Below are 57,671 nucleotides of genomic sequence, written 5' to 3' on the forward strand. Positions count from 1 at the left end.
CTATGCATCTTATAAAAATGAGAGGCTTCTAGTCAGGTGGCAAATAACGGCGCAAAATTACTTATGGTTTCCGGTGGCCTTTTACTGCTTGCCGGTATCATATGGTTTTTTTGGGGTGAAAAATTTCGTTGGATAGGTCACTTACCGGGAGATATCAACATAAAACGCGATAACTATCAACTCTACATACCAATAACAACACTGGTATTGGTAAACCTGCTTTTATTTATATTTATGCGTATTTGGAACTGGCTTGGCTGGTAGTACATTTGCTTCTGTATATGAAATTACATGAATTAACATCTTATCTTGAAAGTATTGCACCGCTATCCTATCAGGAAGAGTACGATAACTCGGGCCTTATAGTAGGTCAGGCAAGTAAGGAAATTAACCAGGCCCTCATATCGTTAGATTGCACAGAAGCTGTTGTTGATGAGGCAATACGCACAGGATGTGACGTAATAATATCACATCATCCAATTGTGTTTAAAGGCTTAAAAAAATTTAACAGCAAATCATACGTTGAACGCGTTGTTGAAAGAGCTATTCAACACAACATAGCTTTGTACGCCATACATACCAATTTAGATAGTGTAATTAACGGTGTGAACGGCAGGATTGGTGAAGTGCTCGGTGTTAAAAACCTCCGGATATTATCGCCAAAAAACGGCATTTTAAAAAAACTGGTTACTTATGTACCGGTGAGCCATGCAGGTACTCTACGCAATGCCTTATTTGCCGCAGGCGCCGGAAACATAGGCAACTACAGTGAATGCAGCTTCAACGCCAATGGCACCGGGACATTCAAAGCGGGCCAAGACAGCAACCCATACGTGGGTAATGTTGGCGAGCAGCACCAGGAAGCCGAAGTTCGTATTGAAACTGTTTACCCTGCACAGTTAGAAAGTAAAATATTGATGGCACTTTTTTTGAATCATCCTTATGAGGAAGTTGCCTATGACCTTTATACTTTAACCAACCAGCATCAACAGGTTGGCTCAGGCATGATAGGCGAACTTGATATTCCGCTTGCCGAAAATGATTTTTTAGCGCTATTAAAAACCAAAATGCAGGCAGCTGTAGTGCGTCATACCGAATTATTAGGTAAACCAATTAAGAAGGTGGCAGTTTGTGGTGGCTCGGGCGGCTTCTTATTAAAACAGGCAATTGCTGCCGGAGCAGACATATTCATCACCGCTGATTATAAGTACCATGAGTTTTTCGATGCTGAGGCGAAAATTATAATTGCCGATATCGGACATTTTGAAAGTGAGCAATTTACACAGCATCTATTGTATGAAATAATACAGAAAAAATTTAGTAACTTTGCCCTCCGTTTAACAGAAATTAATACAAACCCCATAAAATATTTTATTTAATGGAACAAACCGTAGAACAAAAGCTGAAAGCTTTATACGACCTGCAAACTATCCATACCAAAATTGACAGAATACGCCAGGTAAGAGGTGAACTGCCTATGGAAGTTGCCGACCTGGAAGATGATGTTGCCGGTTTGGAGACCCGCATTCAGAAAATTAAAGGTGAGCTTGATGATTTAGAGGATAACATTGTTACCCGCAAAAATCTTATCCGCGATGCTCAAGCTAATATTAAAAAATACGAAGGTCAGCTTAACGAGGTAAAAAACAACCGTGAGTATGACGCTATTTCAAAAGAGATCGAAATTCAAGGTCTTGATATTCAGGTTAGCGAGAAGAAAATAAGGGAGTACGGTTTTGAAATCACTTCAAAAACTCAGATCTACGAAAAAGCTTTGGCTGATTTAGAAGGTCGCCGTGCCGATTTAGACGCTAAAAAAGAAGAATTAGGTACAATTACTGCTGAAACTGAGAAAGATGAGAATGAATTAAACACTCAGGCCGAATCAGCAAAGCAAAACATTGAAGAGCGTTTACTAACTGCTTACAGCCGTTTACGCGGTAACGCTAAAAACGGTTTAGCGGTTGTAACCATTCAGCGCGATTCTTGCTCAGGATGTTTCAATCAAATACCTCCTCAGCGCCAGGCCGACATTCGTCAGCGTAAAAAAATCATCGTTTGCGAACATTGCGGACGCATTTTGGTTGATGAACAAATGGCGCTCGAAGAAGAGCACGCATAATCAGCTTTTAAATTAAAAAAACGATAAGGCGCCTGAAACAGGCGCCTTTTTTTGTGTAATGACCAAACGATTACGATTATTTATTCCGCTACTTTTTTGGGGTTTGCAATGCTTTGCAAATTTTGATGTTAACGCTAACTGTACCAAGGCCTATAAATGCATATTACAATTTAAACTTAAAGCAGCCAGGCAGGCTATTGATGCTGAAAAATCAATGCACCCGCAAAACAGCTTTGCCATACTGCTGGATGACTATTACGACTACTTTTGGATGTTGAGCACCGAAAGCAAGTCAGACTATGACCGGCTTAAGGAAAATAAGTCGAAGAGGCTTAACAAGCTTGAAGATGAAGACAAGACATCTCCCTACTATAACTTTGCTCTTGCACAGGTAAATTTGCACTGGGCATTACTCCATGCCCGTTTTGGAGATAACAGCGCCGCAGGCTTTGCCATCAACAGGGCTTACAAGCAACTAAACGAAAATCAAAAGAAGTTTCCGGCCTTTTTGCCAGATGATATACCATTGGGTATGGTGAACGTAGCCTTGGGTGCCCTGCCCGATGGGGCATTAAAAAGTGTACTGAATATATTTGGCATTAAAGGCAGCATCACCTCAGGCATAAACCTTCTGCAGAACGCTACGTTGCATTTACCTAAGTCGGCGCACGCTATGTATTACGATGAAGCAGTATTTTATACAACTTACCTTCAAACAGATGTGGTGAATGATGAGCAGGCTTATAACAAAATGCTGCAATACACCACGGGCATGGATAATAGCAACCTTCTTAAAAGCTATATACAAGGCTATATAGCCCTCCGCACAGGTCACAGTAACGAAGCTGTACATTTTTTAAAAAAAGCGCCTGAGGGCAGCGAATACCAGCCGTACCCCTATCTTGATTACCTAGCCGGGCTGGCACGCATGAATGTATCTGATAAATCGGCAGGAAATTATTTCAACAAGTTTTTGCAAACCAATAAAGGTGTAAACTATATTAAAGATGCCTACCTGCATTTAGCCTGGGAGGCCTTACTGGATGGAAACGAAAAGCGCTACAATGCCTTTGTTCAGTTTGTAAAAACTAAAGGTTACACCTATAACGAAAAAGATAAAAGAGCATTAAAGGAAATTGCAGGAGTTCCCTATAACACTACCCTCCTGCAGGCACGTCTTTGGTTTGATGGTGGTTTATATGATAAAGCACTTAACATTTTAAAAGGTAAAGATGCAGGTAGCTTTACTGTAAAAGATGATAAGGCCGAGTACTACTACCGGCTGGCACGGGTTTATGAAGCTATGGATAAAAACATGCCTGCGTTAGAAAACTATCAGCAGGCCATAGTTACGGGTAAAACAAGCAACACTTACTTTGGTCCAATGTCGGCCCTTAGAGCCGGCAATATATATGAGCAGCTTAAAGATAGTGCTAAGGCCGTCTCATATTACAAGTTAGCCATAGATTTTAAAAACCACGATCAGGAAAACAGCATTGAACATAAGGCAAAAGAAGGCTTGAAAAGGTTAAAAAGATAAAATGATGGCTTTAGCCTGCATTTTATCTTTTTAATATGCGAAAACGCAACAGTGCTTTAATTCTTATTTGGTATTGATGAGATTGTATAGCTCATCCAAGCGGGGTGTTAAAACAATTTCTATACGGCGGTTGCGTGATCTTGCCTCAGGAGTATTTGCTTTGTCTATCGGCTGGAACTCACCCTTGCCAGTGGCTGTAATACGGGTAGCATCTATCTTCTCAATCTCGGTTAAATACCTACTTACAGATGTTGCTCTAAGTACGCTTAAATCCCAGTTATCTTTAATTTGACCCAAATTTACCACGCGCTGATTATCGGTATGCCCTTCTATTGATAAGTTGATATCAGTTTCCTTGTTGAGCACACCGGCCAATTGCTTAAGTGCCTGCTTGCCCTTTTCATCTATTACAATACTGCCTGACGGGAATAGTAATTTATCGGTAAGTGATACGTACACTTTTCCGTTGCGTATATCAACGGTTAAACCACTTTGCTGAAAGCCAAGCAACGCCTGTTGTAATTTATTTTTTAAGGCATTGGTTGCCTCATCCCGCTTGCGCAATATGTCTTCAACCTCGCGTAAACGAGCCTCCCTTTTTTGCAAATCGCCTGATAGCTGGTTAATTTTTGTAGAGTTAGCACTATAATTTTTATTTAGCAAAACATGCTTTGCGTTTAACTCATTGTAGGTTACCTGCAACTCGCTTAACTCGCGGTGCAAGTGAGCTGTATCTGAGCGTAGCTTAGCCATTTCTTCTTCAAGGCTGGCCGACCGGCTTTGAAGGGAATCGCGCTCGGCAATAAGAGCCTTGTAAGCTTTTGGCGACATTACTTTACAAGAATGTAATGAAGCACCCAATGCTAATGCAATGAGATAATACTGTGTTTTCATGATGAAGGTTTCAGTTAGTTTAGTCAATAGCGTTATTTAAAAATACATTAAGGGGATGTATCTGTTCACACAAAAATGCAATTCTGCCTGTAATTCCGGCTTTCTGCATTTCGTTATCCGTAAGCTCGTGATAGGCAATAAAGCTTTTTAATTTAAGCAAGTCGATATGTTCGTTATCCGCATCATAACCTTTGGGCAAGGTTTTAAGCTTTTCCTGGTCACGAAACTCACCAAAGTCTTTTTTGAATTCGGGCTTATCAATAATTGCAGTTAGGTCGGCAGCATTATAGTCAATTTCCTGCCTTATAGCTTTTATATGTTCTCCCTGCGGCATCCAGTAACCACCCGCAATAAATGATTTGTTACCGGGCTCAATTTGCAGGTAATAACCAATTTCAACCGACTTATGCCTGGTAAGCCTGCCAATAGCAAAATGCGTTTTATAGGGCGTTTTATCTTTGCTAAACCTAATATCACGATAAATACGCATCATACACTTCTTAGGCTCAAGGCTGGCGTCTACACCAGTGTCAGCTTTGCTTAAAGCTTTAATAAGTTCACCTGCAAAGTCAAATACATTAGCGTAGGCTTCTTCGTAACGCTCTTTATTTGCCTGAAACCACTCGCGGCTGTTATTTTTTTGAAGATCGGATAGGAACTTAAACGTATCAGTGCTTATCATCTGTATCTAAATAGGGCTGGTAGTGTATTTTGGGCGACAACCAGTAAAGTAGTATAACCCTTGAATAACGATAATTAAAAGGCGCAAGTATAAAGCATCCTCCTAAAATAACACCCAGATACAGCCAGGGCGATTCCATATTGCCGGTAGCGTAATACGTTATAAATGCAAGTATAACGGCTTCAGCAACGTTAAAAGCATAGCTTACGTACATGGCAGCGTAGAAATAGCCAGGCTCAATTTCAAAATGCAGACCGCAACGCGTGCAGTTTTCATGCATTTTATTACCGCCTATAGCATACATTGCCCCGGTAAACATTTTACCACGACGGCATTTTGGGCATTTTGACTGCAGCATAGCGCTGCCCATCGGGGTTTGAGACATAGCAGATATATTGGTGTTATATAAAAAATCCGGCAAGGGGCCGGATAGTTTTAATTTAAATGAAATTTCTCTTTACCCATATTAAGGTCTACGTTTTTACGACGGTACTTTTTATACCATACGTAACCTCCTACAGCTAACGCTATATAAGGTGCCGCTAACAGATACAAGATACCATTGTTAAGGCCGTTTGCCTCCGTGTTGCCATCTTTTACGCCAGCCTCAGCCGTGGCCGAACACATGGCACACTGAGCGTTAACTTGTTGCACATTTAAGGCGAGCAATGAAAAACTAAGCGCACAAATAAAAACCTTCACACTTTTCATACTACAAAATTACCTAATTAAAATTAAAAGTTGTAATAAGGCTGAATGAGCAGGTAAACAATTACACCACTTACCGTAACATAAAACCAAACCGGAAAAGCCCAGCGCACTAACTTACGGTGACGTTGAACATCCATTTGTAAGCCACGATAGAAACTTAGTAATATCAATGGCAACACAATAGCCGCCAAAATAATATGGGTAAGCAATATAATAAGGTAGGCAACACGCATCCCACCAACGGCTGCTGCTTCGGTATCAGAAAGTACTCCGTCACCATCTAAGTCACCAAATTTGGTATCATGCCCCAACCAATGGAAAAGTATGTAAGATACCAGGAATAACGCTGATAAGCAAAAAGCAACTATGTTGGTGCGCTTATGCCAGGTTACATTGCCATGCCTTATAAAATAAAGCGATATAACCAGCAGGACACTACAGGCACCATTTAAAAAAGCATTCAGCTTTGGAAAAAAATAAAGTAAATCGGGTGAAACTGCCGGAGCAGGCAACACCTTTAGGCTAAGTATTACAACAACTAAAAAGACAAATACTGATATACCGGCAACAAACCGGAATATAAATTTATCACTCACGTTCATATCAATTCGGGGCTTTAATTTTACGTAGCTCTTCGGCAATCTGCACTTTAATCTCGTCGTTAAGCTTAACTACTTCCTGCAGGTTGGTGCCATCATAATAACCACGTATACGTTTCTCGGCATCTATTAAAACAAGCTTGCTATCAAAAACAAAGTTGTTATTCATTTTCACGGCATTAATAAGTAAGCCATTACGGGCAACATTATAGGTTGTTGCCGTATCACCTCTTAAAAACATCCACTTATCGGCGGTATATCCCCACGGTTTCGCATATGCTTGCAAACGTGCCGTATTATCAAATTCAGAGTCAACAGTTATGCTCACAAATTTAACCATACGGTTTTTGCGAAACGCACCTGCTAGTCTGTCAATGTTCTTATTCACCTTACCGCAAACTTCGGGGCACTGGGTGTAAAATAAGTTTACTACAAATACCTTGTAGTCAAAATCACTTAATTTTACCGTCTTGCCCTCCTGGTTGGTAAACTCAAAGTTGGGCAGCTTATGATAAATGGTATCGGGGATGTATTTGCCGTGAAACTTGTGCCCGGTTTTGGCGACCTGCTTAGGACCGTAAATAGCAAGCGGCTTATAACGGTTTTTACCTTTTGCGGTTAGCAAATAATATAAAAATCCTGGTACTGCCAATATGAGCACCAGGATTAATATCTTTTTTATAGTAAAAGAAGATCTGTTCATTTATTACGACTTACCTTAACACGTCCACCCAGTGATGGCTTTCATTGGTAAGCACCAGTATTAAACCGATGATGAACAGGGTTGGAACCAAAATTGAATATACTAAACCTACTTTTTCAAACTTTAAGTGCATAAAGAACGCCACAATGTAAAACGCCTTAGCTAAAGTTAAAATGATGTATATAGGGTTGGCTACGTTTAAGCCAATGATTCCTCTAGGCACCATGTAAAGTGCAATAAAGAATTCAATAACAGTAATGCCTAACAGGATGAAAAACACCTGCCATATTTTACCACGGGTCATGCCGGCATGTTCGCCGTGCTCATCGTGATGTAATTCTGTATGTTTTGTTTCAGACATGATATCGTTATTTTAAATAGCGTTGTTAAAAATCAAACTAAGTAGAAGAAGGTAAATACAAAAACCCAAACCAAATCAACAAAGTGCCAGTAAAGGCCAACTTTTTCAACCATCAGGTAGCTGCCGCGGCGCTCGTAAGTACCGGCCAAAACGTTGATAAGGATAATAATATTGATAATTACACCGCTAAATACGTGGAAACCGTGGAAACCGGTAATAGTAAAAAACAGGTTGGCAAACTGTTGTGTATACACAGCAGATGGCTCAACACCATGTGGGAAGAAATGATCAAGATGTTCAGGAATTTTACCCCAACCAAAGCCTTCGGCAAACAAGTGGCTCCACTCTAATGCCTGGCAACCTAAAAACATAAAGCCACCAATTACAGTAGCTACCAACCACCAGGCTACTTCTTTTTTAGCACCGCGATGACCAGCCTCAACACCCAATACCATAGTTACTGAACTCATGATGAGGATGAACGTCATGATACCCACAAATACCAACGGTGCACCATGCTCAATTGAGGTTAACGGTACCGACTGGAAAATATGATCGGCCGCAGGCCAAGAGGTTGAGCTGAAACGCAAAGCGCCATAAGCAATTAATAAAGATGAAAATGTAAAGGCATCCGATAAAAGGAAAAACCACATCATCATTTTACCGTATTCTACCGAAAACGGCTCTTTACCGCCAGACCATGGCGTTGATTTAACTTCGTCTATAGGGGATGTAACCGCTGTTGTACTCATCTGTACTTCTTATTGTGTAGATTGATTAATTCTGGTTCAAAAGTAAAAAAACATAGAGATAAATCCATATAATATCGACAAAATGCCAAAATATTGAGGACATCTCCATACGGAATAGATTCAGTACCTGGGGCGTTTTCCGATATGTGCTCACCAAGCTTATAATTAGTAACACTAATCCTGCCAAAATGTGTATAAGGTGCATCAAAGAAAACACATACACGAAAGAAATGGAAGCATTAGGATTTGATAAAAAGGCATGCATTTCGAACGATAACACATACCAGGCATATATTTGCATGGCAAAAAAGCCGACACCTAATAGTAATGTGAGCCATAAAAAAGCTCTTTGTTTAGCAACATCACTCTTCTTTGCTGCTGTTGATGCTAAAAACACGGTGATGCTGCTTATCATTATAATAGCAGTACTGTACATAAACGCAGCCGGCATCTTAATATTTAAACCGTGCCCTTTACCACCTATGTAAACAATAAAACCGCTAGTTAACGCCGCAAAAAACATAAACGATGTGAACAAGAATAGCCACATGTTAAATCTTTTGGGGGTTAAGTCTAATTTTCCTTTGTCTTGCTGAAACTGAGCCATCATCTTTACTACTTCCCTATAAAATCAAACAAAAACATTAACTGCACAACCGGCAGGTATAAAAATGAACCAAACATCAATTGCCTTGCCGATTTGATATCGAGCTTGCGCATGAGGTTGAATGCCTGGTATAAAAATATAATACTAAAAATCAAAGAAACGCCACCTACAAAATAACCGCCGTAACCATATATGGTAGGTAACAAGCTTACAGGTAAAAGCACTAACGTAAACACAAATGTTATTATAGCGCTAACCCTGTCGCGGTGGCCTGTGGGTAACAAACGGAAACCTGCTAACTTGTAGTCATCATCTAAAACCCAGGCAATTGCCCAAAAATGCGGAAACTGCCATATAAACTGAATACCAAAAACTATAAGTGCAATTTGATCAATTTTAGGGTGGGCAGCAACGTAACCAATTAGCGGTGGTAATGCACCCGGAATGGCACCAACGAATACTGATATAGGCGACTTTTGCTTTAAAGGTGTATAGGCAAACGCATACAATATGATTGCAAAAACCGATAAAAACCCTGTGAGTAAATTTAAGCTACCCAGCAGATAGGTACCAAATATGCCCATAAGCAAACTAAGTACCAGCGCCTGTCCATTAGTCATACGCCCCGATGGTAATGGACGGTCAGACGTGCGTGACATCAGGCGGTCTAAATCCTTTTCAATAATTTCATTAAAGCCGTTAGCTGCGCCGGTAATTAAAAATCCACCAACAATTAGTTTGGCCCAATTAACCCAGTTGATAACGCCAAGTGGGTTATCTTTAAATGGCACCTGGCTGCCAACAAGGTAAGATATAGAGGCCGAGAACACTACCAGGAAGGTAAGTCTTAGCTTAACCAGCTTAACTAAATCTTTCCAAATCATCTGTTCACCTCCGTATAATTAGCCGACCTGCTTAAATTCAACATCAAATAAAATTGCGCTCCAAAAATTAAACTTGCCAGTAGTATATGCGATGCCTGTGCAACCGGAGGCAGTCCCCAGTAAGAAAGCGCAATGCCCGCTCCTATCTGCAAAACTATAATCAGGAATACGAGACTCATCATTTGCTGCTGAACCGAATGGCGGCTAAACGTGCGCCTTACTAACGCATATAGTAAAACGTTAAGCACAACAACAGCTAAAGCAAGATCACGGTGCATGTTAAAGGTTTGGCCAACCTTTGCCACCCACTGGTCGCGGTTCGCATCCTGAAAACGCTCAGCCACTTCATCTACTTTCTCCCTCACCTCCGTTCCGTAAGTAATTTGTATAACGCTTAGTATAATTGCCAGTGCTGCAATAATTTTTGTTAATGGCTTTGTGTTTAACACCGGCTTGCCTTGTACTTTGGCGAGGTGATAGGCATAAATGGTAACAGCAAGTATAACCAGTGCTAAAAGCATATGTACGGTTACAATCCAATCAACCAAATTTGTTGATACTACTATAGAGCCTAACCAAGCCTGATAACCAACCAAAAAAATGTTCAACACACTCAATGCCGGAATCCACTTATTTTCATCACTGTAACTGAATGAAAATATGGCTACCAGTAGTAAACCTATCCCAGATAGCACACCTACTAACCTGTTTACATACTCGGTCCAGGTACGTGCGGCGTTGAACTCCTCTGGTATCAGTATTGATTTGTCTTCACGTATACGTTGCGCCAGATCTTTGTTGCCAAATTTATCGAGCATCTTAGCAAAACGCTGATTCTTAGCTTCGCGCTTGGCTACATAAGTCTCTTTGTAGTTGGCAGGCAATTCGCCTACATGGGTTGGCGGAATATAGCGCCCAAAACACTTAGGCCAATCAGGGCAACCCATACCCGACCCGGAGCTGCGTACAATACCTCCGGCTAAAATAACGGCAAAAAGCAAAACAATAGTTACAAGGCTGGCGCTTCTAAATCGTTTTCTGTTTGTTGCTTTACTCATTTACGCTTTTAAAAAATTAGGGTATCTGTTGAGGGATACTTCCCGGTACAGATACCCTAAATCATATGATCAGTAAGGAATTACTTTACTTCCTCGTTTGATTTTTGGGTATTTACCCATTCATGGTTATCGTGAGATGCATGATCTTCAAAATCGTGTGGCAAATTGGAACTCAATGTTTGAGAGAAAGGCACGGTTTGAGGAATGAAATCTTCGTCATGACCGGGCTTGCTGTAATCATAAGGCCAACGGTATACAGTTGGTATTTCGCCAGGCCAGTTACCATGGATGTGTTCAACCGGAGTAGTCCACTCAAGTGTAGTAGAGTTCCATGGATTCTGAGGGGCCTTTTTACCAAAGAACATAGAATAAAAGAAGTTGAACAGGAAAGCAACCTGTGCTAAAGCGGCAAATATTGCTGCCCAGGTAATAAAGGTGTTAACCGATACCCATTGTTTCAACGACTCAATTTCAGTGAACGAGTAATAACGACGTGGAACACCGTCAAGACCCATAAAGTGCATTGGGAAGAACACAAGGTAAGCACCGATAAAGGTTAACCAGAAGTGCAGATATCCTAATTTCTCGTCCATCATACGGCCGAACATTTTCGGGAACCAGTGGTAAACACCTGCCAACATACCAAATATAGCCGCAGAACCCATTACCAGGTGGAAGTGAGCTACAACGAAGTAAGTATCATGCAAATTAATGTCTAATGCAGCGTTGCCTAAGAAAATACCGGTAATACCACCAGAGATGAAGAAAGACACTAAGCCAATAGCAAATAACATTGCCGGGGTAAACTGTATATTACCTCTCCAAAGCGTTGCCAGGTAGTTAAACGTTTTTACGGCCGATGGTACCGCAATAATCAATGTTGTGATCATAAACACACCGCCCAAGAACGGGTTCATACCCGTAACAAACATGTGGTGACCCCATACAATGAATGATAATACAGTAATACCAATTAATGAGTAAACCATTGCATGGTAACCAAAGATTGGTTTACGTGAGTTGGTAGCAATAACTTCTGAAGATATACCCAAAGCAGGCATAATTACAATGTACACTTCAGGGTGACCCAGGAACCAGAATAAGTGCTGGAACAGGATTGGGCTACCACCTTCCATAGGCATAACCTGACCTTGGATAACGATATCAGATAAGTAAAAGCTTGTACCAAAGCTGCGGTCAAATATTAAAAGAACTACACCAGCAACCAATACAGGGAATGCAAGAATACCTAAGATAGCGGTAAGGAAAAACGCCCAGATAGTTAAAGGCATTTTCCATAAGTCCATACCTTTGGTACGCATGTTCAAAATGGTACTTACATAGTTAATACCACCCATTAACTGTGAGGCAACAAACAGAGTCATACTAATTAACCACAAGGTCATACCCATACCTGAGCCGGGCATTGCTTTTGGTAAAGCTGAAAGTGGCGGATAAATTGTCCAACCCGGACCAGCAGGTCCTTTTTCAACAAAGAATGAAGCCATCATAATCACACTGGCTACGAAGAATAACCAGTAAGAAAGCATATTCATGAATGGAGAGGCCATATCACGGGCACCTAACTGGTAAGGAATAAGCAAGTTACTGAATGTACCGCTCAAGCCTGCAGTTAATACGAAGAATACCATGATGGTACCGTGTATAGTTACCAGCGAAAGGTAAAAGTTAGTGTCTAAACGACCGCCTGGTGCAAAACGACCTAATAAAGTTTCCATTAAAGGGAATGACTTTTCAGGATACGCCAGTTGAATACGGAAAAGGATAGACAAAATCATGGCTATAACCGCCATCACGATACCAGTTATTAAAAACTGGCGGGCTATCATTTTGTGGTCCTGGCTGAAGATGTACTTCGTCCAGAAAGATTCATTATGGTGATGTTCGTGATCGTGATCATGATGTGCTACGCCGTGATCGTGAACTGATAATGTTGACATAATCGATATATCTTGATTAATTAATTGACGCTAATCTGGTTTGTAATACGGTTTGCTTGTAAAGCGGGTTTTCAGCAAGCTTAAGCTCTTTTTTTAACTGGTCGGTTAAATAAGGCTTTTGTTGTGACAACCATTGCTGATATTCGGCTTCGGTAACCACAAGTACAAGCTTTTGCATGTTGTAATGGCTTCCACCGCATATCTTGTTGCAATACAGGTGATAGTTAAAATCAGGTTGATCTAACTTATTGCGCATTTCCGCAGTAGTTGCAGTTGGCGTAAATTTAAAGTAGGTTGGCAATCCGGGTACAGCATTGATTTGCACACGGAAGTTAGGCATATAAACACTATGTATAACGTCTTGCGCAAGTATGTTTAAACGAACTGATTTGTTTACAGGTATAACTAAAGTATCTGCTTGTAAATCATCGAAGCTGTTTTTATCATCATAGCTTACACCAAGCTTGTTGGTGCCGTTTACTAGTTTGTAGTTTTTCTTACCTAATTTACCGTCGGCACCAGGGTAACGCAGTTCCCAAGCAAATTGGTGACCAGTTACATCTATATTCAACGAAGCAGGCTCGCCTTTAGCGTCAACGGTATTAGTTATCTTTCTCCAGGTAAGGAAACCGAATACTACCAACACTGTCAAAACGATAGCTGGAGCAACAGTCCATATTTTTTCGATGGTATTGTTGTGAGGATAGTAGTAAGCTTTACGTTTGTCAGAACCTTTGTATTTGAACACAAAACCAAACAGCAATATCTGAGTAATAAGGAACACTACAAAAGTGATACCGAATGTAGTCCAAAACATTGAGTCAAGAGTTTTACCATGTACCGATACGGCATCACCTATAATCATACCACCTTGTACGCTGAAAGAGTAATATACTCCTATCAAGCCTGCACCAAGGAATATGATAAAGCAGGTTGCCATCACGTTATTCCAGTTAACTCCCTTTTTACCTTGCATTTGTAAGGTAAGGTCGTACACTTTAAATATTTTGCCAATGATTGCCACGGCTATACAGATAACCACAAACAACAAGGTATAATAACCTACTGACGTCCACATACCGGCTGATTGAGCCGATGTGTTACCTGTATCGGTAGCAGTAGAGTTTGAGCTGGCTGCCTGCGCCATTACCAGGTTGGTACCCAGTAACAGGAGCATAGCCGACAGCGATAAGAACTTTTTATAATTTATCAGATGCTTAAATGCCATTTGTATCAGTGGTTTGATATTCTAAAATGTGTTACAAAGTTAGCAAAATATTAAATGTGGTGGTGAAGGCTCTCTTCCAGGAACGGGTGTTTTTTAGGCACTAATGACTCAAATTTGCTTAAAGCGCTGAGCATCACGAAAGAGAAAAGACCAACAAACCCTACAAAAGTGGTAACTTCAGTTAAACCAAACTCTCTGTGTTGCTCCATAGTACCTGGCATAATCATCAGGTAATAATCTAACCAGTGACCGATGATGATTACAATAGCTACAATTTTCATACGAGTGAACGAGCGTTTGTTATCATTCTTCATCAATAGGAACAATGGCGCACAGAAGTTTAAAACAATGTTTAACCAAAACCACCATTTGTACTCAGGCTCCCAGCGTTTGTAGAAGTAAACACTTTCCTCAGGCATGTTAGCATACCAGGTAAGGAAGAATTGCGCAAACCATACATAGGTCCAAAATATTGAGAAACCAAAGATAAGTTTACCTAAATCATGCATGTGGTTTTCATTAACCCATGAGAAGTATCCGTTCTCTTTAAGGATAGACAATGTTAACGCAATAGCAGCTAAACCGGTAACGTGTGCGGCTGCAAGGTTATACCAACCAAACATCGTTGAAAACCAGTGAGCCTCTAAAGACATGATGGTACCAAATGAATAAATTGGGAAAGTAAAGCCGAAGATAACAAGGAAAATGGCTGACATTTTAAAGCTCTTGTTATAGTTAAGCATACCGCCTAAGCTGTCTTCGCTGTTAGAGTAATCAACTAACAACTTACCAAACCAGGTGTATAATAACAGCATTACCGCTAAGCTGCCGTAAAAGAACGGTTTATTAAGGAAGGCCGATTTACCTGCTATGATAGCATCATAAATAGGGCTACCTTCAGTAGTAAGGCCGTCAGTTGCCCAGTGAGAGTAAAGGTAAGGAGCCATTACTTCGTGGCCTTCATGGCTTTCCTTATGAGTTAAAAATAAGCCTGCACCTACTACGATAAGTAATAATACAACACCTACGCCTAACACACGGGCAAAAGCCTGCGGAATACGCAATAAACCAACAGACCAGCCGGCTTGCGCCATGTACTGATAAGCTAGGAAAAATACACCTGCAACGCAAACGCCTACAAAATAGTAGCTCATAAGCAACAGGTTTGAGAATGTACGTACTGCATGATGGTCATGAGTATCGATTGCAAAACCGTACACTATGCCCAGCACACCAATTACAATAGCCACCAGGCTAAATGTTTTGGCTTTGCCGGCAAATTCAAAACGTTCGTCAAAACTATGTGGATGATGAGTGCCCATTCAGCTTTTTAAATTATAAGGTTTGCAATTTGTGAACATACATTACTATTTTCCAGCGCTCTTCAGGAGCTAACTGTGATGCATATGAACCCATAGCATTTACACCGTAAGTAATGGTATGATATATTTTACCATCTGTAAGATCTTTCATAGCGCCACCGCGTGATGATTGACCTTTTGAGTAAGATGGCGGTGGTGGATAACCGTGTTTGGTTACTTCGCCGTCACCTTGCCCCTGTTCGCCATGGCAAGGCGAGCAATAATGCTCATACAGTAATTTACCTTCGGCAAAATTTGACTGTGTTTGCGCAATTATATTTTTAACCTCTAAACTGGCCTGATCGTAACCGGCACGGGTGTTAGGGTAATCAAAACGTGTAAAACCAATTGGCGTGGTGCCTGCAGGCGGAACCTGAGCTGTTTTACCGTCTTTAAAATTAGGGTTTTTCTGATCCGGATCGTACGCAATTTTCTCGTACATGTTAGGAGCATACTCCCAACCGGTGCTTCTTTTATCGTGGCATGATGATGTTACCGCAACAGCAGCAAAAGCGATCATGGTTGCGCCGAATATTCTGATCTTATTCATCATAGCTAACATACTTTCTCTTATTGTGCTTTACTTCAACTGCACCCGCTTCTTCAAGCAAACGGGTAATATCATCATGCGGAATGTTTCCTTTTGCATCTACCGCAATTACAAACCTGTCGTCGGTAGCGCGTAAATCCATTACACGTGGAGCACGACCCGGGAAAAGGTGTGTAGCTGCAAAGAATGTTGCCACCATACCAAATGCAGTGAACAGGATAGTCCACTCAAAAGTAAAAGGAACAAAATCTGGCATTGCAAAATGTGGCTTACCGCCTATGTTCATTGGCCAGTCGTGTACAAGCGTGTAATAAACAATGCTGAATACAACCGTAGCACCCAGGCAGCCAAAGCAAAATGCTGCGTAACCTAAACGTGATTCTTTAACGCCCAATTTAGCTTCAATACCGTGAATAGGCATTGGCGTATAAACATCATAAATTGGGATGCTGTTCTTCTGTAGTTTGGTGATACCGTCCATCATTTGGTCCGGATCCTCAAAACAACCTAATATAAATTTAGTGCTGCTCATGATTATGCTTTATGGTATTGAGTTAAATCAACACTGTCGTATTTCTCTAATGCTTTAACGTAATCGTCAACATGAGTTGGGTCAAGATGACCTTCGTCAATCAGTTTTTTCTTAGCCTGCTCACTTGAAGTTTTCACTAGTAATTTCACCTCGGCCATAGCTACAGATGGAAGTACACGTAAGAATAAAAGGAACATTACAAAGAAGAAACCTATTGAACCAACGAAGATACCTACGTCTGTCCAGGTTGGATAGAACATTACCCAGCTTGATGGTAAAAAGTCGCGGTGAAGTGAGGTTACGATAATTACGAAACGCTCAAACCACATACCTATGTTTACAATGATTGAAAGAATCCAAGACAATGGAATATTGATACGGATTTTTTTGAACCAGAATAACTGTGGGGTAATAACGTTACAAGTCATCATGCTCCAGTAAGCCCACCAGTAAGGACCGGTTGAACGGTTGATGAACGCGTATTGCTCGTATTCAACACCTGAGTACCATGCAATGAAGAACTCAGTTATATAAGCCACACCTACTACCGAACCAGTTAACAAAATAATTTTGTTCATTGACTCGATGTGGAACATGGTTATGTAGTTCTCCAGCCCTAATACCTTACGTGCAATTAACAATAGCGTTTGAACCATGGCAAAACCCGAGAAGATTGCACCCGCAACGAAGTACGGAGGGAAGATGGTTGTGTGCCATCCCGGTTCCAATGATGTTGCAAAGTCAAACGATACGATGGTGTGTACCGAGAGTACTAGTGGAGTTGATATACCCGCAAGAATTAACGATACGGTTTCAAAACGTTGCCAGGTTTTTACTGATCCTGTCCAACCGAATGACATGATTGAATAGATGCGGCGGCGTAAACCGGTTGCACGGTCACGGATTGATGCAATATCAGGTAATAAACCAGTGTACCAAAATACTAATGATACAGAGAAGTAAGTTGAAATTGCAAACACGTCCATCATCAACGCTGAGTTCCAGTTTACCCATAACGAACCAAATTGGTTAGGAAGTGGTAAGGTCCAGTACGCTAACCAAACGCGACCCATGTGACCGAAGATGTAAGTAGCCGCACAGATTACCGCAAATATGGTCATTGCCTCGGCAGAACGGTTAATTGAATTACGCCAGTTTTGACGGAAGATTAAGAGTACCGCAGATATAAGCGTACCTGCGTGACCGATACCTACCCACCATACGAAACCGGTGATGTCCCAGGCCCAGCCTACGGTTTTGTTCAAACCCCACTCGCCTATACCGTACCAAAAAGTCCAGCTGATAGAGAATAACCAGATGCTCGCTCCTATTACAGAGAGAACAAAGCCTATCCACCAAGCCATGTTAGGTTTATTTTCTACAGGGGCTAAAACCTCGTTAGTAATTTGGGCATAGGTTATGTTCTTGCCCGTAATTAACGGTTCCCTGATTATTGATTCACTGTGAGATGCCATAGTGTATTAATATCTCGTATTTTAAGTTTAAGCCTCTGTTGTCAGTCTGTTTCTTACTTTGGTTTGGTAACCTATACCTGGTTGTACGTTAAGTTCTTCAAGTACGTAGTAAGTACGGTCGCTCTTAAGCGCTTTAGAAACCTCTGAATTAGGATCGTTTTTGTTACCGAAGATGATTGCATTGGCTGAACAGGTTTGCTGACATGCCATTTTGATATCACCATCGTTCAAAGAGCGTTTCTGCAATTTGGCGTTCAGTTTACCAGCTTGTATACGTTGAACACACATTGAACATTTCTCCATAACACCGCGGAAACGGGTGGTTACATCAGGGTTAAGTACCAGCTCAGTGTAATCGTTTTGCAGGTAATTTTCAAAGCGTGAATCATTCCAGTAGTTAAACCAGTTGAAACGGCGAACTTTATACGGACAGTTGTTAGCACAGTAACGAGTACCAACGCAACGGTTGTACGTCATTTGGTTTAAACCTTCACTTGAGTGAGTGGTTGCTAATACCGGACATACAGTTTCGCAAGGAGCGTGATCACAGTGCTGGCAAAGCATTGGCTGATAAGTAACCGATACGTGGTCTAAATCTTCCAGTTTATCAATTTCTTTCTCTTCTGTAACTGTTTTGCCTTTTTCGTCAAAGCTGTAGTAACGGTCAATACGTATCCAGTGCATTTCACGACGGCGGCGAACCTCGTCACGACCAACAACAGGTATGTTATTTTCAACGTTACATGCTACCACACATGCGCCACAACCGGTACATGCGTTAAGGTCGATAGCCATAACCCAGTCATACTGCGGACGATCATAAGCTTCCCATAAATCATAGGTTTGCTTTTTCTCGTGCTCACCATGACCATGGTCTTTTTCTTCAGATTTTTTCAGGTATTCCTGTAAAGTAGTCTCGCGGATGATGTCACGGCCTTCGTATGAACCGTGAGTTTGAGTTTGTGCTAGTACAACTTTATCGCCACCTAATGCTTCAATAGTAGCAACAGCATTTCCCTGGAAAGTTCCGTTGGTTAATGCAAGGAACGGGTAAGCGTTTTTACCAACACCATCGCCAACTTTACCAGCTTTGGTACGGCCGTAACCTAAAGCTACAGACACGGTACCTTGAGCCTGGCCTGGTTGCAATAACACAGGAAGCTCAGTACTGTAACCATTTGCAGTGATTTTAATTAAATCACCTTCTTCTAACTTCAGCTCTTCAGCTGTTTTAGGAGCTATGGCAGCAAAGTTATCCCAAGTAACTTTTGAAACCGCCTCAGGCAATTCTTGTAACCACGGATTGTTAGCGTATTTACCGTCACCTACGCTGGTGTTTTCGTAAACCTGTAATTCAAGTTTACCTTCACCACCAGTTAGCTTGTTACCTTGAGCAAGTATGGTTTGGGCAACAGCATTGAGGTCGCGGCTGAACGTTACCGGAGTTGCCGGCTTTTCAGCTACTTTTATAAATCCGTCTTGTAATAATGTATCCCAACCATTTTGACCGGCTAAACCGCCTTTTGCCAAAATTCCGTTGTTCCAGGTATTACGAACGAAAGTGTAGTAATCTTTAACCGCATTGTTACTCCATACCAATAAGCTTTGCTCAGCTTTACGGGTATCGTATACAGGGTTAATAGTTGGTTGTATTAAAGTGTAAAATCCTTCAACAGCGTTCTCATCTCCCCATGATTCAAGGAAATGATGATTTGGAGCTACAATATTACAAGCAGCTGCAGTTTCATCATTGTAAGGAGCAAAAGAAACTCTTAAACGAACTTTTTTCAATGCATCAGCAAAGGCGCTGCTTTGATAAAAGTTATAAACCGGGTTTGCATCCAGGAAGAAGACAGCGCCTACGTCACCGCGTTTCATTTCTTCAACTAAAGCAACCAAATCGGCGTCGTTACCTTTGTATTGGTACGAAGGGTTATCTAAATCTATAGTATTACCGTAGCTGCCTAAAGCTGAGTTTATGGCATTTACAAGAATTTGAACGGCAACATCATTACTACCCGAAACTACTACAGCACGGCCTTTAGCAGCAGCAAGTTGTTTTGCAGCAAGCATGATAGCATTATCTGCAATGTTATTACCTAATTTTTTAGAACCAGGTAAAGTAGTGCCAGTAATTTCATTGTAAAGGTTAACAAGGGCTAAACCTTCTTGCGAAACTTTAATAGGAATACGCACGTCAGCATTACTACCGGTTAAGCTCATGCCCGACTCAAACTGTATGTGACGAGACATTTTACCGCTTTTTACAGCAGCCTCGTTACGCTTGGTAACATACTGGCGGGTAAATTCAGAATGCGAAATCCATGAACCTAGGAAATCAGCACCGAAGCTTACTATTATGTCAGCTTTATCAAAACGGTAATGAGGTAAAACTGCTTTACCAAAGCTGTTTTGGTTAGCTTGAATTATACCGGTGTATGATACCGCATCGTAAGTAACGTGTTTGGTTGTAGGATACTCGGCAGCAAAAGCAGCAATCACACCTAAAGTAGATGGGCTGTTGATACTGTTTGTTACTAACCTTATTTGTTTACCGCTTGCTTTAATGGCAGCAAGTTCGGCTTTTACAAAACTATCTAATGGGTTCCATCCGGTATCGCCACCATCTTGCATAGGGCCTTTAAGACGGCTGGTATCATACAAACCAAGCAATGAAGCTTGTGCTTGTGAACTTATACCACCCTGACCAAATAAGTCACCAGGATTACCTTCAATTTTAATAGGACGACCTTCGCGGGTTTTTACCAGTATAGCCTGTCCTTCAAAACTTGATACGTAGAAGTTAGCCACACCCGGAGTTACCTCTTCAGGCTTAATTAAGTAAGGAATTGATTTATGTACAGGGGCTCTTTGACAAGCTGCCAATGACACCGCGCCAATACCAAAACCAACTGATTTAAGGAAATTACGGCGTGGAGTTTTTCCGGTTAAACCGGTACCGCTCAGCACTTCCTCAATTGGCACAGGCTCAGCAAACTCGTGCTTGTTTAATTCAACAAACTCTGGTGTGTTGTTCAGCTCCTCTAAACCTTTCCAGTATTTTTTATTGCTTTCCATTTAAGCTATATAAACTGTAAATTGCTAAGTTTCTTAATTTATTAATAGTGGCATTTAGCACACTCTAAACCGCCCATCATGGCTGCTGTCACTTTCTCGCCTTTTTTCAGCTTCTCGTGAACTTCAAGCATGTTATCATAGTAAGCGTTGCCTAAACCATTGATGTTAGTGCGTTTGTGACACTGAATACACCATTTCATGGTAAGCGGCGAGTACTGATAAACTTCTTTCATGGTTTGGATAGGACCGTGACAGTTTTGACACTCTAAGCCAGCAACTTTTACGTGCTGTGAGTGGTTGAAATAAGCCAGGTCTGGCAGGTTATGTATACGCACCCATTGGATAGGACGAGCCTTAGTGGTATCATATTTCTGAGTACCCGGATCGTAACCCAATGCAGTATAAATTTTCTGAATTTCAGGTGATTCGGTTTTAACCACCTTATGACAGTTCATACATACGTTGAGAGACGGGATGGTTGCATTTTTACTTTTGTAAGCACCACCATGACAGTACTGACAGTTAATTTTCATTACACCGGCGTGCAATTCATGTGAGTAAGCAATTGGTTGCACCGGCTGATATCCTTGCTGTACACCTGTATTCCACATGGTTACCCAATTCCAGCTACCAAAAGCAACTACACCGGCTAACACCACAAAAAACACAAGCTTTTTATTTTTAAGCAACCTTCTGAAAGTTGCAAAACGGTCAATGACTACTGCATCAGTTACTTCTTCTTCCGGAAGTAAATCTTTGCGGTTAAGCAATAAACGCTCTAGCGTACCAATAGCACGATTTAAAACCAGGATTACGATGAAAGCTACGATGATAATACCTATTAAGGCAAAAACCATTGAACTGCTCGGACCGCTGTCGGCAACTTCTCCGGTAGCGGCACCACCTTTTGGTTTTTCTTGCATTACTTTCCATTCTTCACGAACGTAAGTAATGATGTTAGCCACGTCACCGTCACTCAATTCGGTAAACACGGTCATACCAGCCTGGTTGTACTCGTTATAAACCTTAAGAGCTTTAGGATCTTTAGCAGCTATTAGGGCCTGGTTGTTCTGAATCCATTTGGTTAACCACTTGTCATCAGTTTCTGAGGTCATGATAGGGCCAAGAGCCGGACCGGTAGAGCGCTGGTCTAATTTGTGACAGGCTGTACACTTGGCCTTGTACAAAGCTTCACCCTTGGCTTTATCACCTTGGGCGTGGGCAGCAAAACTCAATGCAGTTAAGCCTGCAATAAGTAAAACCGACCTTGAAAACTGTTTAAAAAGTAATGAGATATTCCTCATAAAGCGTATTTATACTAAGATAAGTTTTATGTTTATGATAAACGTTTACTGAAAAGGCGTAACTATCCTTAAAATTTCAGTCCACAAAAGTAAAATTTTATAAACTATGGCTGACAAATTAGTGACACTTGTTTCTAATTTATAATCGTTCTAAACAAATTGAAAAAAGTGCTTAAATGGCTTGAAACAGCACATTTTCGTTTAATGTAAATAATTTTTCGCCTATTTAGACCCTTTCAAAATTGAAAATGCCAGCTTACAATTTGCTACAGCATTACATTTTTATTAAAACAGACAGGGTTCCTCGTTACAAGGAACCCTGCTGCTAAAACGTAGTAATATTAATTAATACTTTTAAATCAGCTTATTGATTCAACAACCATGCAAAAATCAACGGAGCAACAATAGTAGCGTCACTCTCAACAATAAATTTCGGTGTGTTTACATCAAGTTTACCCCAGGTAATTTTTTCATTAGGCACCGCACCCGAGTAGGAACCGTATGAAGTAGTTGAGTCAGAAATCTGGCAGAAATAGCTCCAGAACGGAATGTTCTCCATCTCCATATCCTGGTATAGCATTGGTACTACACAGATAGGAAAATCACCTGCAATACCACCACCGATTTGGAAGAAACCTAAGCCCTTACCTTCTGAATTTTTCACATACCAATCTGCCAGCCAAGCCATGTATTCAATACCGCTTTTCATGGTGGTGGCTTTAATTTCGTTTTTTATAACGTATGAAGCAAAGATGTTACCCATGGTTGAGTCTTCCCATCCCGGTACAACAATTGGCAGGTTTTTTTCGGCAGCAGCCAGCATCCATGAATTTTTCGGGTCAATTTCGTAATACTGCTCCAGCTCACCGCTTAACAATATCTTATACATGTATTCATGTGGAAAGTAACGCTCACCGGCATCATCAGCATCTTTCCATATTTTATGAATGTGCTTTTGTAAACGGCGAAAAGCTTCCTCCTCAGGTATACAAGTATCGGTTACACGATTGTAGTGATTCTCTAATAAATCCCACTCATCCTGCGGGCTCAAATCACGGTAGTTAGGCACACGTTTGTAGTGCGAGTGCGCCACCAGGTTCATAATATCTTCTTCAAGGTTGGCACCTGTACAGCTAATTATATCAATTTTACCCTGGCGAATCATCTCGGCTAGCGAAATGCCTAGTTCAGCGGTACTCATGGCACCGGCCAGTGTTACCATCATTTTACCGCCTTCCAGCAGGTGGGTTTCATAACCTTTGGCTGCATCAACTAAAGCGGCAGCGTTAAAGTGCAGGTAGTTTTTCTCGATAAACTGCGATATGGGTCCCTTTGTAGTGCTCATGATCAATCGTTTTTTATAATAGCCGCAAAAGTAGCTATTTTGTTTATTAAAGTTTGGCAGTATTTAAATCATTAAACAACTTCACCTGTATCAATTTTAAGCATGGTGGGCGCATTGTATTTTATTTAAACATTTTGCTGACAAGTATGCTTATTACAGCGGCATCTTTTTTGATTACATTTGCATTGTTTTGAATATTCGCGACATTTTAGATAGATATAAAGCCGATGACAGGGTGAAAGAACTGGCCCAGGCCATTAACAGTTCTAAAAATCCGAGGGTTCAGCTACGCGGCCTTGTAGGATCAAGTGATGCTACAATTGCTGTTGCATTGTACTTTTTACTGCATAAGCACCAGCTATTTATATTACCGGACCGTGAAGAGGCCAGCTACTTTCAGGCAGATCTGGAAAATCTTACAGGTAAAGAAGTCCTCCTGTTCCCGTCATCATACCGCAAACCGTTTGAATTTACCCAGCCCGATAGCAGCAATGTTTTAGCGCGTGCAGAGGTATTGAACGAGTTAAACCACTCTAAAGAATACGGACAAATTATTGTTACCTACCCCGAAGCTGTTGCCGAAAAGGTAATTGACCGCTCATCGCTCGAAAAAAACACGCTTGAGATTGCAGTTGAAAATAAACTGAGTATCGATTTTATTAACGAGTTTTTAATTGAGTATGATTTTGAACGGGTTGATTTTGTATACGAGCCCGGGCAGTTCTCTATACGTGGTGGCATAGTTGATATTTTCTCTTTCTCGCACGATTTACCTTATAGGGTTGAATTTTTCGGCGATTACGTGGAGTCTATCCGCACTTTTGAAATTGAGAGCCAGTTATCATCTGAAAGGGTAAAAGCTATCACCATTGTTCCAAACGTGCAGTCGAAGTTTTTAACCGAAAACAACATTTCGATTTTGGAATATGTTGAGCGCGACACACAGGTTTGGATAAAAGATGTTCAATTTACGCTGGACATTATCAAAGAGGGGCACAAAAAAGCTACCCAGCTTTGGAAAGCGCTATCTGCTGATGAGAAGAACCAAAACCCGGACTGGATAGACCCTAAGTTTGCGTTTACCGACGAAAAACTCATAGCCGACCAGTTGCATGACTTTGCGGTTATTGAATTTGGAAAGCAATTCTTTTATGATGCCACGCACAGTATCAACTTTGATGTTAGGCCCCAGCCATCATTCAATAAAGATTTCCAACTACTCATTCACAACATTAAAAACAACGATGCCGAGCACATTGAGAATCTGATTTTTACCGATTCGACCAAGCAGGTAGAGCGTTTATATGCCATTTTCGAGGACCTGGATAAAACGGTAAAGTTTACGCCGGTTCATGTATCCATACGTGAAGGCTTTATTGACCGTGAACAGAAACTGGCTTGCTATACCGACCATCAAATATTTGACCGCTACTATAAATATAAGCTGCGCAAAGGCTATCAGCGTACGCAAGCCATTACACTTAAAGAGCTACGCGAATTAAAGCCAGGTGATTATATTACACACATAGACCATGGTGTAGGTAAATATGCCGGCCTGGAAAAAGTGGATGTTAACGGAAAAATGCAAGAGATGATTCGCCTCATTTATGCCGATAATGATTTGCTTTATGTAAACATTAATTCACTTAACCGCATATCTAAGTTTAGTGGCAAAGAGGGTGCCGTACCCAAAATGAATAAACTGGGTACCGATACCTGGGAACGTTTAAAGAAAACCACAAAAAAAAAAGTTAAAGACATAGCGCGCGATCTTATTAAGCTTTACGCTATACGTAAAACTAAAGAAGGTAATGCATTTGCGCCCGATAGCTATTTGCAAACCGAATTGGAGGCCAGCTTTATTTACGAAGACACCCCCGATCAGGAAAAAGCTACTGCCGATTTTAAGCGCGACATGGAAGCCCCCCACCCTATGGATAGGCTGATATGTGGCGACGTAGGTTTCGGTAAAACCGAAGTTGCCATACGTGCCGCCTTTAAAGCCGTTGCTGATAGTAAACAGGTAGCCGTACTTGTGCCCACAACAATTTTAGCAGCACAACACTTTAAAACATTTTCTGACAGGTTGAAAGGCTTCCCTTGCAACATTGATTATGTAAACCGCTTTAAATCTAACAAGCAGATTAAGGACACCTTAACCAAATTGCAAGAAGGCAAGGTTGACATAATTATTGGCACTCACCGTTTGGTAAGCAAAGATGTAAAGTTTAAAGACCTTGGCCTCATGATTATTGATGAGGAGCAAAAGTTTGGCGTTGCCACTAAGGAAAAACTAAAAGCTATGCGTGCCGATGTTGATACCCTAACGCTTACGGCAACACCTATTCCGCGCACACTGCACTTCTCATTAATGGGTGCGCGCGATTTGTCTATCATATCTACACCACCGCCAAACCGCCAGCCGGTAGTAACCGAGCTGCATGTGTTTAACGACAAGTTGATAAAAGAGGCTGTTGAATTTGAAATTGATCGCGGTGGACAAATTTTCTTCATTCACAACCGTGTAGCCGATTTGATGCAGCTTGGCGGCATGATACGTAAACTGGTACCTAAAGCCCGCATTGGTGTGGCTCATGGACAGTTAGAAGGCGACGACCTGGAAGATGTAATGTTGAAATTTGTGAACCATGAATATGATGTACTGGTGGCCACTACCATTATTGAGGCAGGTTTGGATATACCCAACGCCAACACCATTATAATTAATCATGCCCATATGTTTGGCCTGAGCGATTTGCACCAGATGCGTGGACGCGTTGGCCGGAGCAATAAAAAAGCATTTTGTTACCTACTGAGTCCGCCATTATCAACCCTTACACCTGAAGCTCGTAAACGATTAAGCGCTATTGAGGAATTCAGTGAACTAGGCAGCGGTTTTAACGTAGCCATGCGCGATTTAGACATACGCGGCAGTGGTAACCTTTTGGGTGCTGAGCAAAGCGGCTTTATTGCCGAAATTGGCTTTGAGATGTACCATAAGATACTAGACGAAGCTATTCAGGAGCTAAAGGATGAAGAATTTAAAGAAGTGTTTAAGGATGATAAGCCAAGGCCGTTCATCACTTTCACCCAGATAGACACGGACATGGAAATACTCATACCCGATGAGTATGTAACCAGTTTAACCGAGCGCTACAACCTTTACACCGAAATATCAAAGCTGGAAAATGAGACTCAACTTATGGGCTTTGAAAAACAACTGGCTGACCGCTTTGGGCCTATACCGCCTCAGGTAACTGATTTGTTTAATACCATACGCCTGCAATGGCTGGGCAAGGCTATTGGCTTCGAAAAAATATCGCTTAAAAAGAATGTATTGCGTGGTTATTTTTTAACCAATCAGCAATCTGCATATTTTGAGTCGGTGGCGTTTATGCAGGTATTGCAATTTGTGAAAAACAACCCACGCCGTGTTAACATGAAAGAAGTTAAAAATACCCTTCGTATTAGTGTAGAGGGCGTAAGGAGTATTAACGAAGCTGTTGATTTACTAATGGAAATTGGCATTGGAGTTCCGGCATAAATTAAATGCTGCCTTTGAGCTATATTGGTAACTGAGTATAATTTAAAGGTAGCTTGATAAGCTACCTTTGCTTTTTCATTACTTTAACCAACATTTCTGCAATAATCTTATTTCCTTTGTCGGACGGATGCAAACCATCATATGTAACATCCACGGCTTCTAACGGGTAGGGATAATCATCTTTTTCGGCATTAAACGGCAAGGGAGTGTAAGCAGGGTATTTGAAGTTTTTGTACTGATGCGTGATCGTATCTCTCACCCTTTTAAACTTAACAGCATGTTTGACCGACAAACTGCCTTTGTGATATAGGTCTACCACATCAAAGTTTTCAACGCGGGCAATGGCTTTTACAGCATCGGCAAATTGCTCAAGATCCTGGCCGTCTTTAGGATTATATGATCCCCTTGCATTATTTTTATGATTGCGTATATAAACAAAATCGCCGCGTTGCATTGGCGTTATTAAAATTATACGGGCGTTTGGATTCAGGCTTTTAAGCTTGTTAATTATTATGCGATAAGCACCATAAACGGTTCCTAACCCTGTGCTTTTCTCATAATCATCAAGGTTGCCTAACTTGCCGCCTTGTCCCCAATCATTGGTCCCTAAAAATACACTATAAACATCGGCTTTGGTAAGGCCTAGCTTCTCGATTTCGCGGGCGATGCGTGTTACGGTCCAGCCGTTATGACCTTGGTTAGTGTAATGTACGTAAGGCAATTTTTCTGAAACACGCGTTAGGTAACCCTTTGTAACCCTGTTGCCCGTTTCATCAGCATGGTCGTTAAGATAAGTAATAGAGTCGCCAATTGCTGTCCATTCTATTTGCTTTTGCGGAGCAAATGAGGGTAATATAAAACAGCAAGATAAAAGCAGGTATTTAAAAAGTTTCATAATGGTTGTATTGGCATGTAAATATAGAACTCCAAAAACTTTGCCTCAAAAAGCAAAACGCCTTTGTGGCTTACAAAGGCGTTTCAATAACGTATAGATATGTTTTTAATCTTGAGTAACCGGCTGGTGGTGGGCATGACAAGCCTCGGCACATTCACGGCAGGCTTCAGCGCAACGCTTACAGTGATCATGTTCGTGCTTAGCACATTCATCGGCACATAAGCGGCAGGCCTCTTCACAAATAAGTAAATATTGAAGCGCAAGACCAGAATCGCGCTGTAATAAACGGGCTGCCAGTAAACAAATATCTGCACAATCACGGTCAAGCGTTATACAACTTGTCATCATCTGCACATTATCTTCATGCAGGCAGGCAGTTGCGCAACTTTCACATGCCAAAGCACAATTAAGCAGCTTTTGAACTAAATCTTCATATTTCATCTCCATATCTGTAACTTTTTAGTTTACATAACAAGAGATTATTAACGTTACAGGTTTTACTTTTTTAAAAAAAGAAAAGCCGGGGTTACAAGGCCCCGGCTCTTAAAAAACTACTATCACTTATCAAATCACTGGTCATCCGGCTCATCATCCGGTATGCCCGTTACCACATAAATTTTCTTTCCGTTAGCATCACGCTGCTCGTGCAGGTAAACGCCATCAGGTGTAAGCCAGTACTTTTCACCGTCAATTTTCACTTTGCGGCTGTCATTAGGTAACTCCTCAATTACGTCACCAATTTCAGGATAAACCTCGCTTTGCTGCTCGTTGCCAACTGATGTGTTATCAGTATTCAACTCACCATCTTTACCAACCACACGGTATACTAAACGGCCACTGCCATTAGTAACGGGTTGATAATACACACCGTTAGACTCGTAATATTCAACGCCATCAATAGTTATTGATTCAGCATCACTTGGCAAACGATCAAGCTCGGCACCAACTGGCGGAGCAACTACCGTATATTGGTTATTTAAGTTTTGGTAATAAAAACCATTGCTGTAATAGTACCATGATGAGCCCCAGTAAAACGGATAGTAACCTAAAGGCAGCGTACCGATACTTACGCCAATGCGTGGGTAATAATAACGGTTATAAAAGCCGCGGTAGTTATGATAAAAACCCAGCGAAGGACGGCCGTAGTAGCCTCTCACCCCACCCCGAAAATACGGGCGGCCATAAAAAAAGCTTCTGCCAGCTGCGCCGCCCCGGTAATTATAACCGGGCCTTACACCGTTGCGAAAACTATAAGAACCTGGAGAGCGTCCAAAATTACCTCGTGGATATCCAAAGCTTCCTCTTGAGCTTCTCGAACCTCCGTTAAACCTGTTGTTATCAAACCTGCCCCGTGAGCCGAATGAAGATAAACGGTCAAAACCGTTTGGCCTGGTGCCAAAGCTTTGTCTGCCAGAGTTACCGCGTTGCTGAAAGCTACCTCCTCCGGGGTTTCCCCGCTGTGAAAAGCCACCGCCAAAACTTCCCCGCTGTCCGCCGCCAAAGCTGCCACGAGACCCTCCACCAAAACTGCCGCGTGATCCGCCCCCAAAACTGCCGCCGCGACCACCTCCGCCGCGTGCGCCACGCTGGGCATCTGCGGTAAGGGTAAACAGCACAGTTAATGCGCTTAACCCTATGCCCAACAAATATTTATTAAAACTTTTCATGTATGTAAAGAAAGATAATGGTATGTACCCTTAACGGGCATTGTTAATCTTTCGACAGTTAAAGCAAACAAGGGTTTAACCATTAATCAAAATTAAGTAGTTGCTGGAGCTTACCTTATATAAGGCGAAAACTGGTTATAAAAAACAACTCCACTTTACCTTATCGGCAAAGTGGAGCATTAATAATGTGGATTTATGATTAGTTGCCTGACTTAACACGGCTCTTTTCGCTATCGGCACCGCTTTGGTGGCGGCGGGCCTGTATTTTGGTGTTACCAAAGTTATAGCTTAAGGTAAGGCGTGCTACGCGGGTTTCATTTTTTTGATATACATTAAAGTTTAGGTTGCCCTGGCGAACGTTAAGGTTTTGTTCGCGTGTATTGAATACATCGCTTACAGAAAACTTCAAAGTTGCCTTCTTTTGCGCAAATGACTTGCTTATACCGGCATCTAAACCATATTGATGACCAATATGAAACAAGCCGTATGTTAATGGCGATTGGTAGTTAAATGTACCCTCAAGCTTAACTGTTTTACTTAAGATAAATGTATTGATAGAATTGCCTTGTAAAGCGTATTGACCGTTATCAATACCAGGCGATTTAAAGCCAAGGTAAAAACCTGTAATGTTGTTATTCATGCTCCACCATTTTGCCAGTTTAAAAGGCAAGCTTAGGTTGGCGTTGTAAGAGTTTTGCTCGGCTAAATTATCGCGGGTTATAAAGGTTACTTTTTGCTCATCTATCTGGCGCGGAATCTCCACCATTACGTCAGTAGTTTTGCTGTAGCTCAGTGTTAAATTGTAGGTTTTATTAAAGGTATAAGATAACTCGAACGAATTAGTAAACTGCGGCCTTAAATTAGGGTTACCCTGCTGATAAGTATAAGCATTTAAGATTTGCACAAAGCTGTTCAAATCATCATAGCTTGGGCGATCAATACGGCGGCTGTAGTTTAAGCCTAAACTGTGCTTATCTGAAAGTTCATGATTAACAAACACACTTGGAAACCAGCTTAAATAATGTCTTTCATTGATGGTTGCCAAGCCATTTATATCTCGCGAATCGCCTTTAGAGTTAGTTTGTTCAGCGCGCAAGCCGGCCTGTACTGATGTTTTTTTCCAGGTTTTGCTAAAGTTTACATAACCGGCATTAATGTTTTCAGTGTATTTATAACGGTTGGTACGTCCGGCATCGGCTACCCAATTTCCGTTAAGTAATGAATCGGTACGCAAATCATTATCAGTTGCTACATAACTAAACTTCATGCCTGCCTCCAATTTCATGGTTTTGCCAAACGGGTTTGCATAATCGGCCTTGTAAGTGCCTATGTTGATTTTAGTAGGCAAGCTGTTGCGTAGCAACGATCTTGTACGCAAGGTGTTGCCATCGGCCTGAAAGAAATTATTGATGTAGTTGTTACTTTGCCTGTTCCAAAAGTGTGAATAGTCAACATCCATGCTCAACTCTTTACCTAAACTATCAAATACCATACGGTTATTAACGTTGGCAGCAAAGTTATTATAAGCTTCACGTGAATCATTACCTGTAGTAGTTACACCGGTTTGATTTCCCTGGTTGCCACTTATAATTGTATTATTGTTACTTAAACCATCAAACGATGAGTTATAACCGCTTAGTTGAACACCCAATGTATTAGTTTTACTGATATCATAATCAGCTCCTATTTTATAATTGTGTGAGTTACGGTTACCCAGCAATGAGGTATTCTCTCTGAAGAATGTATTTACACCGGCATCATTAATAGTGCGGTTTAGCACTAAGTTTTGCGGACGCTTGTTATTAAAGTAACTGTAATTGCCAAAAAGGTTAAGCTTGCCATCTTTATGGTTAAGATTTAAAGAGCTGCTTGCCTTATGATTTTGACCGTAACCTGCAGTAGCAGCAAAGCTTCCGTTAGTGCCGCCAGCACGATTTTTTTTCATTTTAATATTAATAATGCCGGAGTTACCTGCAGCATCGTATTTAGCCGATGGATTTGTGATTAATTCAATTGACTGAATACTATTACCATCAGTTGAGCGCAAAAGCGCAGCCAATTGTGCTGCAGACAGGTAGGTTAACTTTCCGTCAATCATTACAGTTACGCCTTGCTTGCCTCTTAAGCTTATATTGTCATCTTTATCAATAGTTACGCCGGGTGCACGTTCAAGTATTTCCATAGCCGAATTACCTGCGGCAAGTACGCTGTTTTCAACGTTCATAACCGTGCGGTCAATTTTACGTTCAATTAAAGGCTTGGTTGCTGTAACTGTAACAGCAGCAAGACTTTTTGACGATGATACCAATTTTAACACCGGAACGTTCACTGTTGCGTTTGCCAATACATTAACAGGTGCGCTTACAGCTTTATCAAAACCAACAACAGTTGCTTTTACCAGGTAAGTGCCGGCTGCAATGCGTTCAATTGAGTAAACTCCGGCTTCATTGCTCAGGCTGCTTTTAACTACTGATGAGTCTTTTGCACGCAATAAGGTAACTGTGGCAAAATCGGCCGGCTTACCACTATCTGTAATTAAACTGCCCGAAATTTTACCTGTTGGTGCTGTGGGTGCGGTTTGTGCTTGCACTGCATTACCCCCTGCGGTAAGGATAATGAAGGCAAATATTTTATAGGTTATAGATTTCATGTTGAGTTGAGTGTGATGTTTAGTGTAAAATTTTGGCAATAGCTATCCTGTTAAAGATTTTCCGATCTTTTTTTGAAGTAGTTAATCTTATTGATTTTTGATTGTAAGCCTGGCCGTGACGGTAAGCTTATATTTTAGTATTTGTTATTAAGATGCATGTTAGTGGCATCTGGTTACACAAAATTTCACATTTTTTTATTTAATGTGATTTATGGTGTAATTAAAAGCAGGATGGGTGATTGCCAAGCGCCCATTATTATTATAAACGGAGTTATGATTACGCAACATGGAGAAGCGCAAAATCATGCGTCCAGCCTGCAACTCATCATGAACATTACAGCAGGCCGGACGTAGATTTCAGATTATTATTGAACCCTAACGTGACGACGACGAATTACCACCGGCTTTTTTGCAGGTGCAGGTTTTGTTGTTTTAATGGTATCATCAATATATATAGTATCGGGTGCAGTTGGTGCTGTCGGCGCCGGAGGTGGAGCTACAGCATTATTCATCGCTTCTCCTGCATCAACTATGCCGTCATTATTGGTGTCAAGCTCTTGCGTTACCGAATCAACCGGCACAGGTACTAACTGCTCATACTTACACTTCAAACCTTCTTCGGTCATAACAAATGGCACCATTTCTGAATCCTTTCCTGAACGGCTAGGGGGCAGGCACTCATAAACGTTTATATAATTAGATATATAACGGTTTATATTCTCATTAATCATTATAGTTGCATTTAATGGTATACGTAAGGTTAAACGTACCTTTTCATTATGCCATGCTTTGTTATTTAAACGGCGCAGTCTTCTGTCAAACTTTAAAACCGAATCTTGCTGCATAAATACGTAGCGGGTGCTCCGGGCATTTTCAAGAGCCGCCTCATAATCAGTACCACGGGCTGAAAACTCCTGAACAAGTATAGGGTACGGTACATCTGACTTTTCAATATCAATAGTTACACTGCGCGGTTCAAGCTCGTGCCTGTCATCGTCGTCGGTTAAAACCATATTTTTGAACTTGTCCTTTATTTCTAAACGAACACTGTCATCATGTGTAAGAAACATGGCATCGTTTAACTGCAAGTAGTAGACCTGACTTTTATTAGGTTTTAAGTTAGATGTTTGTGAAAAGCTTGCACCCTCTTTAAATTCAGAAGCTGCACGTGCGCCATGATAACCCAATATTGCAAGAGCACTAAGCCATATAACAAAAAGCATAACACCTGCCGAACGGCTGATGGCCGATGTAGAAAATACAGCACTCGACACCACGATAATAATTACGGTTAAAGGAATTATTGCTATTAAGGCTACTGCTGCACGCACTTGGTTAATGTGCTCGTAATTGAAAAAATTATCAGGTAGAGAAAAGCTATCGCCACCAAAAAACCAGGTAGCACCTAAACCTACAACCACAGCTATTATACCACCTACGCAACTTAAAATTAAAGCTAAGCCTAATAACTTAATAATTACCCTGCCTGCGCCACCAAAAAAAGCACCAAAATGATGGAAGAAATCACTGATGAAATCACGGGTTTTGTATACAAACGGCCTGCTGTCGTGTTTTAAACCGGCAATACGGTCGCTTACTGAACTCAGCTCAGCTTCAAAGTTTCGTTTAAAGCCTTGCAAATCAAGCGGCTCGCCTTTCATGGCCATCCTATCGGCGCGGGTAACTGCTTTAGGTACAATTATCCACAAAATGGCATAAAGGAATAAACCTGTACCAAAAAACACAAATGCTACAGCAAAAAACAGGCGCACCCAAACCGACGGAATATCGAAATAGTTGGCAACTCCTGCACATACACCACCAATAAGGTGATCCTCAGGATCGCGAAATAAACGCCTGCTGGTAGATTGATAAGCAAACTCATTTGCAGAAAAGCTGTCTGCTGTTTCTTCGTCAACGGTTTCGAAGTCTTTAACCGATCCCATTTGCGCTATCACATATTCAATATCCTGATCAATTACTGCTTGCCTGCCTTCACGTGCTAAAATCTCGGTAAGCATTTCGGCAATACGGTTTTCAATATCAGTTGTAATTTCTAAACTATCTGCCGAGTTAAAGAAATGACGCTTTACGTCGGTCATATATTCCTTGAGCAGTTCGTAGGCCTGTTCCTCAATATGGAATACAGTACCATTTATGTTGATGATAATTGTTTTGTTCATGATGATTTATAGTTAATAGCAAGTGATTTTATTTTCTTCCTTCAATAGATGTTTGCACGGCAAAGGCAAGTTCCTGCCAGGTTTTATCTAACTGCTCAAGCACTTTACGGCCATCATCTGATAGCACGTAGTACTTTCGCGGCGGACCCGATGTTGATTCTACCCAATTGTAACTGAGTAGTCCGTTATTTTTTAGACGGGTAAGCAACGGGTATAAAGTACCCTCAACTACAAGAAGTTGTGCTTTTTTCAACTCGGCAATTATATCTGAAGCGTATATCTCGCCTTTGGCAATCACACAGAGTATGCAATACTCGAGTATGCCTTTTCGCATTTGGGTTTGAGTGTTTTCTACAAGCATAATACAAAGATATATGTTTTGTATTGTATTATGTAATACATAGTACTAAATTATTTTCATTTAACTATTCGTCTCAAATTTTTTAACTTTCTTGTTACGTTATTTGATTTTTTCGAAATTCTAACATACATTTAATGACTATTTAATAATTAACTGATCTTATAAAAAACATGAAGAAACTTCTACTTGTAAGTTTGTGCATGCTATGTCTGTGTGTTACACAGCTTTATGCACAAAGTAAGACTGTTACTGGTACGGTAACAGCTAAGGATGACGGGCTTCCTTTGCCCGGGGTAACGGTAACTGTAAAAGGAACTACTACCGGTACGCAAACTGATGGCAATGGTAAATTCTCGTTGAACGCGCCTCAAAACGGCCGACTTGTATTTAGCTTTATAGGCTACACCAGCTTTGAAACTGCCGTTACAAGCAGTGGCGTTGTAAACGTAAGCCTTCAGGCCTCAAGCACTAACCTGAGCGAAGTTGTGGTTACAGGAGCATTAGGTCAAACTCGCCAAAAAAGAGATATTGGCTATGCTGCACAATCATTAAACAATGCAACAGTAAATGCTGGTAATGCCGTGAACATTGCAAACGGTTTACAAGGTAAAGTATCGGGTTTGAACGTAACCACTACTAACGGTGGCGTTTTCGAAAACGTAAAGATCAATTTACGCGGTATCCGTTCATTAACATTTTATGGTAATGCTAACTTTAACTACAAAAACTGGGCAAACATCGAGTTTGCAGGTCGTAGCGAGCAAACATCAAATCTTGATTTGAGCAATTACTCATACTTCTACCCATCTATCAACGCTTCAATCGTGTTGAGTGATGCGCTACCATTCTTGAAAAACTCCAGCGCTCTTTCATATTTGAAATTAAGAGGTGGTTGGAACAAAACAGCAAATGCTGATATTGCTCCTTATAGCTTATTCCCAACTTTTGGCCAAGGTGTAGGTTTCCCTTATGGTTCAATTCCGGGCTATACTGCTAACAATACAAATTATGACCGTTACTTAAGACCAGAGCGTATAACTAACACCGAAGTTGGTTTTGAAGCAGGATTTTTAAGAAACCGCATCAACTTAGAGGCTACTTATTTCCATTCAGATAACACTGATCAAATTATTCCTATCAACGTATCAAGTGCAACAGGCTTTACGTCAAGTTACTTAAATGCTGCTTCATTCAAGAACAAAGGCGTTGAGATGGACCTGGGCTTAACTCCTCTTGTTGATATTGGTAAAGTTCGTATTAACTTTAGAGTTAATGCAACTTACTATGAGAGTGAAGTAACTCAAATTTACCCTGGCCTTGAAGAGCTATCAATAGGTGGTTACACCTACGCAGGTAACTTCGCTATTAAAGGACAGCCGGCATTTGCCCTTAAAGCAACAGATTATGTGCGCGACCCTAATGGCCGTGTAGTAGTTAGTGCTTTGAGCGGTGCTCCAACTGCCGATCCAAGCACTAAAGTTTTTGGTAACACCTTACCTAAATGGATTATTGGTTTATCACCTTCAGTAAGATGGAAAGGCCTATCGGCAACTGCTTTATTTGAGTACAAAGGTGGTTACTACGCTTACAGTGATATCGGTAACGCAATGGCATGGACAGGCGTATCAGAACTTTCAGGTGTTAACAGCCGTGAAAGATTTGTATTCCCTAACTCATCATACCTGGTTAATGGCCAATACGTACCAAATACCAGCGTAACCCTTAACAACCCTGAAACCTTCTTCACCGGCGTAGCTCGTAGTGTAGCTTCAAACTATATTATTAATGCATCGGCATGGAGAATGCGCGAACTTAACATTGGTTACGATTTCCCTACAGGCTTATTAAGCAAACAAAAGGTAATTAAAGCAGCTACTATTGCATTTACTGCACGTAACCTGTTTTTATGGGTACCAAAATCTAACGCATACGGAGATCCTGATTACACATACAGCCCGGCTGCTTCAAACTTCGGTACCGGAAGCACTACTGGTGTAACTTCTGGTAACCAGGCAGGTATCAGCGATTCAAGCATCAATCCTCCTACAAGAACGTTTGGTGGTACGCTAACACTTACTTTCTAAATCAAGAATATAATTGTATTACAAAATGAAAAAGTATATATATCCAATTTTTGCACTGGCGTTACTTACTGTAACGAGCTGTAAAAAGGACTTTTTTGATATAAATCAAAACCCCAACTCACCTACGGATGAGTCTGTAACTCCACAGGTAATTTTACCAAGGGCGTTATCAGTTACTGCTGCACGTATTGGCACAAACTTTGACTATGCTGCGTTTTGGACAGGTTACTGGTCTCGCTCTGGTACATATGGCCAATCAATTGAAATCGAATCATATAACATCACTACCGGCTTCAACTCCGGACAGTGGACCGGATGGTACGATATTTTGACTGATGAAAATATTATGGAGAAAAAGGCTGTTGCCTTAAACCAGCCATTTTATCAGGCAGCCGCTAAAACATTAAAAGCTATTGGCTTTATGTACTTGGTTGACCAATACAACAACGTACCATACACCAGAGCTTTTGATATACAAGGAAGCATCTTACCTTCATATGATAAAGGTGAAGACATTTATGCCGATTTGTTGGTACAGCTTGATGCTGCTGCTAAACTATTTAAAGGCATAAGCACTGTAGATCCTGCTACGCAAGCTGCCGACGTTATGTTTAGCGGTGACGTTGTACAATGGCGTAAATTAGTAAACACGTTAAGATTAAAGCTATTACTTCATGAGTCGCAAGTTGTGCCTGCAGCTACAGTTACCAACGTAGTTTCGCAAATTACGGCTGATGGAGCAGGATACCTTGCAGCAGGAGAGTCTGCAACTGTTAACCCGGGTTATGTAATTGCTGTTGATCAACAAAATCCATTTTATAATACTTACAAGTCATCTGCTTTAGGTGTGTTAGATCAGTACAACCGTGCAAACAACTACATCTTAGGTAAATATGCAGGTGCTGACGGTGTGGTTAGTCAAAACCCAACCAATGCTGGTGATGATGATCCACGTTTGAGATATGTATTCAGCGCTGCAGCAACTCCAACAATTGCTGGTGCAACTAACTACTACAGAGGCACAAACTTTGGTGAAGTATTACCTAACAGTGATCCTTACAGAGCAGCAAACCAATCTGACGTTGCAGGCCCGGGTTTGGCTAAAAGCCCTACTCAGGATCAGCCGTTGTTAACATCGATTGAAAGTTTGTTTATGCAAGCAGAAGCGCAACAACGCGGATGGATTCCTGGTGCTGCTGCAACAACTTATGCAAGCGCAATTACTGAATCTTTCAGCTACCTTGGTGCCCCCGGTGCAGCAGCATACCTTACCCGTCCGGGTGTTGTATTTAATAGTACTATTAACCAAATTGTATTTCAAAAATATCTATCACTTATTGGTTTAGATAATTTTGAGGCGTATGTTGACTACAGAAGATTAGGTGTTCCTACAGATTTACCTTTGTCTGCAAATGCAAACCGTCTTGATAGAGTTATTCCATTACGTTTACAATATCCACAGGCTGAGTACAGTTATAACGCAGCTAACGTTGCTGCCCAAGGAACAATTAATCCGCAGACATCAGCAATTTTCTGGGATAAATAGTTAAATTATTAAGAGATTACAACGATGAAGAAATTCACTAAAATACTAACATTTGCAGCCATTGCGCTGAGCCTGACGTCGTGCTTAAAAGACAAGGGCTACGAAGATGATAAATACGGAATAAACGTTGATGAGGTAGAATCTTACAAAATCATCAACATTCCATCTACTAACACATCTTTAACGGTATCAAACACGTATGCCAGAACTGCTGCTAACGCAACACTTACCATACCTGTTCACTTGTCAGCAAAAGATCCGGCAGCTGAGCCAATCAATGTATCATTAGCTGTAGATGCTGACGAAACAAAGATTACAAATTACAACAATACCCTTGCAGCAGCAAGCCGTTACACACGTATGCCGGCTGCAGGTTACACACTTAATAGTGGCACCGCTACTATTGCATCAGGAAGCAGAGATGCCTCAACCACTGTTACCATTAAACCTGGTAGCTTAAGTGCTGGCAGATACATTATTCCGTTGAGCATAACTGGTACTGACAAACAGGGTTATACCATAAGCGGTAACCAAGGCTATCGTTTGCTGTTAGTGATTATCACCAACTAGTATTAGCCAAGTCAAAAAAAAGCTGCCCAATTGGGCAGCTTTTTTTTTTTGACTTTTTTATCACCTGTCCCCTTCAGGGTCTCCCTCTTTCTTCAACTGATCTAACGAAAGATTTGTGATACCCCCAAGCTCCTCACCAATATTGTTATTAATATCGGCGCTATCGCCCGCTGGCTCATTATTCACTGAAACATCAACATTATTTTCAGAAGCAATGCGTTCATCTACAGCTTGTTCCTGCTCTACCGAATTAAACTTCGCGGCATCCTCGCTGTCGTCTTCCTGCATATTACCTAAGTTGGTTTCCGGATAATCGTCCTGATTAGCCGGATCGTTATTTTCATTCCACTGCGCCATAGTTTTTAACTTTTAATTAACTAACAGCAAAATCAAGATGCTGGTTTCATTTAATTCACCATAAACACAGCATTAGCAAATAGCAATTTTCCATTTTCCCAAAATGCACGGAACAAAGGATCGTCTGTAAGGTAAACAATACTTCCACGCCCTAAATGTTCAACTCCAAAGAGTAATCCGCTGGTTAATTTGGCTTTGGCTTTATCGCCTGCAAAGCCTGAAAGATAACTATCCTTCTTCAGAGTACCCACGTTAACATTACCATCTTCGAGGTAGTCATAAACATCATCGCCCAGTTTAAGCGTGTAGTAAAACCCAGGGTAGCCATATCCTAAAGGATGGGTATTATCAAGATAAACTTTATATATAGCACCGGGAATGTTGTTACGAATGGACGCCCGGTCGCGACTATCATATGGTGCCAAGTCGGGCTTTTTTACATCCTTTTCGTTTTTTTTATCATCCTTACTTTTAAGGGAAAATCCTTTTTTATCGGCAAACTGGGTTATTGCGTTACCCATTGCTATTAATTTTCCTCCGTCTTCAACCCAATCCTGAACTTTTTCGAGCGGAAAATTATTATATCTGCCATCAGGCAATATCACAACATCATAATCACTCAGTTTCACTCTAGTTAGATCCTGATAGCGTACTAACGATAAAGGATAATTTATTTGCTGTTCAAAGTAATGCCAAACCTCACCCATATCATTAGCTGATGTTCCTTCACCCGATACCAGCATTACCCGTGGCTTGGTGATGTACCCTACAGCGCTTGAACCAATGTCGGCACCTTTGTCTGCGAAGCCGGTGGTAATCGTCTCAAGTGTTCTTCCCAATGAAGCTGCAACTTCATTCAGTATTTTATCAAAGTTTCTGGCGTTTCCTGCGCGTGTTATGATGAGTGATCCGGCCTTAAACTTTTTACCCGCAACTTCAAATGCCTGCGAGGCATAACGTACTTTGACACCTCGCTTAAGCAGCGCCGTTAAAAATTTTACATCTTCAATTGATTGCCATGTGGCTACGTATGCATATGCGCTAGTAGTTTTGGGAGCGGGGGATGACTTAGCGGTTGCCTTTGCATTTACAGGTTTTATCGATTCGGTAACACCGTAAGATTGTAAGCCGTAAGCATATGGTAAAGACCATGCCGTAATATCATAGGTGTTTGAGTCGGCTATAAAGGTTTTAGGCTCGAGCAAAACATTAAGCAAAGTTGCCTTAGGCTGATAAGCGTTTACAACCATGTAATTCTGCTTAATAGCAAAGCCTTCAATTTTGCCGTTGAAGTAATTAAACCCCTTTGCATTCCTGTTTACACCATAACCATATTGAATCAGATTTTTATCAAACAGCTCTGCTAGTTTGGCCAGCTTATCGGGGTTATCGTTTTTAATTACGTAAGTTTTATAACGTCCAGGCGGATTATTACGACCGTTATCAAAATACTTTTTGTACTCGTCAAGCACTCTCAAGGCATGTTGTGAAACGGTTTCAACGGTACTCAAACCGGTAGAAGTATGGTGTGCTATACGATCGGCCAGGGTCAAGGTGTCACCGCTGCGCATGGTTACGGCAAGGCCGCCTGCCGGACCTCCTCCCTGCTCATAAGTCATTCCTATTGAACCATTATACAGCGGGTAGGTATCACCGTATGATGGATACAGCAAATCGAAAACCTCTTTTGTAAAATACAGCCAACCATTTTTATCAAAGTACCTGGCGTTATTCTTACCAATAATGGTTTGAAACTCCCGTTGCCATGCAGTAATGTCTTTATGAAAAGGTTCGGCCGCAGGAGCGAAATAGTATGGATTATTATAGCCCTGCTCATGAAAATCAACGTGAACCTGTGGCAGCCATTTGTTATACAATGCAACACGCGCCTGTACCTCCTTTTGTGTTTGCCATGCCCAATCGCGGTTTAAATCAAAGTAATAATGATTTACCCTGCCACCGGGCCAAGGCTCAATATGCTCACGCGAAGACGGATCGGGATTTGCCGTAAGGCCACTTGCCTGGTTGTAAAAGTTTACATAACGGTCTCTGCCATCAGGGTTCAAACATGGATCTATAATTACCACTGTATTTTGCAGCCATGCTTGTGTGCGGTTGTTAGCAGTATTGGCTAAGTCAAATAGCGTTTGCATGGCCGCTTCACTACTGCTAGGTTCGTTACCATGTACATTGTAGCTTAGCCAAACAATTGCCGGTGCATTGGCTAAGCTTGCTTGCGATTTGCTTAGCCCTGCAATAAAAAGGTTATGTTGCCTTATGTTTTCCAGCCGGGCCATATTTTCCTCACTGCCAACTACAGCTATCATTAAAGGTCTTCCTTCATTAGTAGTTCCGTATGGCAGCAACTTGATATGCTTTGATTTTCCAGCCGCATACCTGAAATACTCGGCAACCCGGTAATGAAGCGTGTAACGGCTACCTAACGGGTAGCCTAAAAATTGACTTGGCGATTCAAGATCCTGTGCAAGGGAACAGCATGCAGTACTTAAAAATAATATGAGCAAGTATATAAATTTCATACAAACGTTTAACGACTACAATTTAACAATCTATGTTTGAAAGCAAATGCCCGCCAAAAATTGATATGTATGGGTATAGGACAAAAATTTACTTAGTTTGCAGCAATCATGACTCCATCAGAGGCACTACATAAGTATTACGGCTACACAAAATTCAGGCATCAGCAAGAGGCAATCATTCAAAACATATTACAAGGCAAAGATTGTTTGGTGCTTATGCCCACAGGCGGCGGAAAGTCTTTATGCTATCAGTTACCGGCAGTTTTGCTACCTGGTATAACCATTGTTATTTCGCCTTTAATAGCGTTGATGAAAGACCAGGTTGATGCGTTGAATCTTACAGGTATACCGGCTGCCTACTTAAATTCAAGCCAAAACAGTGGTGAGCAGCAAGAAATCATCAGCAACTTAAAATCAGGGCGTATCAAACTGTTGTACCTTGCACCCGAGCGGCTGTTCAGTTCTGAGAGCCGGTTGGTAACGTTTTTAAAATCCTTACCGGTAAGCCTTATTGCTATCGACGAAGCACACTGTATTTCGCATTGGGGTCATGATTTCAGGCCCGAATACCTGATGCTGTCTCACTTTAAAACAGAATTTCCACAAATTCCCGTCATAGCATTAACAGCCACCGCTGATAAACTTACACGCCAGGATATTAAAGATAAGCTAGCTCTTGATCACCCGGCTGAGTTTGTATCCTCTTTTAATCGTCCTAACATCAGCTACAAGGTAGTCGCCAAAAAAGACAGCTTTGGTCAGTTGCTTAATTTTTTAAATACGCGTAAAGAAGAGTCAGGAATTATCTACTGCCTCTCGCGTGCATCTACCGAGCAACTTTCAACCGACTTGCGTGCACAGGGCTACAATGCCGATGCATATCATGCCGGTTTAGACACCAGCACCAAAGCCCTTAACCAGGAAAAGTTTTTGCGAGATGAGGTCAAGATAATGGTAGCAACCATTGCTTTTGGTATGGGAATAAACAAATCAAACGTAAGGTATGTGGTGCATTATGATTTGCCTAAAAACATTGAGGGTTACTACCAGGAAACCGGCCGCGCCGGGCGCGATGGACTACCGTCAGAAGCATTGCTTTTCTTTTCGGCTGGTGATGCCTTTAAGTTGAAGCGTTTTGCGCAGGTAGATGGCAACGAAGACCAAAGCCGCATTATGCTTAAAAAGCTTGATGATATGGTAAAGTACTGTCAATTGCAAACGTGCCGCCGGCAGTACCTCATGCAGTATTTCAATGAAGATTTCCCCGATAGGTGCGGTTCCTGCGACGTATGTTTAACCGAGTTTAAAAAATTTGACGGCACTGTATTAGCACAAAAAGCACTATCGGCAGTGGCGCGCTTAGGGCAACGCTTTGGTACTAATTACGTTATTGATTTGCTGCGCGGATCAAGAAGTGAAAAAATACGCCCCGAGCATAAACAGTTAAAAACGTACGGCATTGGTAGTGATGTAAGCAAGGCTGACTGGCAGCGTTATATTGCGCAACTTGTTAGCCAAAACCTGCTGCAGGTAACCGATGATGACTATCCGGTGTTGAAGCTTACACCTTTAAGCGACAACATTTTAAAAGGCAACCGAAACGTTGAATTTGTTTTTGTAGAGGAGTTAGAAGATACAGCTACACCACAAACCCCGGTATATGAAGCTGGTTTGTTGCAAGATTTAAAAACAGTGCGGCTAAACCTGGCAAATAAAGAAAACGTGCCGGCATACATTATACTTTCAGACGCTACGTTGCTTGAAATTGCAACTTTTTTACCGCAAACGCCTAATGAGCTAAGTCGTATTTCGGGCTTTGGAGAGGTAAAGCTGGTACGTTACGGTGATGCTTTTTTACAGGCAACTTTGAGCTATTGCCACAGGTATAATTTAAAATCAAAAATTGATGAGAGGCAGGCTAAGCGGGTAGCCAAAACAAAACCAACACGCCCATCGGCACTTGGCGCTACTCAGCGTGAAAGCTTAAACCTGTTCCGGGCCGGAAACACCATCACAGAAATTGCTGCACAACGGCAGCTTGGCGTTTCAACTATCGAAAGTCATCTTTGCACATTTGTACAAAACGGAGAACTTGATGTTTATGAACTGGTTTCGCCTCAAAAAATGCCTGCTATAAAAGATGTTATTGAAAGTTACGGAGCAGACAAACTATCGCCCTTAAAAGAAATTTTGGGCGATGGTTATACCTATGGTGAAATTAAGGCTGTAATAAGCTGGATGAAGCGCGAAGAATGAGTCAATTATATTTTTTATAAATAACGCTGCGGTTAAAACTTAATGAGGAAATCTTCTTTCACCTGGCCCGGGCGGCAATATATTAATCCAAGCCAAAACAAGTTTACAGTAACGGTCACTTTGCTATGCGATTGTATTGTACGCCATGCCGCCTTGGCCAACTGATTTTCATTGATATTATCGGCAATAACTAATGTATCAGGTTTAATTTTATTGAGAACTTTTAGAAAATAATCAACCGCCGACTGTGGATTTGTTTTGAAATCCAAATACACCAAATTAGGCAAATTAGTACCTTTCCAGTCTTCAGCATTGTCAACACTTTTGAGGGTTAGTTGTTGCGTAAACGCCGACAGCAATGCTTGCTTGTATGCCTCATGCCTGCCTAAAATCCATATTGATTGAGGATGCGCATCGGCAGCCAAGCGACCAACTAATTTGTCGACGGCGTTTAATTTTTTGCCTGCAGGGAGCTTTTTTTGAATATCGGCGTATACTTTTTTTTCCGAAAAATCGTAAATTACTTCATCAACCAGCCGGTACACAAAGGGCGAATGCAGCCCGTGCCGGTTAATTGCTTTACGCTGATGCAAAAAATGGCTGATGGCAAACTTAAAGCTAAACATGGTTGTAAAAATAGTTAAAGCTTTAAAAATTGAAAGAACGAGTAGAGAACATGATTAACGAAGCTGAAATTAAATCACTCATCCGTTTACTGGATGACCCCGACCGCGAGATATACTCACACGTGCATGATAAACTAATTTCATACGGCCCTGCGGCTATTCAATACCTTGAAAATGCCTGGGAGCAGGCCTTTGATACCATACAGCAAGACCGTATTGCCAATCTTGTACATGAAATACAATTTGGTATAGTAAAAAATGAGCTTGAATTGTGGCAACAAAGCGGCGCATTTGATTTATTGCGTGGAGCACTTATCATTAACAAGTACCAGTATCCTGATTTAGATGAGCAGAAGGTTATTAACCAAATAGAAGAAATAAAGCGTGATATTTGGATGCAGATGATGTTTGAGGGCAGCCCAAGTGACCAGGTAAAGCTTATTAACCATGTACTGTACAACTTGCATGGCTTTAGCGGCAATACCACTAATCATCAGGACCCTCAAAACAGCTACCTAAGCCAGGTGCTTGAAAGCAAGAAAGGTAATCAAATATCATTGGCTATAATCTATTCGGTAATTGCGCAAAAACTGGATATTCCTATTTATGGCGTTAACCTACCGCAACACTTCATACTGGCTTATCTGGACGAGTCGGCAAAATCGGAGTTTGAAAGCGGTGTGCTGTTCTACATCAATGCGTTTAACAAAGGCTACATTTTTGGCAGGCGCGATGTTGATATGTTTTTAAAGCAATTAAACCTTAATGCCGATAAACATTTTTATGAACCTTGCAGCAATACCAACATTGTACGCCGTATTTTACGCAACCTTATCAGCTCATACGAGCAGTTAGGATCAATGGAAAAAGTGCAGGAATTGAATGAGCTATTGGCGGTGCTGGGTTAAGTTATGTGGTTAGTGACAGCACTAACCACAAGCTCAAAATAGGAAATTAATTTGTAGGTACCCTTTTTCTATATTCAGGTAATACCACCTGATTAATAATATACTTTTCATTTACGGCCTCAATAAAATAAAATACATACTTTCTATTTCGGTCAATACCAAATTGAGTTACGATATCAATCAGTTGCTTTAAGTTAATGGTTTTCATCTTTACAAGCTCCGATTTTGTAATCGTTTTACCAATTTGCTTAACATTATAACCGAATGTTGGGTTTGTGTTTTCGGGATAACAATTACAATGTAAACTATAATAATAAATTGGATTTTCTAAGCCAACATCCCACATCCTATCGTGAATGGGGGTATTTAACGTATCAACCAAATAATATACAGTGTCTAAGTTCCCGCTTTTTTGTGCAAGAAGCTGATCTTTAGAAAAAATAAAAGTCACTACTAGTATTAATAACAATTTTTTCATGTTTATATGTAATTATTAATATGGACTTGGACTTGCCATGGATAACTATGACACAATAGTTTTAACAATAATCCCTTCTATAGCTTTATTATTCTTCATTCAAAAATGCATCTGTTGCATTTGACTAGTTATATCTGATGGTATTTTCTATAAGATGTATTAAATTGGTTGGTGACAACACCAACCACAAGCTGAAAATGATTTAGGTAAGAGCTACAAACTCGTACCTGTACACAGGTTGTTAATTTAACGTATCATCAGTAAAGCGCATACCTTTTAATATATCCTCCAAATGCTTATGTGCCTTTGCTTCATCAGGGCGTTTAAAATCAATTACACCAACAGTATTTTTATTTTTATTTCCTATATAATCTGTGTAAAAACTCAAATGTCCTTCATTTTTAATGTAAAATTCAAATATGTAGAATTTTCTGTTATCAACTGTAACGATTCGTGATTGAGTATAGGTGCCGTTTCCACTACCTATTACTTCCTCCATTTCTCTTTTCAATTGCTCTAATGTTCTTTTTTTTGTAGATTCCGTTTCTCTATCGCGAATAGTTACCAATAATCCTTCGGTCAAATAAACATGATCATTTGGCAGAGCCGTATAGGATTTGTTGAAGCTTTTCTTACCATAATCAAGATATTGTTGTTTGCTCAATTTTTGAACTTTCTTTGGTAAAGAAAAAGTTACAAGGTGAGTGCCCGTAGTATCCTGAGCGAAAGTATATGCACTTGTCAATAAGCAAGCAGAAAATAATCTTAATGTCTTCATAAAATTTAATTATAGATTTATTAATTTGGGCATGGTTTATTTCCTACTATGTTATTAGATGATAATGTTCTTGGAAGATAATTTGTTGAATTTGAATCTGCTTTATATAAATTTATTGAGCTTCCGAACATAGTTAACAAAGCAACTTCGTTCCCAAATTGTTGTGCATTAGCAGTGTAAGTGTCATTATATGTTTCTGGATTAGCTGCATACTGAGACCTAAATTGCTCCATTGCGCTCCAATCTTTAATAGTCATGGCATAATTGCCATTATCTTTGGTTACCACCGTCATGGTTACATTTTCTTTATAAAAGTTAATGGCGTTTTGCCCGGCAGAAATTAAATTAGCGTTGGTTAAGCTATTGACCATGGTATATAAGTCGGCTGGTGAAGGAGCCGTTCCTCCAGGATGGCTGTGGGTAAAGCCAATAGTATAACCAAAGTCAGGGTGCCAATAAAACTTAGCAGGATAGGTGTTGGCTTGCTCACTTGTTCTTATATCAACATCTTGATACGTTCCATTGGGCCAACTGCTAAGCCTATGTTCTGTACCATATTCCCAACCACTCTTCGGTTCTATACTATTTAAATTATTGAGTAATTTTTGATTTTGATTAGCAACAACAGCATTTTCAGCTTTCGCTTTAACCTTGGCCTTTTCGTTACATGGGTCTTTAGGATCTGGCTGCTGAGGTTGTGACGGTGGATTATTGCCCCCACCCCCATATTCGTAATCATACGGAGCTGCACTATCATCCTGATTACCGCCGCCCCCCGTATATTCACAATACCACTCATACCAATCGGTATGGCAATCCACACTTCCTCCGGCATATACACAAGTACCATGTTCTATAGTTACACAATCCCAGTCAGTAGTTTTATATTTCAAAACATCATACTTGTTGTAATCTCCACTACGAAATTCGGGCGCCCCTAATAAGCTTACATTGCCATTTTTAAATTTGAACGCTTTTATAAAATTCCCCCACCAATCCGTAACAGTTATTATACCGCTGAATTTTTTACTCTTACTATTATTCGCCAGGTATTCTGAGTCGGGAATACGAGTTACCACCTCTATGTGTTTGCCCCCCTGTTTTCCGGTATATATAAACAACCGGGCAAGGCTGTCTAATGGTAACTTATGGCTGCCTACCTGTATAAACTGGGTTGTAGAAAATTTAACCGGCAGCATAACTATCTTACCTACCGATATCTGCGCAGTGTAGGCATCTTTCCAATCAATATACTTAGCAACTGATGCGCCTGGATTAACAGCAGACGAAACATTCACCTTTCCTTTGGTGATAGATGCTTCGAAAATTCGCCTGGCATTTGCAATGAGTTCAGTATCGCTTGATGGAGTATCATTAGCTCTGTTGGAGTCTTTACGGCAGCTGTAAATTACAAAAACTGTACAGAACAGTAAAAATGCAGCTAATGCGCTTCGCTTGATATTATAAAGTCGGTTCACTAAGGTTGAATTATTTCTCTAAAGTTAACGAATGTTAATATAGTTAACAACACGTGATTTTAAAATCGGGTATTACTACGCGGTTTGCTTACCCAACAAAATAATTTATAACCTACTTCGCCGTTAACCATCCATTTGCATCCATCCAATGCTTACACACCTCAAACCATTCATCCTTGGTGGTTTTGTTTACTAAACCGTAACCATGACCACCAGCCTGATAAATATGAAGTTCGCCCTTTACACCGGCTTTAACCATGGCCTGGTAAAACATTATACTGTTTGCAACAGGAACAGTTTTATCATCTTCAGAATGAACCAAAAACGTTGGTGGAGTTGATGGCGTTACCTGCTTTTCATTAGAGTAAAGATTAACTTGCTCTTCAGACGGGTTTTTGCCAATGAGGTTATCCTTTGAACCACGGTGAGTTTCGGGCCCGAAGGTAATTACAGGATAAATAAGCATACCAAAGCTGGGGCGCAAGTTTACGTTATCTTTATTATCAATAACAGCTTTATTAAAGTGCGTAACTGCGGTTGATGCTAAATGCCCACCAGCCGAAAAACCAATGATGCCTACCCTTGCCGTATCAATACCCCATTCTTTAGCACGCTGACGCACCAGTTGAATTGAACGTTGTGCATCTTGCAGCGGACCTATAGATTTATCCTGCATAATGGCATCGCTGGGTAAACGATAGGTAAGCACAAATGCTGTAACACCTGCATCGGCAAATTTTTTAGCCACGGCCCAACCCTCATGATCAATAGCCAGGCGCGCATAACCACCACCCGGACATACAATCACGGCTGCACCGTTAGCCTTGCCTTTTTCAGGAAAAAACGGTGTAAGCGCAGGATCGGTAACCATACCTACCCTGTTACCTTCATTTTTTTCAGCATAACCAGCTGGAGCAGCTTTTGAATTAGGTACACCTTTTGGATAAAGTTTTATAGCCTGGTTATTTTGCGCAAATACTGAAGCCGTGATAGTCACTGATATTAATGCAGTAAAAAATAATTTCATATTAAGGTTAATTGGTTTATTGCGAAGCCTAATTAACGAAACAATTATGACTTAGCAGCAAATTTTTAGCGTAAGGTTAATTTAAATTGAACGCTACTTAGCAGCAAGCCAACCATTTGCATCCATCCAGCGGGTGCAGACATCAAACCATTGTGTCCTGGTTGTTTTATTTATCAACCCAAAACCATGACCACCTGCCTGGTATAAATGCATTTCGCCTTTAACTCCGGCCTTTACCATTGCTTCAAAAAACATTATGCTGTTAGCTACCGGAACAGATTTATCATCCTGCGCGTGTACGATGAAAGCTGGCGGGGTAGCAGCAGTTACTTGCTTTTCGGTAGAAAAGAAGTCCATTTTCTCCGTAGACGGGTTTTTACCCAACAAGTTTGTTTTGGAGGCACGCCGCATTTCGGGCCCGAATGTTATTGCCGGGTATATAAGTATCCCAAAAGCTGGTCGTAAATTAATGCCTTCCTTATTGTCTATTACTGCGTTTCTGAAATGTGTTATAGCCATTGACGCCAGGTGCCCTCCTGCCGAAAAACCAACCACTCCTATCTTTGCCGTGTCAATCCCCCAATCATTGGCCCTTTGATGTAAAAACTGCACGGCTCGTTGCACATCCTGTAACGGACCAATTGATTTATCGTTCATTATATCATCGCTCGGCAGGCGGTAGATTAGTACAAAGGCGGCAACGCCTATCTCATTGAATTTACGGGCTACATCATACCCTTCATGCCCTGTAGCTAAACCACTGTAACCGCCGCCCGGGCAAATTACAACAGCGGTTCCGTTTGCCTTGTCTTTCTCAGGAATAAATGGTGTAAGTGTAGGCTCGGTAACCATACTCACCATGTTATTATTGTTCTTTTGCACATAACCGGCAGGAGCAGGTTTTGAATTTGGAATGCTGCCGGGGTAAAGCTTTATGGGTTGGTTACCTTGTGCATGTGAGTTATGCATAGCTAGGAAACAAAAAAAGCACAGGACTAAAATGGTTCTTCTCATTGGTAAAATGTTAAAACCAAAATTAGTCCTATGCTTTTTAATAAGCAAAATGTGTTTGTAGCGCTTTAGCTATTTGGTCCGCCGAACTCCATTAGGTAAGCTTTTAAAAATTCGTTCAAATCACCATCCAACACTGCCTGAGCGTTTGAAGTTTCATGATCTGTACGAAGGTCCTTAACCAATTTGTAAGGATGCAGTACGTAGTTACGTATTTGTGAGCCCCACTCTATTTTCTTTTTACTGCCTTCAATGGCATTGGTAGCCTCCATACGCTTACGCATTTCAATTTCGTATAACTGCGATTTCAGTAAGCGAATTGCGTTATCCTTGTTCTGCAACTGCGAGCGTGACTCCTGGTTTTTGATGATAATACCCGATGGTTTGTGGTATAAACGTACGGCAGTCTCTACCTTGTTCACGTTCTGTCCGCCGGCACCACCCGAACGGAAAGTTTCGAACTCAATATCGGCCGGATTGATTTCTATCTCAATGGTATCATCAACCAATGGGTACACATACACTGATGCGAACGAGGTATGGCGCTTGGCATTGGCATCAAACGGAGATACACGTACTAAACGGTGTACGCCGTTTTCACCTTTTAAGTATCCGTAGGCAAAATCGCCTTCAAATTGCAGGGTTACGGTTTTTATACCGGCTACGTCACCTTCCTGGTAATCTTGCTCGGTAACCTTATAACCGTTTTTTTCGCCCCACATAATATACATACGCATAAGCATGCTGGCCCAGTCGCAACTTTCGGTACCACCTGCACCTGCCGTTATCTGCAATACGGCGTTCAGCTGATCTTCTTCGGCCGATAGCATGTTTTGGAACTCCAGATCTTCAATTACTTTTAACGATGCGTTGAATTGCTCCTGCATTTCAGGTTCGCTCACATCGCCGGCCTGGTAAAACTCGTATAGTACGCCGGTATCTTCTACACTGGCCAACACTTTTTGATAAGCATCAGTCCAAACCTTTTTAGCTTTTATAGATGCCAGGACCTTTTCTGCCTCTTTAGGGGCATTCCAAAAATCCGGACCTATGGTTATTTCCTGCTCCCGGGCTAATTCTTCAAGCTTGTTATCAATGTCAAAGATGCCTCCTCAGGGAAGCTGTTCTATCCCTCAAGTCTTGTACTTGTTCTTTAGTCATAAAGCAAATATAGGTAAATGGTTTAGCTCAAAACCTAAAAAAGGCCTGCCATGTTTGGCAAGCCCTTTTCTTATTATCTGCAAAGTTTGTGGTTTAGGCAACCATCATTTGGTTAACCAGTCCGTTAAGGTCGGCCCGGTTACCGTTTAGCTGAGATAGCATAGTGCCTAAAGCAAATTCTTTGGGTTGATCACTGTTAGTTTCCTGAACCAATTGACTCATTACGGCAGGTATAAGTGAATTTGCTGCATCATGAGCGGCAGTCATATCAATACTGTAAAATTTGTTAAGCCTGTTAGCAAACTTATTAATCATGCTGCTTACCAGGTTTTGGTTATACGAACCAGAAAACTGGAAAAACTTAATGATGTCATTCACACGTCCCGTCTCCATCGAATTTTTCAGTACATCAATAATTGAGCTTGAAGCTTCAGTTAACACTGCCTCGCGTGATGCCGCAGGTATAACCGGGTTGTTCATAATTGCCATACCGGCATTATTTTTCACCAATAAAAAAAGTTTTTCAAACATGGCTTTTAATTTTTAGCAGATTAATAAAATGTTCGGTTTATTACCTTATTTTTAGCAATAAATCAAATATAACGAAACATTGTTTTAAAAATCAAAATATTTAATAAAATATTTTGAAAATGTGACAATCGAAAAGTGTATAAAAAACACTAAGATTTAGTGTAACTTTTACAGTAAGATTCAGTGTATTATTTACGCTAAGCCCACCGGTCCGGATAAAAAAATATGATGTAAAAGCGGTTTAAAACGTTACTTTTGGGCGTAACACAATATATCAATTATGCTGCCAAATATTGATTTTACCACTACTCAGGCTTATGAGTATTTAACCGACTACTTCCCTGAGCTGGAACCAAAGCAACTTAAAGACCTCTTTATATCTGATCTACAACGTTTTAGCAAGTTTTCGATTTATTTCGAAGACATGCTTTTTGATTACTCAAAAAACCGAATTGATGATAAGGTTATAGCTTTATTAATACAGTTAGCTAAAGAGTGTAGGTTAAATGAGGCAATTGCAGCCATGTTTAATGGTGATGCTATAAATGTTACTGAAGGCCGTGAGGTTTTGCATACTGCACTGCGTAACCAAAGCAATACACCGGTAATGGTTGATGGCAAAGACGTTATGCCTGATGTTAATGCTGTATTGCAGCACATGAAAGAGTTTAGTACCGCTGTAATTGGCGGTGATTGGAAAGGCTATACAGGCAAGGAAATAACCGATGTTGTGAACATAGGCATTGGCGGTTCAGACCTTGGACCGGTAATGGTTACTGAGGCTTTAAAACCTTACAAAACACGTTTAAACCTGCACTTTGTATCAAACGTTGATGGCACTCACATTGCTGAAACTTTGAAGAAAGTGGATGCTGAAACAACCCTGTTTTTGATTGCTTCAAAAACCTTTACCACGCAGGAAACCATGGCTAACGCCAACAGCGCGCGCGAATGGTTTTTAAATAGCGGCGCTACCGAGGCAGACATTGCGAGGCATTTTGCTGCCTTAAGTACTAATGCTGCCGCTGTTGAAAAATTTGGTATTGATACGCAAAATATGTTTGGCTTTTGGGATTGGGTTGGTGGCCGCTACTCGTTATGGAGTGCTATTGGCTTATCAATTGCCCTGAGTGTTGGCTTTGATAACTTTGAAGCCCTTTTAGGTGGTGCCCATGCCATGGATAATCATTTCAAAAACACTGAATTTGAACAAAACATACCTGTTATAGCAGCGCTTTTAGGCGTATGGTATAACAACTTTTTTGATGCCGAAAGTCAGGCTATTCTACCATACGATCAGTATCTGCATCGCTTCGCTGCTTATTTCCAGCAGGGCGACATGGAAAGTAATGGCAAATACGTTGACCGTAATGGCCAAGCCGTTGATTACCAAACAGGACCTATTATTTGGGGAGAGCCGGGCACCAATGGTCAGCATGCATTTTATCAATTAATACATCAGGGTACAAAATTAATTCCGGCTGATTTTATTGCCCCAGCACAATCACAAAACCCAGTTGGCGAACATCATACACTACTGCTGTCAAACTTCTTTGCTCAAACCGAAGCCTTAATGAATGGCAAAACGTATGAGGAAGTAGTTGCCGAATTGAAGGCGGCAGGCAAAAGTGAAGAAGAGATCGAAGCATTGGCGCCATTCAAGGTATTTGAAGGCAACCGCCCAACCAACTCTATCCTGCTTAAAAAGATAACCCCGCGTGCGCTGGGTTCACTGATAGCCATGTACGAGCACAAAATATTTGTACAAGGCATTATATGGAATATTTACAGCTTTGACCAATGGGGCGTTGAACTGGGCAAGCAATTGGCCGGCAAAATATTGCCAGAACTACGTACCGCTGATGAAATATCATCACATGATGCATCAACCAATGGCTTGATTAATCAATATAAAGATTGGAGATAGACTTTCAAATAAAAGAGCAAAAGCCAGGAAACAAAATGTTCCTGGCTTTTTTTTATGCTGATACATTAGTAATAAAAGTTAAAAGCCACTTAACGTGGCTTTTAACTTTTATAAAACTAGACGATGAATATGGTATTGTAAAAATTCACCAGGCAATGATGTTAAACACCCTGCTTTTTTACCATCTTAATTTGATAAGTGTGCGGCCATTTTTTTCCGGTTACAAACAGGCGTTTACCAGCTGCATCCCAGGCAATGCCGTTTAGCACTGCATCACTGTTATTGATGCCTGCGGTGGCTTGTTGTGTAAGCGAGCTTAAATCAATTCGTTTAACAACTGCACCCGTTTTAGGATCAATCACTACAATATCATCCTTTTGCCATACGTTAGCATATATCATTCCGTCAATGTATTCCATCTCATTTAAATCATCAATCGGTCCTTGATCATCGTAAACATCAATGGTACGCAGCGTACGGAAGTTTTCTTTATCCATTACAAAAATTTGGTTTGAGCCGGTGTTACAGTATAAATTCTTTCCGTCATTACACATGCCCCAGCCTTCCTGCCCCTGCACAAAGCTAAATTTTGATAGCAGTTTCAATGTAGATTTATCATAAACGTAACCTGCACGTTCATGGTAAGTAAGCTGTACAACTTTGTTATCAATTACCGTAATACCTTCATTAAAGGCGTTACAATCCATCTCTATTTTTTGCAGCACTTTACCGTTAATATCGGTCTTACGTAAACTTGAACGTTCGCCCTGGTCGCAGGTACCGCCATCACTTTCGTAAAACACACCGTCATGGTATTCAAAACCTTCGGTAAATGAGGCTGTATCATGCGCAAAAGTTTTTTCAATTTGGTAAGTGTAAAGCTCCGGCGCTTTAGCTGCCAGCAAATTTATATTAGTACTTTGCTCCTGCATTTTACCATCAGCATAAATACGTGCCGTTAACAATTTTACCCCCAAACCAAGGCTGGTGGTTGCGAGGCTGTATGCTGTTGTATCTGTTTTGGCGGCTAACCTAACCGAGTCTATCAGGTACACAATGGAGTCAACCTTATAATCAGCCGGAAGGCCAACCTTTACGTCAACCTTCTCTCCTTGCTTGTAGTTTGCGCCGGCGTCGGGACTAATACTTATGTCAACCGATTTATTTTTTTCGCCACAACTGTAAATGGCAAGTATAATGGTGGCTATACCAAGTATGTATTTGTTTTTCATGTAATTAATATGGCGATGGCCAAAAGGCATCTTCAATGTGCTTAAGTGTATACGTTTGTTGCGGCGTAAATAGTATAGCCACAATATCAAAACGTACCTCACCTTGGTGATTCATTATATAAATGTACTCGTCGGCCGCGCTGGCCAGCAGCTTTTGCTTACGGTTGTCAACAAAGTCTTCGGGTTCGCCAAAGCTGTTTCCGCTACGGGCTTTAACTTCGGTAAATATAATCATCCGATCTTTATAGGCAATTAAATCAACCTCGGCTTTGCCAAAAGTCCAGTTCTCATCAAGAATTTCATAACCGGCAGCCTCAAGGTGTGCTTTGGCAAGCGCTTCGCCACGGCGGCCCAATTCATGATGTTTTGCCATATTAAAAGGGGCTATTGGTTACGGCCCAATAGATATATGCAAAAGCAGACGTAGAAATTAACAAATAGGCACAGCTACCATATAGCATACCCCATCCCAAATCTCTTATTACCTTTTCTTTAAAGCTATCCAAATAGAGCAAAAAACCAATTACTATTATGACGGATGAAAGCATTACCATTATAAATAACTGATCACTACTGTCAAAATATCCGAAAATCACGAAATGCAGCACTAGCGTTGTTATCAGGCACAAGTACTTCATCTACTTAATAATTACCGATCCCAGATAATCAGAAATATGCTTCTCAATTTTCTTCATTTGCATATACTGCCCCATAATAGCATCCTGGTCAACAGGGTCTTGGGCATTTTGCAGGTCTGACCGTAGTTTTTCAAGTATCTTACTAACTTTCTGCTTTTTAAGATGAAAGATGGCACCTAATATGGTGGCCTTCATATTCAGTTCTTCGCCATGCACAAATATGCGGTGCATGTTATACCAATTTTCGCTCAGCGTATACTTGGTTGATAACATATCAACTGCCAGATCAACAATCTGCTTATCGTTATAATGAATGAAAAACTTTTCTTCGGGCAATACCCCGTTTTCGAGCTGCTGCTTGTATAAGGCTACAAAGTTTTTGCAAACGGCATTATCAAACTCAACATCGCTAAGCTCGGCAATAATGAAAGGGCCTATATAGGTATTGGCAATGTTATCCCAATTAATAATTTGGTTACCATAAACCAGCAAAAGCCTGATTATTTCCCTTTCCTGATTTATTCCGGTTTCTACCGGTTTTGATACGGTTGGTTCATCATAAAAGCCCGGTTCATCGGGCGGTGGCATTTCACCATACGGGTTACCCTCTGGTGGTGCAGATGGCTGCTGTTTTTGCTGGTCTTTTTTTGCCTTGCCCAGCTTCATCTTATTCAGCTCCGACAATAAAATGCGCTCATCAATTTGCAATTGCTGACTGCACTCGCGTATAAATACCGATGCTTTGATTGAATCGGGTATTTTGGCAATGCTTTCCACAATTTCGCGAATTACATTTGCACGCTGTATCGGATCGGTACCAGCTTCTTTGAGCAAGATGCTGGTTTTGTAAAGAATAAAGTCTTTTTTATTTTGCTCGATGTGTGTTTTGAAGGCATTGCTGCCCACTTTACGCACGTAAGAGTCGGGATCGTGCCCATCAGGAAAAGACACAACTTTTACGTTCAGTCCTTCCTCCAGTATAAGGTCAAGTCCGCGTAGTGATGCCTTTATACCAGCAGCATCGCCGTCATATAATATGGTGATATTTTTGGTGAACCGCGATATTAAACGAATTTGCTCAACCGTAAGCGAAGTACCTGATGATGCTACCACATTCTCAATACCAGCCTGATGGACTGATAAAACATCGGCGTAACCTTCTACCAGGTAACAATTATCATCATCACGTATGGCCTTTTTGGCAAAGTACAACCCGTACAGTACGTTTGACTTATGGTATATTTCTGACTCGGGCGAGTTAACGTATTTCGGTACGTTCTTATCGGTTTTAAGCGTACGACCGCCAAAAGCAATTACCCGGCCTGTAAAGCCATGTATAGGAAACATAACCCGGCCGCGGTAACGGTCATAAAGCTGCCCGTTATCGCGCTTTACCGAAAGGCCGCTTTCAACTAAAAACTCCGGCTGGTAAGCATTTTTGATGGCCTGGCTGGTAAATGCCTCCCATTGGTCGGG

Annotated in this window: 51 protein-coding genes (2 of these 51 cut by a window edge); 12 read left to right on the forward strand and 39 right to left on the reverse strand. The window is 41.0% G+C overall.

Features of this window, described 5'->3' with window-relative positions; translation table 11 throughout:
- The 5 genes in view from GO816_RS15485 to GO816_RS15505 are tightly spaced (at most 58 nt apart) and all read left to right on the forward strand, a layout consistent with a single transcriptional unit that may run on beyond the window.
- A protein-coding gene (locus GO816_RS15485) for a TM2 domain-containing protein (protein WP_157542851.1) crosses the window boundary here: on the forward strand, positions 1 to 32 show its 3' end. 328 nt of this gene lie to the left of the window's left edge; the window shows 32 of its 360 coding nt (coding positions 329–360); its start codon lies off the left edge, out of view; the stop codon is at positions 30 to 32.
- A 31-nt stretch (positions 33 to 63) separates the two neighbouring features.
- The gene (locus tag GO816_RS15490) at positions 64 to 264 is read left to right on the forward strand and encodes a DUF2905 domain-containing protein (protein ID WP_157542852.1); all 201 of its coding nucleotides are present in this window, start codon (positions 64 to 66) and stop codon (positions 262 to 264) included.
- 17 nt (positions 265 to 281) lie between these two features.
- A complete protein-coding gene (locus tag GO816_RS15495) occupies positions 282 to 1,379 on the forward strand; it encodes a Nif3-like dinuclear metal center hexameric protein (protein ID WP_157542853.1) in 1,098 nt (365 codons plus the stop codon).
- A complete protein-coding gene (locus GO816_RS15500) occupies positions 1,379 to 2,122 on the forward strand; it encodes a zinc ribbon domain-containing protein (RefSeq protein WP_157542854.1) in 744 nt (247 codons plus the stop codon). Before GO816_RS15495 ends, GO816_RS15500 begins: the two co-directional genes overlap by 1 nt.
- Positions 2,123 to 2,180: 58 nt before the next feature.
- Positions 2,181 to 3,662 carry a tetratricopeptide repeat protein gene (locus GO816_RS15505; protein ID WP_157542855.1) on the forward strand — a complete coding sequence of 494 codons (1,482 nt, stop codon included), beginning with the start codon at positions 2,181 to 2,183 and terminating at the stop codon, positions 3,660 to 3,662.
- 63 nt (positions 3,663 to 3,725) lie between these two features.
- Here GO816_RS15505 and GO816_RS15510 read toward each other — a convergent pair whose 3' ends face one another.
- The 20 genes from GO816_RS15510 to GO816_RS15605 all read right to left on the reverse strand — a co-directional run bounded on the left by GO816_RS15510 (position 3,726) and on the right by GO816_RS15605 (position 23,747).
- Positions 3,726 to 4,556, reverse strand: a complete 831-nt coding sequence (locus GO816_RS15510) for an OmpA/MotB family protein (protein ID WP_157542856.1) — start codon at positions 4,554 to 4,556, stop codon at positions 3,726 to 3,728.
- 19 nt (positions 4,557 to 4,575) lie between these two features.
- Positions 4,576 to 5,238, reverse strand: a complete 663-nt coding sequence (locus GO816_RS15515) for a DUF2461 domain-containing protein (RefSeq protein ID WP_157542857.1) — start codon at positions 5,236 to 5,238, stop codon at positions 4,576 to 4,578.
- The gene (locus GO816_RS15520; protein ID WP_157542858.1) at positions 5,225 to 5,623 is read right to left on the reverse strand and encodes a DUF983 domain-containing protein; all 399 of its coding nucleotides are present in this window, start codon (positions 5,621 to 5,623) and stop codon (positions 5,225 to 5,227) included. The genes GO816_RS15515 and GO816_RS15520 overlap by 14 nt, the downstream gene beginning before the upstream one ends.
- 50 nt (positions 5,624 to 5,673) lie before the next feature.
- The gene (locus GO816_RS15525) at positions 5,674 to 5,949 is read right to left on the reverse strand and encodes a hypothetical protein (RefSeq protein WP_157542859.1); all 276 of its coding nucleotides are present in this window, start codon (positions 5,947 to 5,949) and stop codon (positions 5,674 to 5,676) included.
- A gap of 23 nt (positions 5,950 to 5,972) precedes the next feature.
- The gene (locus GO816_RS15530; protein ID WP_317163644.1) at positions 5,973 to 6,545 is read right to left on the reverse strand and encodes a DUF420 domain-containing protein; all 573 of its coding nucleotides are present in this window, start codon (positions 6,543 to 6,545) and stop codon (positions 5,973 to 5,975) included.
- 7 nt (positions 6,546 to 6,552) lie between these two features.
- Complete coding sequence (locus tag GO816_RS15535) at positions 6,553 to 7,251, reverse strand: SCO family protein (protein ID WP_157542861.1); 699 nt, start codon at positions 7,249 to 7,251, stop codon at positions 6,553 to 6,555.
- A gap of 10 nt (positions 7,252 to 7,261) precedes the next feature.
- Entirely contained in the window at positions 7,262 to 7,612 is a 351-nt protein-coding gene (locus GO816_RS15540) for a cytochrome C oxidase subunit IV family protein (protein WP_157542862.1), read from the reverse strand.
- A gap of 32 nt (positions 7,613 to 7,644) precedes the next feature.
- The gene (locus tag GO816_RS15545; RefSeq protein WP_157542863.1) at positions 7,645 to 8,364 is read right to left on the reverse strand and encodes a cytochrome c oxidase subunit 3; all 720 of its coding nucleotides are present in this window, start codon (positions 8,362 to 8,364) and stop codon (positions 7,645 to 7,647) included.
- Positions 8,365 to 8,389: 25 nt separating this feature from the next.
- Positions 8,390 to 8,974, reverse strand: a complete 585-nt coding sequence (locus GO816_RS15550) for a cytochrome c oxidase subunit 3 (RefSeq protein WP_232336593.1) — start codon at positions 8,972 to 8,974, stop codon at positions 8,390 to 8,392.
- A 5-nt stretch (positions 8,975 to 8,979) separates the two neighbouring features.
- Positions 8,980 to 9,855, reverse strand: coding sequence for a heme o synthase (gene cyoE / locus GO816_RS15555; RefSeq protein WP_157542864.1), 876 nt, complete (start codon positions 9,853 to 9,855; stop codon positions 8,980 to 8,982).
- Positions 9,852 to 10,913: a COX15/CtaA family protein gene (locus tag GO816_RS15560; RefSeq protein WP_157542865.1), complete on the reverse strand. Its 1,062-nt coding sequence runs from the start codon at positions 10,911 to 10,913 to the stop codon at positions 9,852 to 9,854. The genes cyoE and GO816_RS15560 overlap by 4 nt, the downstream gene beginning before the upstream one ends.
- A gap of 80 nt (positions 10,914 to 10,993) precedes the next feature.
- The gene (locus tag GO816_RS15565) at positions 10,994 to 12,874 is read right to left on the reverse strand and encodes a cytochrome c oxidase subunit I (protein WP_198171534.1); all 1,881 of its coding nucleotides are present in this window, start codon (positions 12,872 to 12,874) and stop codon (positions 10,994 to 10,996) included.
- A 16-nt stretch (positions 12,875 to 12,890) separates the two neighbouring features.
- Positions 12,891 to 14,102, reverse strand: coding sequence for a cytochrome c oxidase subunit II (locus GO816_RS15570; protein WP_157542866.1), 1,212 nt, complete (start codon positions 14,100 to 14,102; stop codon positions 12,891 to 12,893).
- A gap of 50 nt (positions 14,103 to 14,152) precedes the next feature.
- Positions 14,153 to 15,424, reverse strand: coding sequence for a quinol:cytochrome C oxidoreductase (locus tag GO816_RS15575; RefSeq protein WP_157542867.1), 1,272 nt, complete (start codon positions 15,422 to 15,424; stop codon positions 14,153 to 14,155).
- Positions 15,425 to 15,437: 13 nt separating this feature from the next.
- Positions 15,438 to 16,025: a c-type cytochrome gene (locus GO816_RS15580; protein WP_157542868.1), complete on the reverse strand. Its 588-nt coding sequence runs from the start codon at positions 16,023 to 16,025 to the stop codon at positions 15,438 to 15,440.
- Complete coding sequence (locus GO816_RS15585; protein WP_157542869.1) at positions 16,006 to 16,545, reverse strand: DUF3341 domain-containing protein; 540 nt, start codon at positions 16,543 to 16,545, stop codon at positions 16,006 to 16,008. Before GO816_RS15585 ends, GO816_RS15580 begins: the two co-directional genes overlap by 20 nt.
- A gap of 2 nt (positions 16,546 to 16,547) precedes the next feature.
- Positions 16,548 to 18,020 (reverse strand): NrfD/PsrC family molybdoenzyme membrane anchor subunit, encoded by a 1,473-nt coding sequence (gene nrfD, locus GO816_RS15590; protein WP_157542870.1) that lies wholly within the window; start codon positions 18,018 to 18,020, stop codon positions 16,548 to 16,550.
- Positions 18,021 to 18,047: 27 nt separating this feature from the next.
- Positions 18,048 to 21,098: a TAT-variant-translocated molybdopterin oxidoreductase gene (locus tag GO816_RS15595; RefSeq protein WP_157542871.1), complete on the reverse strand. Its 3,051-nt coding sequence runs from the start codon at positions 21,096 to 21,098 to the stop codon at positions 18,048 to 18,050.
- A gap of 41 nt (positions 21,099 to 21,139) precedes the next feature.
- Positions 21,140 to 22,402 (reverse strand): cytochrome c3 family protein, encoded by a 1,263-nt coding sequence (locus GO816_RS15600; protein ID WP_157542872.1) that lies wholly within the window; start codon positions 22,400 to 22,402, stop codon positions 21,140 to 21,142.
- 364 nt (positions 22,403 to 22,766) lie between these two features.
- Positions 22,767 to 23,747, reverse strand: a complete 981-nt coding sequence (locus GO816_RS15605; RefSeq protein ID WP_157542873.1) for a deoxyhypusine synthase family protein — start codon at positions 23,745 to 23,747, stop codon at positions 22,767 to 22,769.
- Between the two features lie 190 nt (positions 23,748 to 23,937).
- On the opposite strand from GO816_RS15605, the gene mfd reads away from it, so the two are divergent.
- The gene (gene mfd / locus GO816_RS15610; protein ID WP_157542874.1) at positions 23,938 to 27,291 is read left to right on the forward strand and encodes a transcription-repair coupling factor; all 3,354 of its coding nucleotides are present in this window, start codon (positions 23,938 to 23,940) and stop codon (positions 27,289 to 27,291) included.
- A 61-nt stretch (positions 27,292 to 27,352) separates the two neighbouring features.
- Here mfd and GO816_RS15615 read toward each other — a convergent pair whose 3' ends face one another.
- From GO816_RS15615 to GO816_RS15640, 6 genes are all read right to left on the reverse strand, one after another.
- A complete protein-coding gene (locus GO816_RS15615) occupies positions 27,353 to 28,186 on the reverse strand; it encodes an SGNH/GDSL hydrolase family protein (protein WP_157542875.1) in 834 nt (277 codons plus the stop codon).
- A gap of 105 nt (positions 28,187 to 28,291) precedes the next feature.
- A complete protein-coding gene (locus tag GO816_RS15620; RefSeq protein ID WP_198171535.1) occupies positions 28,292 to 28,633 on the reverse strand; it encodes a four-helix bundle copper-binding protein in 342 nt (113 codons plus the stop codon).
- Positions 28,634 to 28,755: 122 nt separating this feature from the next.
- The gene (locus GO816_RS15625) at positions 28,756 to 29,853 is read right to left on the reverse strand and encodes a DUF6515 family protein (RefSeq protein WP_157542876.1); all 1,098 of its coding nucleotides are present in this window, start codon (positions 29,851 to 29,853) and stop codon (positions 28,756 to 28,758) included.
- Between the two features lie 199 nt (positions 29,854 to 30,052).
- The gene (locus GO816_RS15630) at positions 30,053 to 32,503 is read right to left on the reverse strand and encodes a TonB-dependent receptor domain-containing protein (RefSeq protein WP_157542877.1); all 2,451 of its coding nucleotides are present in this window, start codon (positions 32,501 to 32,503) and stop codon (positions 30,053 to 30,055) included.
- 365 nt (positions 32,504 to 32,868) lie between these two features.
- Entirely contained in the window at positions 32,869 to 34,686 is a 1,818-nt protein-coding gene (locus GO816_RS15635) for a PspC domain-containing protein (RefSeq protein WP_157542878.1), read from the reverse strand.
- Between the two features lie 28 nt (positions 34,687 to 34,714).
- Positions 34,715 to 35,047 carry a PadR family transcriptional regulator gene (locus GO816_RS15640; protein WP_157542879.1) on the reverse strand — a complete coding sequence of 111 codons (333 nt, stop codon included), beginning with the start codon at positions 35,045 to 35,047 and terminating at the stop codon, positions 34,715 to 34,717.
- 170 nt (positions 35,048 to 35,217) lie between these two features.
- Between GO816_RS15640 and GO816_RS15645 the strand changes: the two genes are divergently transcribed.
- From GO816_RS15645 to GO816_RS15655, 3 genes are read left to right on the forward strand one after another with little or no spacing between them, the layout of a single operon-like run.
- Entirely contained in the window at positions 35,218 to 37,131 is a 1,914-nt protein-coding gene (locus tag GO816_RS15645) for a carboxypeptidase-like regulatory domain-containing protein (RefSeq protein WP_157542880.1), read from the forward strand.
- Between the two features lie 25 nt (positions 37,132 to 37,156).
- Positions 37,157 to 38,677 (forward strand): SusD/RagB family nutrient-binding outer membrane lipoprotein, encoded by a 1,521-nt coding sequence (locus GO816_RS15650; RefSeq protein ID WP_157542881.1) that lies wholly within the window; start codon positions 37,157 to 37,159, stop codon positions 38,675 to 38,677.
- A 24-nt stretch (positions 38,678 to 38,701) separates the two neighbouring features.
- A complete protein-coding gene (locus GO816_RS15655) occupies positions 38,702 to 39,247 on the forward strand; it encodes a DUF1735 domain-containing protein (protein ID WP_157542882.1) in 546 nt (181 codons plus the stop codon).
- Positions 39,248 to 39,307: 60 nt separating this feature from the next.
- On the opposite strand, the gene GO816_RS15660 is transcribed toward GO816_RS15655, so the two are convergent.
- Both GO816_RS15660 and GO816_RS15665 read right to left on the reverse strand, forming a co-directional pair.
- Entirely contained in the window at positions 39,308 to 39,604 is a 297-nt protein-coding gene (locus GO816_RS15660) for a hypothetical protein (RefSeq protein ID WP_157542883.1), read from the reverse strand.
- Positions 39,605 to 39,654: 50 nt separating this feature from the next.
- Entirely contained in the window at positions 39,655 to 42,144 is a 2,490-nt protein-coding gene (locus tag GO816_RS15665; RefSeq protein WP_157542884.1) for a M14 family metallopeptidase, read from the reverse strand.
- Between the two features lie 108 nt (positions 42,145 to 42,252).
- Between GO816_RS15665 and recQ the strand changes: the two genes are divergently transcribed.
- Positions 42,253 to 44,400 (forward strand): DNA helicase RecQ, encoded by a 2,148-nt coding sequence (gene recQ, locus GO816_RS15670; RefSeq protein ID WP_157542885.1) that lies wholly within the window; start codon positions 42,253 to 42,255, stop codon positions 44,398 to 44,400.
- Positions 44,401 to 44,432: 32 nt separating this feature from the next.
- Here recQ and GO816_RS15675 read toward each other — a convergent pair whose 3' ends face one another.
- On the reverse strand, positions 44,433 to 45,026 hold the full coding sequence (locus GO816_RS15675; RefSeq protein ID WP_157542886.1) for a hypothetical protein: 594 nt from the start codon (positions 45,024 to 45,026) through the stop codon (positions 44,433 to 44,435).
- A 50-nt stretch (positions 45,027 to 45,076) separates the two neighbouring features.
- Here GO816_RS15675 and GO816_RS15680 point away from each other — a divergent pair, with 50 nt between their 5' ends.
- On the forward strand, positions 45,077 to 45,934 hold the full coding sequence (locus tag GO816_RS15680; protein ID WP_157542972.1) for a transglutaminase family protein: 858 nt from the start codon (positions 45,077 to 45,079) through the stop codon (positions 45,932 to 45,934).
- 46 nt (positions 45,935 to 45,980) lie between these two features.
- Here the strand turns inward: GO816_RS15680 and GO816_RS15685 are convergent, their stop codons facing one another.
- From GO816_RS15685 to GO816_RS15715, 7 genes are all read right to left on the reverse strand, one after another.
- Positions 45,981 to 46,412, reverse strand: coding sequence for a hypothetical protein (locus GO816_RS15685; protein ID WP_157542887.1), 432 nt, complete (start codon positions 46,410 to 46,412; stop codon positions 45,981 to 45,983).
- A gap of 241 nt (positions 46,413 to 46,653) precedes the next feature.
- Positions 46,654 to 47,190 (reverse strand): hypothetical protein, encoded by a 537-nt coding sequence (locus GO816_RS15690; protein ID WP_157542888.1) that lies wholly within the window; start codon positions 47,188 to 47,190, stop codon positions 46,654 to 46,656.
- A 20-nt stretch (positions 47,191 to 47,210) separates the two neighbouring features.
- Positions 47,211 to 48,668 (reverse strand): hypothetical protein, encoded by a 1,458-nt coding sequence (locus GO816_RS15695; protein ID WP_157542889.1) that lies wholly within the window; start codon positions 48,666 to 48,668, stop codon positions 47,211 to 47,213.
- A 112-nt stretch (positions 48,669 to 48,780) separates the two neighbouring features.
- Positions 48,781 to 49,695 carry an alpha/beta hydrolase gene (locus GO816_RS15700; RefSeq protein WP_157542890.1) on the reverse strand — a complete coding sequence of 305 codons (915 nt, stop codon included), beginning with the start codon at positions 49,693 to 49,695 and terminating at the stop codon, positions 48,781 to 48,783.
- 93 nt (positions 49,696 to 49,788) lie between these two features.
- Positions 49,789 to 50,664: an alpha/beta hydrolase gene (locus tag GO816_RS15705; RefSeq protein WP_232336594.1), complete on the reverse strand. Its 876-nt coding sequence runs from the start codon at positions 50,662 to 50,664 to the stop codon at positions 49,789 to 49,791.
- A gap of 110 nt (positions 50,665 to 50,774) precedes the next feature.
- Positions 50,775 to 51,867 (reverse strand): peptide chain release factor 2 gene (prfB, locus tag GO816_RS15710; RefSeq protein ID WP_157542892.1). Its coding sequence is split into 2 segments (ribosomal slippage): positions 50,775 to 51,806 and positions 51,808 to 51,867, totalling 1,092 coding nucleotides; the frame shifts between segments, so codons are not numbered across the junction.
- A 93-nt stretch (positions 51,868 to 51,960) separates the two neighbouring features.
- A complete protein-coding gene (locus tag GO816_RS15715; protein WP_157542893.1) occupies positions 51,961 to 52,398 on the reverse strand; it encodes a hypothetical protein in 438 nt (145 codons plus the stop codon).
- A gap of 280 nt (positions 52,399 to 52,678) precedes the next feature.
- Between GO816_RS15715 and pgi the strand changes: the two genes are divergently transcribed.
- A complete protein-coding gene (gene pgi / locus GO816_RS15720) occupies positions 52,679 to 54,325 on the forward strand; it encodes a glucose-6-phosphate isomerase (RefSeq protein ID WP_157542894.1) in 1,647 nt (548 codons plus the stop codon).
- A gap of 161 nt (positions 54,326 to 54,486) precedes the next feature.
- On the opposite strand, the gene GO816_RS15725 is transcribed toward pgi, so the two are convergent.
- The 3 genes from GO816_RS15725 to dnaG all read right to left on the reverse strand — a co-directional run.
- Positions 54,487 to 55,557 carry a glutaminyl-peptide cyclotransferase gene (locus tag GO816_RS15725; protein ID WP_157542895.1) on the reverse strand — a complete coding sequence of 357 codons (1,071 nt, stop codon included), beginning with the start codon at positions 55,555 to 55,557 and terminating at the stop codon, positions 54,487 to 54,489.
- A gap of 4 nt (positions 55,558 to 55,561) precedes the next feature.
- Positions 55,562 to 55,930 carry a YraN family protein gene (locus GO816_RS15730; protein WP_157542896.1) on the reverse strand — a complete coding sequence of 123 codons (369 nt, stop codon included), beginning with the start codon at positions 55,928 to 55,930 and terminating at the stop codon, positions 55,562 to 55,564.
- Positions 55,931 to 56,195: 265 nt separating this feature from the next.
- On the reverse strand, positions 56,196 to 57,671 hold the 3' portion of the coding sequence (gene dnaG, locus GO816_RS15735) for a DNA primase (RefSeq protein ID WP_157542897.1). Its footprint extends 480 nt past the window's final position; the window shows 1,476 of its 1,956 coding nt (coding positions 481–1,956); its start codon lies off the right edge, out of view; the stop codon is at positions 56,196 to 56,198.

Origin of the sequence: Mucilaginibacter aquatilis (assembly GCF_009755275.1) — a bacterium.
GTDB classification, from domain to species: domain Bacteria; phylum Bacteroidota; class Bacteroidia; order Sphingobacteriales; family Sphingobacteriaceae; genus Mucilaginibacter; species Mucilaginibacter aquatilis.

Bases quoted from the DNA above. Each gene is read 5' to 3' on its own strand.
- GO816_RS15490 (WP_157542852.1), top strand. From the start codon at position 64: ATGGTTTCCGGTGGCCTTTTACTGCTTGCCGGTATCATATGGTTTTTT.
- GO816_RS15495 (WP_157542853.1), top strand. From the start codon at position 282: ATGAAATTACATGAATTAACATCTTATCTTGAAAGTATTGCACCGCTA.
- GO816_RS15500 (WP_157542854.1), top strand. From the start codon at position 1,379: ATGGAACAAACCGTAGAACAAAAGCTGAAAGCTTTATACGACCTGCAA.
- GO816_RS15505 (WP_157542855.1), top strand. From the start codon at position 2,181: ATGACCAAACGATTACGATTATTTATTCCGCTACTTTTTTGGGGTTTG.
- GO816_RS15510 (WP_157542856.1), bottom strand. From the start codon at position 4,556: ATGAAAACACAGTATTATCTCATTGCATTAGCATTGGGTGCTTCATTA.
- GO816_RS15515 (WP_157542857.1), bottom strand. From the start codon at position 5,238: ATGATAAGCACTGATACGTTTAAGTTCCTATCCGATCTTCAAAAAAAT.
- GO816_RS15520 (WP_157542858.1), bottom strand. From the start codon at position 5,623: ATGTCTCAAACCCCGATGGGCAGCGCTATGCTGCAGTCAAAATGCCCA.
- GO816_RS15525 (WP_157542859.1), bottom strand. From the start codon at position 5,949: ATGAAAAGTGTGAAGGTTTTTATTTGTGCGCTTAGTTTTTCATTGCTC.
- GO816_RS15535 (WP_157542861.1), bottom strand. From the start codon at position 7,251: ATGAACAGATCTTCTTTTACTATAAAAAAGATATTAATCCTGGTGCTC.
- GO816_RS15540 (WP_157542862.1), bottom strand. From the start codon at position 7,612: ATGTCTGAAACAAAACATACAGAATTACATCACGATGAGCACGGCGAA.
- GO816_RS15545 (WP_157542863.1), bottom strand. From the start codon at position 8,364: ATGAGTACAACAGCGGTTACATCCCCTATAGACGAAGTTAAATCAACG.
- GO816_RS15550 (WP_232336593.1), bottom strand. From the start codon at position 8,974: ATGATGGCTCAGTTTCAGCAAGACAAAGGAAAATTAGACTTAACCCCC.
- cyoE (WP_157542864.1), bottom strand. From the start codon at position 9,855: ATGATTTGGAAAGATTTAGTTAAGCTGGTTAAGCTAAGACTTACCTTC.
- GO816_RS15560 (WP_157542865.1), bottom strand. From the start codon at position 10,913: ATGAGTAAAGCAACAAACAGAAAACGATTTAGAAGCGCCAGCCTTGTA.
- GO816_RS15565 (WP_198171534.1), bottom strand. From the start codon at position 12,874: ATGTCAACATTATCAGTTCACGATCACGGCGTAGCACATCATGATCAC.
- GO816_RS15570 (WP_157542866.1), bottom strand. From the start codon at position 14,102: ATGGCATTTAAGCATCTGATAAATTATAAAAAGTTCTTATCGCTGTCG.
- GO816_RS15575 (WP_157542867.1), bottom strand. From the start codon at position 15,424: ATGGGCACTCATCATCCACATAGTTTTGACGAACGTTTTGAATTTGCC.
- GO816_RS15580 (WP_157542868.1), bottom strand. From the start codon at position 16,025: ATGTTAGCTATGATGAATAAGATCAGAATATTCGGCGCAACCATGATC.
- GO816_RS15585 (WP_157542869.1), bottom strand. From the start codon at position 16,545: ATGAGCAGCACTAAATTTATATTAGGTTGTTTTGAGGATCCGGACCAA.
- nrfD (WP_157542870.1), bottom strand. From the start codon at position 18,020: ATGGCATCTCACAGTGAATCAATAATCAGGGAACCGTTAATTACGGGC.
- GO816_RS15595 (WP_157542871.1), bottom strand. From the start codon at position 21,098: ATGGAAAGCAATAAAAAATACTGGAAAGGTTTAGAGGAGCTGAACAAC.
- GO816_RS15600 (WP_157542872.1), bottom strand. From the start codon at position 22,402: ATGAGGAATATCTCATTACTTTTTAAACAGTTTTCAAGGTCGGTTTTA.
- GO816_RS15605 (WP_157542873.1), bottom strand. From the start codon at position 23,747: ATGAGCACTACAAAGGGACCCATATCGCAGTTTATCGAGAAAAACTAC.
- GO816_RS15615 (WP_157542875.1), bottom strand. From the start codon at position 28,186: ATGAAACTTTTTAAATACCTGCTTTTATCTTGCTGTTTTATATTACCC.
- GO816_RS15620 (WP_198171535.1), bottom strand. From the start codon at position 28,633: ATGGAGATGAAATATGAAGATTTAGTTCAAAAGCTGCTTAATTGTGCT.
- GO816_RS15625 (WP_157542876.1), bottom strand. From the start codon at position 29,853: ATGAAAAGTTTTAATAAATATTTGTTGGGCATAGGGTTAAGCGCATTA.
- GO816_RS15630 (WP_157542877.1), bottom strand. From the start codon at position 32,503: ATGAAATCTATAACCTATAAAATATTTGCCTTCATTATCCTTACCGCA.
- GO816_RS15635 (WP_157542878.1), bottom strand. From the start codon at position 34,686: ATGAACAAAACAATTATCATCAACATAAATGGTACTGTATTCCATATT.
- GO816_RS15640 (WP_157542879.1), bottom strand. From the start codon at position 35,047: ATGCTTGTAGAAAACACTCAAACCCAAATGCGAAAAGGCATACTCGAG.
- GO816_RS15645 (WP_157542880.1), top strand. From the start codon at position 35,218: ATGAAGAAACTTCTACTTGTAAGTTTGTGCATGCTATGTCTGTGTGTT.
- GO816_RS15650 (WP_157542881.1), top strand. From the start codon at position 37,157: ATGAAAAAGTATATATATCCAATTTTTGCACTGGCGTTACTTACTGTA.
- GO816_RS15655 (WP_157542882.1), top strand. From the start codon at position 38,702: ATGAAGAAATTCACTAAAATACTAACATTTGCAGCCATTGCGCTGAGC.
- GO816_RS15660 (WP_157542883.1), bottom strand. From the start codon at position 39,604: ATGGCGCAGTGGAATGAAAATAACGATCCGGCTAATCAGGACGATTAT.
- GO816_RS15665 (WP_157542884.1), bottom strand. From the start codon at position 42,144: ATGAAATTTATATACTTGCTCATATTATTTTTAAGTACTGCATGCTGT.
- recQ (WP_157542885.1), top strand. From the start codon at position 42,253: ATGACTCCATCAGAGGCACTACATAAGTATTACGGCTACACAAAATTC.
- GO816_RS15675 (WP_157542886.1), bottom strand. From the start codon at position 45,026: ATGTTTAGCTTTAAGTTTGCCATCAGCCATTTTTTGCATCAGCGTAAA.
- GO816_RS15680 (WP_157542972.1), top strand. From the start codon at position 45,077: ATGATTAACGAAGCTGAAATTAAATCACTCATCCGTTTACTGGATGAC.
- GO816_RS15685 (WP_157542887.1), bottom strand. From the start codon at position 46,412: ATGAAAAAATTGTTATTAATACTAGTAGTGACTTTTATTTTTTCTAAA.
- GO816_RS15690 (WP_157542888.1), bottom strand. From the start codon at position 47,190: ATGAAGACATTAAGATTATTTTCTGCTTGCTTATTGACAAGTGCATAT.
- GO816_RS15700 (WP_157542890.1), bottom strand. From the start codon at position 49,695: ATGAAATTATTTTTTACTGCATTAATATCAGTGACTATCACGGCTTCA.
- GO816_RS15705 (WP_232336594.1), bottom strand. From the start codon at position 50,664: ATGCATAACTCACATGCACAAGGTAACCAACCCATAAAGCTTTACCCC.
- GO816_RS15715 (WP_157542893.1), bottom strand. From the start codon at position 52,398: ATGTTTGAAAAACTTTTTTTATTGGTGAAAAATAATGCCGGTATGGCA.
- pgi (WP_157542894.1), top strand. From the start codon at position 52,679: ATGCTGCCAAATATTGATTTTACCACTACTCAGGCTTATGAGTATTTA.
- GO816_RS15725 (WP_157542895.1), bottom strand. From the start codon at position 55,557: ATGAAAAACAAATACATACTTGGTATAGCCACCATTATACTTGCCATT.
- GO816_RS15730 (WP_157542896.1), bottom strand. From the start codon at position 55,930: ATGGCAAAACATCATGAATTGGGCCGCCGTGGCGAAGCGCTTGCCAAA.